This window comes from Agromyces cucurbitae, assembly GCF_058349945.1.
Window position 1 is genome coordinate 226061 of record NZ_JBYRES010000005.1, and the last position, 54453, is coordinate 280513.

Sequence of the window (54453 nt, forward strand, 5' to 3'; positions counted from 1 at the left end):
CGAGAACTTCCCCATCTCGGGGTCGGGTCTCGAGCCCCAGCAGATCCAGGCGCTCGCCCGCATCAAGAAGGCGGCGGCGCAGGCCAACGCCCGGCTCGGCGTGCTCGACCAGGGCATCGCCGACGCGATCGTGGCCGCCGCCGACGAGGTCGTCTCGGGTCGGCACGGCTTCACCGAGCACTTCCCGGTCGACGTCTACCAGACCGGCTCGGGCACGAGCTCGAACATGAACATGAACGAGGTGCTCGCGACCCTCGCGACCTCGAAGCTCGGCAGCGCCGTGCACCCGAACGACCACGTCAACGCGTCGCAGTCGTCGAACGACGTCTTCCCGACCTCGGTGCACATCGCCGTGACGGCCGCGCTCATCGACGACCTCATCCCCGCGCTCGACCACCTCGCCGTCGCCCTCGAGGCGAAGGCCGAGCTCTGGGCGGGCGTCGTGAAGGCGGGCCGCACCCACCTCATGGATGCGACCCCCGTCACCCTCGGCCAGGAGTTCGGCGGCTACGCCCGCCAGGTGCGCCTCGGCATCGAGCGCGTGCGCTCGGCGCTGCCCCGCGTCGCCGAGGTCCCCCTCGGCGGCACCGCCGTCGGCACGGGCATCAACACCCCCGCCGGCTTCCCGCAGCTCGTCATCGAGCTGCTGCAGGCCGAGACCGAGCTGCCGATCACCGAGGCGGCCGACCACTTCGAGGCGCAGGCCAACCGCGACGGCCTCGTCGACGCGTCGAGCGCGCTGCGCACGATCGCCGTGAGCCTCACCAAGATCGCGAACGACCTGCGCTGGATGGGATCGGGCCCCAACACGGGTCTCGGCGAGCTCCACATCCCCGACCTGCAGCCCGGCTCGTCGATCATGCCGGGCAAGGTCAACCCCGTCGTGCCCGAGGCCGTGCTCATGGTGTGCGCCCGTGTCATCGGCAACGACGCGACCATCGCGTGGGGCGGCGCTTCGGGCGCCTTCGAGCTCAACGTGCAGATCCCGGTCATGGGCACCGCGCTGCTCGAGTCGATCCGCCTGCTCGCCAACTCGGTGCGCGTGCTCGCCGACAAGACGATCGACGGCCTCGAGGCGAACGTCGAGCGCGCGACCGCGCTCGCGGGCATGTCGCCCTCGATCGTCACCCCGCTCAACAAGCTCATCGGCTACGAGGCCGCCGCGAAGATCGCGAAGCACTCGGTCGCCAAGGGCATCACGGTGCGCGAGGCCGTCATCGACCTCGGCTACGTCGAGCGCGGCGACCTCACGGTCGAGCAGCTCGACTCGGCCCTCGACCTGCTCTCGATGACCCGTCCGCCGCAGGCGAAGTAGGGTCACGAACCCGGATGCCCCGTGCCGAGCCTCGGCACGGGGCATCCGTCGTCTCAGGCCGAGGCGATCGGGCAGCGTCCCTCCCGGGTGGCCGGGACAGAGCGCCCGGCCGCAGGAGGAAGCGGTCAGGACGGGGTGCGGATCGCCGTCGCCGCTCCCGACCCGGGCGGGAGCGCGCGAAGGGCGACGATCACGCCGGCGGTCGTTCCGACGGCGACCAGCACGGCGCCGATCGCCGTGGCGGGAGCACCGTCGGTCATGAACGCATCGGCGATCGACATGCCCACGCTGAAGCCGGCGATCCACTGGGTGAAGCCGATGCAGGCCAGCGCGACGAGCGTCGCCCGTGCGATGCGGCGCGCGTCGAGGTGCCGCAGGAGCCCCCGGTCGCCGAGCAGTGCCGTCACGAGGAGGACGACCGCGAGCAGCACCCACCCGACGGCCCAGACCACGACCGGTACGGCCGCGGCCTGCGGCGACTCGCCGCGGGCCGCCATCTGCCGGTAGATCTCATCGAGCGCGAGCCCGGGCACCTTCGCCATCGGATTCCACACGAGAAGGTTCACGGCCCCGAGCCCTGCCGCGGCCGACACCACGACCGCGCCGACCGCGGCGGTGGACCGGGTCCCCAGGCGGGCGGGCAGCCCGGGGCTCGTACGACGCCGCTCGACGTCGGCCGAGATCGGCAGCCCGACCGCGAGACCCGCCAGGACGACGCCGCCGACGAGTCCGACGATCGAGATCGGCAGGAGCATGGGCATGGCGATCACGAGCGCGAGCGGGGCCGCGACGACCGCGCCCAGGGTGCCGGCCCACCGCGGGCCGGGCCGTCGCCCGGCGAGCGCACCGTGCATGGCCAAGGCCGCACAGCAGGTGCCGACCAGCCAGCACGCGGCGATGGCGGCGGCGAGGAGGCCACCGGTCGCGCGCGCGAACACCCCGCCGAGGTACGGCAGCCCCGTGAACGCGCCGAGCGTCATCACGCACGCGGCGACGAGGAGTGCGCTCGCCCACCGCAGCCGACGACCGATGAGCTCTCGGGCCGACACGCCGAACGCCTCGGGAGTCCGCGGGGTGACCACGGCGATGCGGAGCGCACCGACGACGACCTGCGCCCGGGAGAGCCCGGCGGCGTCTGCTCCCGCGAGGTCGGCGAGCCATTCCTCGCGGTAGCGTTCGCGGCGGGCTGCTGGGAGCAGCCGAACCGCGCCGTCGACCGCGACCTCGGCGACGCGGCTCCGGCGGCGACTCACGCGATGCTCCCGAGAGACGGTCGGGCGCCGAGCGACGTCGGCGCGATGGCGCGGCCCTTCGCGACGGACGTCGCGGTGCGATGCGCGATCGCCCGCCGCGCCGCATCGGCTCCGCCGGGGTTGAGCCGGTAGTACCGGCGCCTCGGGCCGCTGCGAGCGCTGTCGTGCTCCCACTCCGACTCGACCCAGCCCGCCCGTTCGAGGCGCTCCAGGATCGGATAGACCGTGCCCGCCCGGCGCCCGGCCGCGCGTACCACCGCCAGTCCCCAGATCGGCGCCCGCTCCTCGAGGAGCACGCGCAGCACGTCGGTCGTGGCGTCGGTCACGCGCGGCAGTTCATCCACGCGCTTGATCTTGCTATATCGAGATAGACCTCGCAAGGACTGATATTTCACCGAACATCGCACTCGAGCTCGGGCCGAGCGCGCCCGGCCGGTGCGGCCCCGCGCCGCGGCCCGTGCTCACCCGACCTCGCCGATCTGCTCGACGAGGTGTCGCCGCCGCTCGGGCGCCGTCTCGCCGCTGCGCCGCTTCGGCGGTCCCTGCGCCCGGTCGGGTGGCGCGACGGGCGACGAGGCGGCGCAGCGGCGAGCAGATCACTCGGTCGGAGCGACTCGGCTCAGGCGAGCTCCGCCCCGTCGAGCAGCTCCGACACGAGCGCCGCGATCGCCGAGCGCTCGCTGCGGGTGAGCGTGATGTGCGCGAACAGCGGGTGGTCCTTGAGCGTCTCGATCACGCTCGCGATGCCGTCGTGGCGGCCCACGCGCAGGTTGTCGCGCTGCGCGACGTCGTGGGTGAGCACGACGCGCGAGTTCTGGCCGATGCGGCTGAGCACCGTGAGCAGCACGTTGCGTTCGAGCGACTGCGCCTCGTCGACGATCACGAACGCGTCGTGCAGCGACCGGCCGCGGATGTGCGTGAGCGGCAGCACTTCGAGGATGCCCCGGTCGACGACCTCGTCGAGCACGTTGTCGGAGACGACCGAGCCGAGCGTGTCGAACACGGCCTGCCCCCACGGGTTCATCTTCTCGCCCTGGTCGCCGGGCAGGTAGCCGAGCTCCTGACCGCCGACCGCGTACAGCGGCCGGAAGACCATGATCTTCTTGTGCTGCTGGCGCTCGAGCACCATCTCGAGGCCCGCGCACAGCGCGAGCGCCGACTTGCCCGTGCCGGCTCGACCGCCGAGCGAGAGGATGCCGATCTCTGGGTCGAGCAGCAGGTCGATCGCGAGCCGCTGCTCGGCCGACCGGCCGTGCAGGCCGAACACCTCGCGGTCGCCGCGAACGAGCTTCACCTCGCCGTCGCCGACGACCCGGCCGAGCGCCGATCCCCGGTCGGAGTGGATCACGAGCCCGGTGTTCACCGGCAGGCCCTCGACCTCGCGCGTGACCATCGACTCGCGCTCGTAGAGCTTCGCCATGTCGTTCGACCCGAGCGTGAGCTCGGACATGCCGGTCCAGCCCGAGTCGAGGGCGAGCTCGTGCCGGTACTCCTGCGCGTCGAGGCCGATCGAGGCCGCCTTCACCCGGAGGGGCAGGTCTTTCGAGACGACCGTGACCGGCACGCCGTCCTGCTGCAGGTTCGCCGCGCACGCGAGGATGCGCGAGTCGTTGTCGCCGAGCTGCAGGCCCGACGGCAGCACCTTCGGGTTCGAGTGGTTGAGCTCGACCCGGAGCGAGCCGCCGTCGCCGACGGGGATCGGGAAGTCGAGCCGCTCGTGCGCGACGCGCAGCTCGTCGAGGATGCGCAGCGACTGCCGCGCGAAGTACCCGATCTCGGGGTCGTTGCGCTTCGCCTCGAGCTCGGTGATGACCACCACGGGCAGCACCACCGCGTGCTCGGCGAAGTTGAAGAGTGCGCGCGGATCGCTGAGCAGCACCGACGTGTCGAGCACGTACGTGCGCTCGGCCTGCGCGACGCCGTCGCGCGTGCCCTCGATGGCGCGCTCCCCCGCGCGCGCCTCGGAACGACCGACCGATCCAGGAGTAACCGATGACGCCACAACCGCTCCCGCCCCGAGCATTCCTGCCCGGTTCACGAGCCTGCCGCCGATCCCTCCCGAAGTCGGTTCCGGAGGCCGACCCGAACGGGCGATCTGCCCGTTGAGCCGAACCTACGTCCGCCTCGCCCGAACCGCGCGAGCGACACGCGAAACGTCACGCGGTGTTCATCTTCGCGGTGGGGCCGGTGCACGGATGCTTCGGGGCCGGCGCCGGCCCCGAGGCATCCGCAGCGCTCAGTACGAGGCGGCCGTCGAGTACGACACGAACGCCGCCCGCAGCATCTCGAGCGTCTCGTCGCTCGTCGCCGCGTGGATCGACAACCGCACCGTGCCGAGCCGCGTGGTCGCGGTCACGCCGTGGTTGTGCAGCGACGCGGTGAGCACGGTCACCTGATCGGCGGGCGGCTCGAGCACGACGATGCCGGCCCGCTCCTGCTCGTCGCGCGACGACGAGACGGGGATGGCGTACTCGTCGGCGAGCTCGATCACGCGGCTCACCCGGTCGGCGACGGCCGCGTTGATCGCGGGCACCGTGGCGCCGGCGATCTCCTCGAAGGCCGCGGCGAGGCGGGCCTGCGCGAGCGGGTCGGGGTTCGAGACGCGGTACGCGCGGGCGTCGGGCGCCGGCGGCGGCACGTGGCCCCACGGCTCCGCCTCCTCGGTCGCGCTGAAGCCCGAGAAGACGGGCGTGAGTCGTTCGAGCGCGCGGTCGGAGAGCGCCATGATGCCGGTGCCCCAGCCCGCGCGGCACCACTTCTGGCCGCCGGTGACGACGACGTCGGCGACCTGCCACGGGGCGTCGACGACGCCGAAGCCCTGGATGGCGTCGACGATGAGCAGCCGGTCGCCGATCACCTGGCGGATGCCCTCGATGTCGCAGAGGTATCCGGTGCGCGAGTCGACGAGGCTCACCGCGACGGCGACGACGCCCTGCTCGAGCTGCTCGCGGATCTGGCCCGGCGTCACCTTGCCGTGGTCGGTCTCGAGCCAGACGGGCTGCACCGTGTGCAGCGCCTCCTGCGCCCGCACGGCCGCGATCGGCAGGCTCGGGAACTCCTCCTGCGACAGCAGGACCCCGCCGGTGAGCCCGAACATGGCGTGCATAAGACCCGTCGTGGTGTTCGGCTCGAACACGATCTGGTCGGCGGAGAAGCCCGTGAGCGCCGCGGCGGACTCGCGCAGCCGCAGGTTCTGCTCGCCGAACGCGTCGAGGCTGCCGTGGCGCGCGCGCTGGAGCACCTGGGTGAACGCCAGCGTCTCCTCGGCGGCGGCGGTCGAGAGCGGCCCGACCCGGCCGTAGTCGAGGTAGCCGGGCTCCTCGGTGAAGCCGGCGGTGAAATCGTCGATGGTCACGTTGCGTGCCCCCTTCTCCGTCGAACATCTTGACAGAACGGGTGGATGCCTCGCAGCGAGGTGCCGCGAGAACGGGTGGTCAACCGCCGAAACGGCGGTGTCGCTTCGCGTAGTCGCGGAGCGCGCGGAGGAAGTCGACCTTGCGCAGGTCGGGACCGAGCGCCTCGACGAAGTAGAACTCCGAGTGCGCCGACTGCCAGAGCATGAAGTCGCTCAGCCGCTGCTCGCCCGAGGTGCGGATCACGAGGTCGGGGTCGGGCTGGCCGCCCGTGTACAGGTGCTCGCCGATGAGGTCGGGCGTCAGCCGCTCGGCGAGGTCTTCGAGGCTGCGCCCCTCGGCGTGGTGCGCGGCGACGATCGAGCGCATCGCGTCGGTGATCTCCTTGCGGCCGCCGTAGCCGACCGCGAGGTTGACGTGGAGGCCCCGCTTGTCGGCCGTGCGGTGCTCGGCGGCGTCGAGCGCGGCGACGAGCGGCTCGGGCAGGCCCGTGTCGCTGCCGACGTGCTGCACCCGCCAGTCGCGGTAGTGGCTGAGCTCCTCGGCGAGGTCGGCGATGATCTCGAAGAGATCGGAGAGCTCGTCGCTCGGCCGGTTGCCGAGGTTGTCGCTCGAGAGCAGGTAGAGGGTCACGACCTTGACGCCGAGATCGTCGCACCATTCGAGGAACTCGCGCATCTTCGCGGCGCCGGCGCGGTGGCCGTCGGCCGCCGTCCGGTAGCCGAGCTGCTTCGCCCACCGGCGGTTGCCGTCGATGATCATCGCGACGTGTCGGGGAAGGCCGGCGGGGTCGAGTCCGCGACGGAGCCGGTTCTGGTAGAGCCGGTAGAGGATCCCGCGACCGAGGGGCTGATCGCTCGTCTGCACGGCACTACGCTACCCCCTCGGCCTCCGCGTTCGAACTCACAGCCGACCGTGATGGGCGAGGCCCTACGCTTTCACCATGAGCCCTGAGCGCCGCAACGAACCCGCCGACCTCGTCGAGGAGATGTCGCGCCCCGTTGCCCCCGCCGACCCCGACGACCTCGCGGTCTCGCGCGACGAGCACGGCCCCGACCTGCCGAACATCCCGCTGCTCGACGACGCGCTCAGCCACGACACCGCGGTCGAGGTGAAGCCGAAGTGGCGGGGCTGGATCCACGCCGGCACGTTCCCCGTGACGATCGCGGCCGGCATCGTGCTCATCTGCCTCGCCCAGGGCGCCCCGGCGAAGTGGGCGTCGGCGGTCTTCATGCTCACGTCGATGCTGCTGTTCGGCAACTCGGCGCTCTATCACCGGTTCAACTGGAAGCCGAAGACGAAGGTCGTGCTCAAGCGCATCGACCACGCGAACATCTTCCTGCTCATCGCGGGCACCTACACGCCGCTCGCGATCCTCGCGCTGCCGCCCGACAAGGGGTGGGTGCTGCTCGCGGTCGTCTGGGGCGGGGCGCTCGTCGGCATCGGCTTCCGCGTGTTCTGGATCACGGCGCCGCGCTGGCTCTACGTGCCGATCTACCTGCTGCTCGGCTGGGCGGCGATCATGTACATCGTCGACCTCGTGAACGCGAACGTCGCGATGATGGTGCTCGTGTGCGTCGGCGGCGTGCTCTACACGATCGGCGCGGTCGTCTACGGCATCAAGAAGCCCAACCCGTGGCCCGGGGTCTTCGGATTCCACGAGATCTTCCACGTGTGCACCGTGCTCGCGTTCATGTGCCACTGGACCGCGACGCTGCTCATCGCGATGGCGCCCGTCTACCACGTCGGCTGACGGGCGATCCGGCTCAGTTCGAGGGTCGCCGGTCGTCGTCGGGCGCCTCGCCCGATGCATCCGGCCCGTCGCCCTGGTCGAACGAGGAGAGCTCCGCATCGCGCGCGGCCGCCTCGTTCTCGGCCTCGATCTGCGCGCGCACCTGGGCGCGGTAGTTGGTGCGGCGGATGCGGCGGACCATGTCGAGGACGAGCAGCACGACGGCCACCATCACGAGGAACGTGACGACGAAGCCCCACACGCCGGGGGTGACCGTGTCGGGGTCGAACTCCTCCTTGCCGTCGGCGAGGATCAGCGTCGCCGAGGACAGCACGGAACGGAGGGAGTCGACGAGCATCGGGCGGCCTTTCGGGGATGGATCCCGCCCTCAGGAGGCGGGTTTAGGCTTGAAGCAGCCTAGTCGATCCACCTCCGAAGGAGCCCCGTGACCACCTCCCTCGACGAGCGCTACGGCCGCACGCGCCGCAACCGCTCGCGTGATCGGCTGCTGCTCATCGCCGGTGCCGTCGCCGTCGCCGTGGTGCTCGTGGCCTGGGTCGTGTGGGCCGGCCTCGACGGCCAGAAGCCGCAGGTCGAGGTGACCGACACGGGGCACCGGCTCATCAACGAGGAGCGCGCCGTCGAGGTGAGCTGGAATCTCTCGGTGCCGCCCGGCAACGAGACGGCGTGCATCGTGCAGGCGCTCAACGCCGACTTCGCGATCGTCGGCTGGAAGACGATCATCGTGCCGCCCTCGACCGAGCACATCCGCGCGCTCACCGAGACCGTACGCACCGCACAGGAGGCGAACACGGGTTTGATTTACCGCTGCTGGCTCACCTAACATAGGTCATTCGCCCCGACCCATGTCGGGGCGACACGTCTATCCGGCGCGGTCTCGCGGGCTCCCTGCCCGCGATGGCGACCGCACCGGGTATCCCGACACAGGAGTGTGCATCATGGCGCAGGACGCCACTGTCACCTGGCTCACCCAGGACGCCTACGACCGCCTCGCCGGCGAGCTCGCCGAGCTCTCGACGACCGGTCGCGAGGAGATCGCGAAGCGCATCGAGGCCGCGCGCGAAGAGGGCGACCTCAAGGAGAACGGCGGCTACCACGCCGCGAAGGACGAGCAGGGCAAGATCGAGGCCCGCATCCGCCAGCTCACCGAGCTGCTGAAGACCGCCGAGGTCGGCGAGGCGCCCGCGTCGAAGGGCATCGTCGAGTCGGGCACCGTCATCACCGCGGTGATCGCGGGCGACGAGGAGACCTTCCTCATCGGCAGCCGCGAGATCGCCGGCGACTCCGAGCTCGACGTGTGGAGCGAGCAGTCGCCGCTCGGCGCCGCGATCCTCGGCCTCAAGGTCGGCGAGAAGACGAGCTACACCGCGCCGAACGGTCGCGAGATCGCCGTCGAGATCACGAGCGTCGACACGTGGGGCGGCCAGTAGGCCTGCCCGCCTGATCGAACGCGAAGAGCGGATGCCTCGGGGCATCCGCTCTTCGCATATCCGCGACGCGCCCGTTCAGTCGTCGAGCACGACGGGCTCGTACCCGGCCCGGCGCAGCACCTCGACGACCTCGGCCCGGTGCTCGGGGCCGCGGGTCTCGACCGAGATGTCGATCTCGACCTCGGAGATCTGCATGCCGCGCCCGTGGCGCGTGTGCAGCACCTCGACGACGTTGGCGTGCGCGCCCGCGAGCAGTTCGGCGACCCGCACGAGCTGGCCGGGGCGATCGGGCAGCCCCACGCGCACCGTCAGGTAGCGGCCGGAGGCGGCGAGGCCGTGCGCGATGACGCGCTGCATGAGCAGCGGGTCGATGTTGCCGCCCGAGAGCACCGCGACGACCGGTCCGTCGCTCGGCACGGCGCCCTTCATGATCGCGGCGACCGCGACGGCGCCCGCGGGCTCGACGACGAGCTTCGCGCGCTCGAGCAGCACGAGCAGGGCTCGCGCGATGTCGTCCTCGGTGACGGTCACGACCTCGTCGACCGCGTCCTGGATGATCGCGAAGTTGAGCTCGCCCGGCCGGTAGACGGCGATGCCGTCGGCGATCGTGGGCACGACCGGCACGCTCTGCGGCGAGCCGGCCGCGAGCGACGCGACGTAGGGGGCGGCGTTCTCGGACTGCACGCCGATGACGCGGATCGTACGGCCCTCTGCGGCGGCCCGCTGCTTCGCGGCGCTCGCGATGCCCGCGGCGAGGCCGCCGCCGCCGATCGGCACGACGATCGTGGCGGCGTCGGGCGCCTGGTCGAGGATCTCGAGCCCGAGGGTGCCCTGGCCCGTGACGACGTCGACGTGGTCGAACGGCGGGATCACGACGGCGCCCGTCTCGGCCGCGAACGCGGCGGCCGCCTCGAGCGTCTCGCCGACCGAGGCGCCCGCGAGCACGACGTCGGCGCCGTAGGCCTTCGTGGCCTCGAGCTTCGGCAGTGCGACGCCCACGGGCATGAAGATCGTGGCCCTGATGCCGAGCTCGCGCGCGGCGAACGCGACGCCCTGGGCGTGGTTGCCGGCCGACGCGGCGACGACGCCGCGCGCCCGCTCGTCGTCGGTGAGCGACGACATGCGGTGGTAGGCCCCGCGCAGCTTGTACGAGCCGGTGCGCTGCAGGTTCTCGCACTTGAGCCGCACGGGCGCCCCGAGCACGCGCTCGAGGTAGCGGGAGGACTCCATGGGCGTCGTGCGCGCGACGCGGGCGACGACGGCCCGGGCGGCTTCGAAGTCGGCGAGCGCGGGGCCGGCGATCGTGTGGTTCAACTCGTTCATTCTCCTCGCTGGAAGCCGGGTCGCTGCGGCACCGTGCGCCACAGCGGCGAGCGCACGGCGACGGTGGAGGGTGGAGCGTCGTCCTTCCAGTCGCCGCTCGAGACGTACAGGATCATGACGTTGACGACGGCGGCGAACGGCACGGCGAACAGGGCGCCGGGGATGCCGGCGAGCAACGAGCCGGTCGCGACCGCGACGACGACGCCGAGCGGGTGCACCTTGACCGCCGTGCCCATGATGAGCGGCTGCAGCACGTGCCCCTCGACCTGCTGCACGAGCAGCACGATGCCGAGCATGATGAGGGCGGGCCACAGCCCGTTGTAGACGAGGGCGACGAACACGGCGAGCGCTCCCGTGACGACCGCGCCGACGATCGGGATGAACGACCCGAGGAAGACGAGGATCGCGATCGGTACCGCGAGCGGCAGCCCGAGGAACCACGCACCGAGGCCGATGCCGATCGCGTCGATCGTCGCGACCAGGATCTGCACCTTCACGAAGTTCTGCAGGGTCTCCCACCCGGCCTGGCCGGCGCCGTCGACCGCCGCCCGGGCGCGTCGGGGGAAGATGCCGACGAGCCAGTTCCAGATGCCGCGGCCGTCGATGAGCATGAAGAGGGTCGCGAAGAGGGCGAGCAGCATGCCGGCGAGGAAGTGCCCCACCGTCGTGCCCACCGAGAGCGCACCGCTCCAGATGACGCTCATGTCCTCCTGCACGGTCTCGACCGCCTGCGCCATCCAGTCGTTGAGCTGCGCCTCGGTGAGGTGCAGGGGGCCGTCGAGCAGCCAGGCGCGGAACTCGTCCCAGGCGACGAGCGACTGGGCGCCGAGCTCGCCGGCGCCGCGCGCGATCTGCCAGATGCCGAGCGTGAGCAGGCCCCCGACGACCGCCAGCGCCGAGAGCATGGCGACGGCGACCGCGAGCCACTTCGGCCAGCGACGGCGTTGCAGGAAGCCCGAGAACGGCACGAGCAACGCGCTCAGCAGCACGGCGACGAGCAGCGGGATGACGATGAGCCGCAGTTGGATGACGAGGAAGACGACCACCGCGAGCACGCCGCCGACGAGCAGCAGCCGCCACGACCAGGCCCCCGCGACCCGCATGCCGTACGGCACGCTCGCGTCGGCGTCGCGCGGCGCCGTCGCGGCTCCCGCCCCCTGCGTCGGCTTCGGCGCCGGCTTCGCCGCACCGCCGAACCCGAACCACCGTCGGGCGCGCCGCCCGGCTCGTTCCGCCCCGCCCGAGTCCGCCATTCGTCCAGTCTAGGCACGCCGTATGCGCGAACGAGCATGTCGCCGACATCCCTCGGCGGCCGCGGTCAGCCGCGCCGGGCCGATGCCGCGAACGGATGCCGCGCGGAATGTCGGCGGTTGACGCTAGCGTCGGACGCATCATGGTCGACGTCGTCAGTCCCGCCCTCGCCCGCCGCATCGCGCTCGCCGCGCAGGGGTTCGCCCGCCCCGTGCCCGACGCCGCGGGTACCCGCGCGCTCGGCGGAGTGGTCGATCGACTGGGCCTGCTCCAGATCGACTCGGTCAACGTGTTCGAGCGCAGCCACTACCTGCCCGCGTTCAGCCGGGTCGGCGACTACGACCGCGGCCTGCTCGACCGCATCACGTCGGGTCGGCGGGGGCGCATGGTCGAGTACTGGGCGCACCAGGCGGCGTACATCCCCCGCGAGCTCTGGCCCCTCTTCGAGTTCCGCCGCGACGAGTACCGCCGGGCGGGCAGCGACTGGGGCGGGTGGGTCGCCGACGAGCACGGGCTCGCCAACTGGCTGCGCGCCGAGCTCGCCGAGAAGGGCCCGCTTCGGGCGAGCGAGATCGAGCACGACGCGAACGTGCGGCGCGGCCCCTGGTGGGGCTGGTCCGACGTCAAGCGCACGCTCGAGATGATGTTCCGCACGGGCGACGTGGTCTGCGTCGACCGACAGCGGTTCGAGCGGGTCTACGCGCTGCCCGAGCAGGCCCTGCCCGCCGAGCTGCTCGACTCGGCGCCGCCGGTCGACGAGGCCGTCCGCGCCCTCGTCGAGCGCGCGGCCGCGGCATACGGCATCGCGACCGAGGCCGACCTCGCCGACTACTGGCGCATGAAGCGGGCGCCGGTCCGGCAGGCGGTCGCCGAGCTCGAGGCGCAGGGCGTGCTCGTGCCGGTCGAGGTGCCGGGCTGGCGCACGGGCTCCCGGGCGACGCCCGCCTGGCTGCATCGCGACGCGCGACGGCCGCGTCGCATCGAGGCGGCGGCGCTGCTGTCGCCGTTCGACCCGGTCGTCTGGTTCCGGCCCCGCACCGAGCGGCTCTTCGACTTCCACTACCGCATCGAGATCTACACGCCCGAGGCCGACCGGCAGTTCGGCTATTACTCGCTGCCGGTGCTGCTCGACGATCGGGTGGTCGGCCGCGTCGACCTCAAGAGCGATCGCAAGGCGGGGGTGCTTCGCGTCCAGTCGGCGTGGGCCGAGCCGGGTGCGCCCGACGAGACCGCGGCGAGGCTCGTGCCGGTGCTGCACCGCGCGGCCTCCTGGCAGGGACTCGGCGAGGTCGTCGTCACCGGTCGCGGCGACCTCTCCCCCGCCCTGGCCGCCGAGCTCTCGGCCGCGGCGTAGCGGCTCCGCGTCAGCGCCCGATACTGCGCCGCTGCTAGAAGCTGCCGCCCATCTCCTCGAGACGCTTCACGCGATCGGGGATCGGCGGGTGCGTCGCGAACAGCCGGCTCATGAGGCCCGGCTTGAGCGGATCGGCGATCCAGAGGTGGGCCATCGACGAGTTCTGCCGCTGCATCGGCCGGCCGTAGGCCTCGAGCTTCTCGAGCGCGCGGGCGAGCGCGTCGGGGTGCCGGGTGGTCATCGCGCCCGTGGCATCCGCCAGGTATTCGCGCTGGCGTGAGACGGCCAGTTGCACGAGGCTCGCCACGAGCGGGGCGATGAGCATCGCCACGAGCCCTGCGACCATGACGATCGGGTTCGAGTTGTTGTTGCGGCCGAAGAACGCCATGCGGACGAACATGTCGGAGATGAAGCCGACGGCGACGACGAGGCCGAAGACGATCATCGACAGCCGGATGTCGTAGTTGCGCACGTGGCCGAGCTCGTGCGCCATGACGCCCTCGAGCTCGGCGTCGTCCATGATCTCGAGGAGCCCGGTGGTCGCCGCGACGACCGCGTGCTGCGGGTCGCGCCCGGTCGCGAAGGCGTTCGGGGCCGGGTCGGAGATCACGAACACGCGGGGCATGGGAGTGCCGGTCGTGATCGACAGGTTCTCCACCGTGCGCCAGAGGCGCGGGTGGTCGGCCTTCGACGTGATCTCGACCGCCCCCGACATCGAGAGCGCCTGCCGATCGGCGGTGAAGTACTGGATGAGCGCGTAGCCCGTCGCCACGACGACCGTCACCACGACGATCGTGGGGTCCTGGTAGATGACCGCGGCCAGCCACCCGAGCCCGCCGATGATGGCGAGGAAGAACAGGATGATGAAGACGGTGTTGCGCTTGTTCTTGGCGATCGCGCGATACAAGGCCGACCCTTAGAACTGGACGCGCGGAGGCTCGGCGATCGACGCGGCCTCGGTGACCTCGAAGAAGTCGCGCTCGTGGAAGCCGAGTCCGCGCACGAAGAGCGTGTTCGGGAACACCTTGATCTTCGTGTTGAGCTCGCGCACGCCGCCGTTGTAGAACCGGCGCGAGGCCTGGATCTTGTCTTCGGTGTCGACGAGCTCGGCCTGCAGCTGCAGGAAGTTCTGGCTCGCCTGGAGCTGCGGGTAGGCCTCGGCGACCGCGAAGATCGACTTCAGCGCCTGCTGCATGTGGTTCTCGGCCACGCCCGCCTCGGCCGGCCCCTGCGCCTGCAGGGTCTCTGCGCGGGCCTGGGTCACCGATTCGAACACGGACTTCTCGTGCGCCGCGTAGCCCTTGACAGCCTCGATGAGGTTCGGGATCAGGTCGGCACGGCGCTTCAGCTGCACCGTGATGTCGCTCCACGCCTCGTCGACGCGCACGTTGAGGGTGACGAGGGAGTTGTACGTGGCCCAGAGGTAGATGCCGATGATCACCACGAGCGCGACGACGATGATGACGGGGATCAGCCATTCCATGGCACGGACTCCTAGCGCGTTCGGCAGAGATCTGGGGCTGCAACAATCCTACCGATCGTGCCCGGCGCGAAACGTGCTTCCCATGAGACTCGGAGGATCCCTCGGGGTGCCTCCGGGGCTAGGCTCAGGAACGTGAGCGAGCGCACGACCCGACGTCGCCCCGGGCGCCCGAAGGGCGCGAAGCCGGGCGACACGAGGGCGCGCATCCTCGCCGCGGCGACCGAGGAGTTCGGCGAGCGCGGCTACGAGGCGGCGTCGATGCGCGCGATCGCCCGTCGGGCGGGGGTCGACCCCGCGCTCGTGCACCACTACTTCGACGACAAGCAGCAGCTCGTCACCGAGGTCGTGGAGGTGCCGCTGCAGCCCGATCGCCTCGTGCAGACCGCGCTCGAGGGCCCCCTCGACGACCTCGGCGACCGCCTCGTCCGCGCCGTGATCACCGCCTGGGACTCGGCGAAGGTGCGCCCGGCGGCGGTCGCTGCGCTCCGCTCGGCCATCGGCCAGGGGCCTGTCTCGCGGATGCTCCGCGAGTTCCTCCGGCGCGAGATCATGCATCGCATCGCCGAGCACCTCGAGGACGCGCCCGACGCCGAACTCCGAGCCGAGCTCGCCGCCTCGCAGCTCGTCGGCGTCATCATGGTGCGCTACGTGCTCGAGTTCGAGCCGCTGGCCTCGCTGCCGACCGATGAACTGGTCGCGCGCGTCGGGCCGGCCGTGCAATGGCATCTGACCGGTCGTCCGCCGGGGTCCTGAGCGCTCGGGCCTGAGGCGTCGGCCCGGCACGCCTGCCGGTCGCGGATGCCTCGCGTCCCACGCGGATTTCCTGCGCCGCACTCCACTTTCGTGCGCGTTGCTCGACAACGGCCACGACCGGAGGGCATGATCGTGGCACTGTCCCTCGACCGGAAGAGAGAGATGCGCAAGAAGATGTTCGCGGCCCTCGCGGCCCTCGCCACCGTCTGCGGCCTCGCAGTCGGTGCCGCCCCCGCCCAGGCGTCCACCGGCGGCACCGCCGACGCCGAGCTCCACCCCGACGTCGGGCTGATCGCGTTCTACGACGGCACCGGCCGCTTCCGCTGCAGCGCGACGCTCGTGTCGCCGACCGTCGTCATCACGGCCGCGCACTGCACGCTCGGCACCCTCGGCAAGACCCTCGTCACGTTCGACACGTTCCTCGACGACGCCCCGCCGAGCTTCCTGCCGACGGCCGAGGACCCCGAGGCCGGGTACACGGCCGAGGAGCTCGCCGACGCGGGGTACCTCTCGGGCACCGCGTACACGCACCCGCAGTACTCCGACTTCACCGACCTGAAGAACTGGAACGACGTCGGCGTGATCGTGCTCGACGAGCCGGTCGCGTCGCACGGCGACGGCTACCCCGAGATCGCGGCGACCGGCACGCTCGACGGCATCGCCCAGAAGTCGCTGTCGAAGACGCTGTTCACGGCGGTCGGCTACGGCACGGAGGTGCGGCAGGAGGGCGACAACATGAAGCCCGAGCCCGAGAGCTACCCGATCCTGCGTCGCTACGTCGAGATGCCGGGCCAGAAGCTCACGCCGCAGATCCTGCAGACGAACGGCAACGAGAAGGACCCGTGGGGCACGGGCGGCACCTGCTTCGGCGACTCCGGCGGCCCCGTCTTCCTCGACGGCGAGCTCGTCGCAGTGACGAGCTACGGCTACACCTCGAACTGCCGCTACCTCGGCGGCTACCAGCGCGTCGAGATCCCCGTCGTCGACGAGTGGCTCGCGGAGTTCGGTCTCTAGGCGCGAAGCCGCGAAGCACGTCGCGAACGGGCGGATGCCGCGGCATCCGCCCGTTCGTCGTTCCGTCGTGCGGCCGGGCCGACCACTCAGGCGGGGACGCGCACCCCGTCGAGCACGCGCTCGAGGTACGGGTTCGCGAAGCGACGCTCGGGGTCGAGCTCGTCGCGCACCGCGAGGAAGTCGTCGAACCGCGGGTACACGTCGCGCAGGGTCTCGGCCGTCTGCGTGTGCATCTTGCCCCAGTGCGGGCGCCCGGCGTGGGCGCGCATGATCTCCTCGACCGCGGCGAAGTACTCGCGCTGGTCCTCGCGGAAGTACCGGTGCACGGCGATGTAGCCCGACTCGCGCCCGTGGGCCGTCGAGAGCCAGTTCTCGTCGGCTGCGGCAGCGCGCACCTCGACCGGGAAGCTGATGCGCCAGCCCTTGCGCTCGATGAGTGCGCGCACCTCGCGCAGTGCCTCGGGCACCTCCGCGAGCGGGATCGCGTACTCCATCTCGCGGAAGCGCACCGTGCGGTTCGTGACGAACACGTTCGGCGAGAAGTCCGCGAAGTCGCGTCCGCCCTGCAGGCGCTCGACCTGGCGCGCGAAGAACGGGATGACCCCGGGTGCGGCCGTGCCGAGCGCGCATACCCCGCGGAACACGCCGTTCGCGAGCAGTTCGTCGTCGAGCCACCGCGAGACCCGGCCGAGCGGCTTGCGCGGAGCGTCGCCCGGCAGCCGGGTGTTGGTCTTGGTCATCGCGACCTCGGTGTGCGGGTGCCAGTAGAACTCGAAGTGGTCGGCGCCGCGCACCCGCTCCTCCCACCCGTCGAGCACATCGGCGAGCGGCTCGGGCCGCTCGACGGCGTGCAGCACGTACCGCGGCACGAGCTGCAGCGTCACCTCGACGAGCACGCCGAGCGCGCCGAGGCCGAGGCGCACCGCCGGCAGCAGCTCGGGGCGCTCGGTCTCGCTCACCGCGATGAGCTCCCCCGTGCCCGTCACGAGCTTCGCCGCGACGATCTGCGTCGCGAGCCCGCCGAACCCGAGGCCGGTGCCGTGCGTGCCCGTCGAGGTGGCGCCGGCGATCGACTGCTTGTCGATGTCGCCCATGTTCGCGAGCGCGAGGCCGTAGGGTGCGAGGAGCCCGGGCAGGGTGTGCAGCTTCGTGCCCGCACGGAGGGTCACCCTGCCGGTCGCGACGTCGGCGTCGATGACGCCCGCGAGGTCGGCCAGGTCGAGCTGCACCCCGGGGGCCACGGCGATGCCCGTGAAGCTGTGCCCCGAGCCGACCGGCTTGATGCGCAGGCCCGACGCCGACGCGGCCTGCACGGCGCGCTGCACGGCCTCGGGCGAGTCGGGTCGCTCGACGCGCAGCGGCCGCACCGACTCCGTCCGGCCCCAATTGCGCCATGTTGCTCCGGTCGCGGTCACAGGAACGCCATCCCTTCTCCCCGATACGTCGGGATCATCTGCACGGTCTCGTTGCCGTCGACGACGGCGAACTCGTTGAGGTGCTCGGCGAGCTCACCCGACTTCGTGTGGCGGAACCACACCCGATCGCCGACGCCGAGCCGACGCGCAGCGCGACCCGAGACCGGGGTCTGCACCTCGCCCGCCATCTCGCGGGGTTCCATCACGAGCCCCTCGGGCCAGACGATGCGCGGCAGTCGGTCGGCGGCGGGCGGGCCGGAGGCGACCCAGCCGCCGCCGAGGATCGTCGCGTGGTTCGCGCTCGGACGACGGACGACGTCGAGTGCGAAGGCGGCAGCCGGCGCCGGCGTGAAGTGCTCGTACCCGTCGAACAGGTGCCCGCCGAAGAGGCCCGAGCCCGCGGCGATCTCGGTCACCGACGGGTCGGCCGAGGTGCGCTCGAGCGAGCCCGTGCCGCCGCCGTTGACGAACTCGAGGTCGGCGACCTCGCGCACCGCGGCCACGGCGCGGGCACGTCGCTCGAGCAGTTCGGGCATCGAGCGCGACTGCATCCAGCGATTGACCGCACCGTCGACGGGTCGCCCCTCGGGGCGGTTCACGACGCCCGCGATCTGCGCCTCGTACGACATCATGCCGACGAGCTCGAACCCCGGCCGCTTCACGATGTACGCGGCGAGCGCGCGGGCGTCGGCCGGCTCGTGCACGGGCGAGCGGCGCACGCCGAGGTGGCCGAGCACGGGTGCGTCCCACGAGGCGTCGAGCTCGAGGCAGACGCGGACGGCCTCGCGCTTCGCGGGCGGCAGCACCGCGTCGACGAGGTCGAGCTGGGCGGGCGAGTCGACCATGAGGGTGACCCTGGCGGCGAAGTCGGGGTCGGTCGCGAGCCGCCGGATGCTGCCGCGCTCGGCGGTCGGATACCCGACGACCACGTCGTCGACCGTGTCGGCGAGCCAGAGCGCCTCGGCGAGCGTGTAGGCGAGCACTCCTCGGTAGCCGGGCATCGCGAGCAGCCCCTCGATGACGCTGCGCACGCGGATCGACTTGGACGCGACGCGGATCGGGGTGCCGTTCGCGCGCCGCAGCATGTCGAGCGCGTTGTGACGCAAGGCGCCGAGGTGCAGGGCGCCGACAGGTGCATCGAGGTGACGCGTCGCCTCCGTCAGCCGGGGCCAGTGGTCGGCCGGGCGGCGCCAGGTCGCGGCATCCGCGACGGGGGTGCCGGTCTTGCGCAGGTCGAGCATCGTCATCAGCGCACGCTCCGAACGCGGGCCACCGCGAAGGCGCCCGCCGTCGAGAGGGCGGCCCCGAGCAGGAAGACGAGCATGAACGAGCCCGAGACGACGACCGCGGCCGCGCCGATCATCGGGGCGACGGCCTGCGGAACGGCCGAGGCGATGTTCATGATGCCCAGGTCTTTGCCGCGGCTCGCCGCGTCGGGCAGCACCTGCGTCGCGAGCGCCTGGTCGACCGAGAGGAAGCAGCCGTAGCCGAGGCCGAGCATGCCGGCGGCGACCATCGCGACCGTGAGGTCGGGGAACAGGGCGAGGAGCAGCGCCGCGAGCCCCTGCAGGGCCGACGCGACGAAGACGAACTGCTTGCGGCGCCCGAGCTTGTCGGAGAGCTTGCCGCCGACGAGCGAGGCGAGGATCACGAACACCATGTAGACGAGCGTCAGCACGATGAGGTCGTCCTCGGCGTGCTCGTCGTTCAGCTGGAACATCAGGAAGTACAGCAGCAGGCTCGTGCCGAGCGCGTTGCCGGTCGAGACGAGCACACGGCTGAGCAGCGTCCAGCCGAAGTCGGGGTGCTTGCGGGGGCTGATCCAGAAGCCCGCGATGATCGTGCGTAGTGTCATCGGCGTGCGCAGGGCCGGCGCGAGCGGTTCGTCGTGCCGCGTGAGGAAGGGCACGGCGAGCACGACGAGCAGCACCGCGAGCAGCACGTAGCCCAGCGCGGCGTCGGTGACGAGCTCGGTCACGAGGATGAGTCCGACGATGATGCCCACCGCCTGCGGCGCCGACATCCAGCCCGACACGAAGCCGCGCTGGTTCACGGGCACCTGGTCGGAGATCGTCGCGGTGAGCGCGGCCGTCATGATGCAGAAGCCGATGGATGCCGCCACCCAGGCCGCACCGATCGCCCACATCTGCGTCTGCACGCCAAGCAGCACGAGCGAGATCGCGAAGACGAGCGCACCGATGAGGATCCACGGGCGACGACGGCCGAACCGGCTCGTGGTGCGGTCGGAGAGCGCTCCGGTCAGCGGGTAGGCGATGATCGTCGCGACCGCGGCGATGCCCGAGATGGTGCCGAAGGCGACGACCGAGTCGACCCAGTGCTCGGGCTGCAGCTGTGCGTCGATCTGGGCGGGCAGCAGGAGCTGCACGGGGGTGAGCTGCGCCATCCAGATGCCGAGCCACACCGTCGCGAACGCGGCGATCCAGCCGCCGCCGACGCGCCGGGTCGGCTCCGCATAGGCGGCGGGCGCGGTCAGGGGTTCGCCGTTCGACGGGAGGGCGGGGTCGGTTCGGGTCATCGGGGGTCTGCCATTCTCGAGACGGCGTCGGCAGCCGCCGCCGCGACGCGGGCCGCGGCCGCGTCATCGCGGTCGACGAGCCAGGTGATGGTGAGCCCGTCGCTGAAGGCGACGAGCACGCGGGCGACCTCGGCGACGGGCAGGCGCCAGGTCGAGTGCGTGAGCTCGGCGGCGGCCTCGAGGGCCTCGACGAGCAGTTCGACGTAGCGCGCGTACTGGGCGACGGCGAGTGGGTGCCGTTCGGGCGAACGCAGCGCGTACTGGGTGAGCTCGAGCATCGCCTGCTCGTGCTCGGGGTCGGCGCGAAGGTGCTCGAAGTAGCGCAGCATACCAGCCTCGAGCAGGTCGCGGAGGCTCGCACCCTGCTCGGCGGCCGCGGCGAGCTCGTCGACCGCGATCGCCTTGCGCTCGCGTGCGACGACGACGCCGATGAGCTCGTCGATGAGCTCGTCGCGCGATTCGAACGCGTAGTGGAAGCTCGCGAGGCTCATGCCGGCCTCGGCGACGATGGCACGCGTGGTGGCCTGCGCGAGCCCCTCGCGGGAGACGACGCGCAGCGCCGCCTCGGTGAGGGCCGCCCGACGATCGGTCGCCGACATCCGCGTCATCACGGCCTCCTGCTCCTTCGCGGGTGCACGGCCCCGCGGCGATGCGGCGACCATGACTGGGACATTTGACCCAGTTGGATAAGTATGCAGCATCGCGGCGGTGATCGCCACGTCGGGGGCGCTACGCTCGCATCATGCGCCTCGGGGTTCTCGACGTCGGTTCCAATACCGTGCACCTGCTCGTGGTCGACGCCCATCCGGGCGCGCGACCGATTCCCACAGCCTCGCACAAGTCGGTGCTGCGCCTCATGCGCTACCTCGAGCCCGACGGGGCGATCAGCCGCGAGGGCGTGGCCGCGATCCTCGCCTCGGTCGGCGACGCCGCGAAGGCCGCACGCGAGGCCGGCATCGACGAGCTGCTCGCGTTCGCGACGTCGGCGATCCGCGAGGCGGCCAACGGCGAGCACGTGCTCGACCTCGTGGAGCGCGAGACCGGCGTGCGGCTCTCTGTGCTGAGCGGCGACGACGAGGCACGACTGACCTTCCTCGCGGTACGCCGCTGGTTCGGCTGGTCGGCCGGCCGCATCCTGCTCTTCGACATCGGCGGCGGCTCGCTCGAGATCGCGCAGGGCGGCGACGAGGTGCCCGACGTCGCACGTTCGCTGCCGCTCGGCGCCGGCCGTTCGACGGTGGCCTTCCTGCCCGACGACCCGCCCTCGAGCGAGCAGGTCGATCGGCTGCGCGAGCACGCACGCGCGGTGCTCGCCGGCGCGGTCGCCGACTTCGCGGGGATCGCCTCGCCCGACCACGTCGTCGGGTCGTCGAAGACGATCCGCTCGCTCGCCCGCCTCGCCGGCTGGACGGAGGACGGCGTGGGCTCCGACGAACGCAGCATCCTGCGCCGCAAGGGCCTCGACGACTGGATCCCCCGGCTCGCCCGCATCCCCGCCGACGCGCGCCCCGCGCTGCCCGGCATCACGGCCGACCGCACGTTCCAGATCGTGGCCGGTGCGGTCGTGCTGTCCGAGGCGATGCGCGCCTTCGACGTGTCCGAGCTGGATGTGTCGCCGTGGGCGCTGCGCGAAGGGCTCATCCTGCGCCGCCTCGACCTCATGGAGTGAGCGCCGGCACGGTGAGAGCCGGCACCAGTGAGCGCCGGCACCGGTGGGCGCCGGCGCGAACGCGGAACGGCGGCGTTCGTGCACCCCCATGCACGAACGCCGCCGCTCGGTCCTCCGGATCGGATCAGCCGGCGAGCGCCTTCGCCTTCAGCTGGTCGTACTCGGCCTGCGAGATCGCGCCCGAGTCGAGGAGGCCCTTGGCCTTCTCGATGTCGGCCGCCGCCGACCCGCCGCCGCTGCCGGCGACGCTGCGGATGTACGCGTTCGCCTGCGCCTGGGCGTCCACCTGCTCCTGCATGCGCCGCTCGGCCATCGACTTGCCGCGGGCGATCAGGTAGATGAACGCCGCGAGGAACGGCAGGAACACCAGGAAGATCAGCCACAGGGCCTTGGCCCAGCCGTTGAGCGTGTGGTCGCGGAAGATGTCGATGATGACGGTGATGAAGATCCAGATGCACGCGAACATGACGTAGATCCAGAAGAGCCAGACGAGGAAGTCCCAGAAGCTGTTCATCAGCGTGCCCCTTTCGTCACTCGGCGAGACCATCTTGCGCGAGGATGCCTCGAACCTAGCGCCCCGGCGGCCGGCAGTGCATCACTCAATTCGAGTGACACGGCCGGCTCCGGCTGCGGCGATCTCATGCACCGGCTCTCGTCGCCTCGCGCCGTCAGCCGTGCACTTCGACGTACGGCGCCACCGGCACGATGCCGGCCGCCGCGCTCACGATGCGCTCGTCGCCGGCGATGAGCACGTCGGCCTGCAGCTTCGCGACGGCGAGGTACTCGGCGAGCGTCGGGTCGTCGAGATCGAGGTCGCGTGCGATGCGCCACGCCGTCGCGCGCGACACCCGGTCACCGAGGAGCCGAACGCGCAGCGACGCGAGCGCCTCCAGCTGGGCACGAGCTTCGCGCTCGTCGAGCAGGTTCTCGCGCACCTCGCGGTAGAGCAGCGCCATCGCATGGCTGCGCAGGACGGACGGTGCGACGAGCGGACGCCGCTCATCGGCCGCATACCGGTCGCGAATCAGTCGAAGCGCCGTCTCGGCGTCGATCGCGAACCTCGTCGGACCCTCGGAATCGGCCATGCCCCGCAGTGAACACCCGACCGCCGACATCGGACCCGGCGCCGCCGGCCCGCCGGGTGCCCCCACTGGGATTCGAACCCAGACTGGGCTTGGGCCAAGGACCCAGCGCCGCCTGCCCGCCGGGTGCCCCCACTGGGATTCGAACCCAGACTTGAGCGGGTTTAAGCCGCCTGCCTCTGCCGGTTGGGCTATGGGGGCCGCCTGCGCGGAGACGCCGACGCGGCGCCGCCCCGAAGGGCGACGCCGCGTCACAGCCTAGTCAGGGCCGAACCGCTACTTGGCGGCGACGGGCTCCTTCTTGGCCGACTTCACGGCCTTGGCCGGTGCCTCGGCCGCGGGGGCCGGGGCCTCGACGGCCGGCGGCTTCGGGCGTGCGGCGAACAGCTCGAACTGGGCGCGCGGCTGCTGCAGGGCCGAGAGCGACACGATGTCGCGGCCGAGCCAGAAGTTGTTCCACCAGCCCCAGAACACGCGGAACTTGCGCTCCCAGCTGGGCATCGCGAGGCCATGGTACCCGCGGTGGGCGAACCACGCGAGCAGGCCCTTGATCGCGAGCTTGCCCGACTGGAACACGCCCGAGCCGATGCCGAGACCGGCGACGGCACCGAGGTTCTTGTGCACGTAGTTCTTGGGCTCCTCGCCGCGCAGCACGGCGACGATGTTCTTCGCGAGCAGCTTGCCCTGGCGCACGGCGTGCTGGGCGTTCGGCACGCAGTAACCGCCGACGCCGCCGCCCGTGAGGTCGGGCACGGCCGAGATGTCGCCGGCCGCCCAGGCGTCGGCCACGATCTCGTCGTCGTCTTCACCGCCGACGCGGAGGTCGGCGCGGGTCTTGATGCGGCCGCGCTCTTCGACGGGCAGGTCGCTCGAGCGCACGATGGCGGGGTTCGCCATGACGCCGGCCGTCCAGACGATGAGGTCGCTCTCGAAGCTCTCACCGGTCGACAGCTCGATCTTGCCGTCGACGGCGCTCGTGAGCTGGGTGTCGAGGTGGATCTCGGCACCGCGCTGCGCGAGGTGCTTGATGACCCAGTGGCTCGTGGGCAGCGAGACCTCGGGCATGATGCGGCCCATCGCCTCGATGAGGTGGAAGTGCGTCTCGTCGAACGTCAGCTGCGGGTAGTACTCGAGCAGCGCACTCGCGAACGAGCGGAGCTCGGCGAACACCTCGATGCCCGCGAAGCCGCCGCCGACGACCACGAAGGTGAGCAGGCGCTCGCGCTCGGGGCCGGGGGGAAGGTTCGAGGCCTTGTCGAAGTTGGTGAGCACGCGGTCACGGATCGCGACGGCCTCTTCGACCGTCTTGAGGCCGATCGCGTTGTCGGCGATGCCCGGGATCGGGAAGGTGCGCGACACCGCGCCACCGGTCACGACGATGACGTCGTACTCGAACTCCCACGGCTCGCCGAGCTCGGGGGTGATGGTCGCCGTCTTCGACGCGTGGTCGATCTTCGTGACCTTCGCGGTGACGACGTTCGTCTTCTTCAGGTGGCGACGGTGCGAGGTGACCGAGTGGCGCGCCTCGATCGAACCCGCGGCGACCTCGGGAAGGAAGGGCTGGTACGTCATGTACGGCAGCGGGTCGACGATCGTCACCTCGGCCTCGCCGGGGCGAAGCCACTTCTCGAGCTTCCACGCCGTGTAGAACCCCGCATAGCCACCGCCGACGATGAGAATCTTGGGCACGGTGAATGGACTCCTCAGTATCTGGTAGATGCGACCCGGTGCGCGCGATCAGGGGTCGCGCGTGCGTACCGTTCGCCTGGTATGCCGAATGGCGCCGATGCCCAACAGCGCTGCTAGCGTACCAAATCCTGCGACCAACGAGAGCGGCACGGTGATGTACGCGAGCGTCCACGGGGTCGGCAGCATGGTCGCCGTACCCTCGTCGGCCGGGGGCGGAGGGTCGGCGATGGGCACGATCTCCTGCTCGGTCGCCTCGGGCGTCGGCGAGGTCGAGGTCGCGCGGCGGTGGATGGTGATCCACTCCTCGAGGCTGCCGAGCGGGTTGGCGTCGACCGGCTCGACGTCGGCCTCGAGCGCCGCGACCGGATCGATGAGGCCGTAGCCGTAGAGCGGGCTCGGCACCTCGTGCCCGTTCGGGTCGGCCGTCTGGATCACGCGGTTGATGACGTCGGCGGCATCGAGCTCGGGGTACTCGGCCCGCACGAGCGCGACCATGCCGGAGACGAGCGGGGCGGCACCGCTCGTTCCGCTCCAGATCGCGACGCGGCCGTCGGGCCGCACGCCGACGAGGTCTTCACTGGGAGCCGCGACTCCGAGCGTGATGCCCTGCGAGCTCGCGTCGAGGCTCGCGTTCTTCTCCTTGTCGACGCCCGCGACCGCGAGCACGCCGGGGATCGTCGCGGGAGCGCCGACCTCGGTCGTGCCGTTGCCGCGGTTACCGGCCGCCGCGACCACGACGACGTCGTGCTCGAAGGCGTACGTGAACGCGTCGTCCCAGCTCTCGGGCCAGTCGCGGGTATTGCGCGTGAGCGACATGTTGATGACGTCGGCGCCGTTGTCGACCGCCCACTTCACGCCTTCGGCGATCTGCTCGTCGTTCGTCTTCTCGGCGCCCGTGTCCTGGCCGAACGCGACCGACACCGTGAGCAGGTCGGCCTCGGGTGCGACGCCGATCACGCCGTTGCCCTCACCGGTGCCGCGACCGGCGAGGAGCGAGGCGACCATCGTTCCGTGCGCACTCTCGTCGGGGTCGCCGACCGGCGTCTGCCCGTCGGGCGTGCCGAGCCCCGAGACATCCGTGCCGCCCTTGACGACGCCGCGGAGCTCGGTGACGTTGCCGTTGACCCCGGTGTCGATGATCGCGACGGTGACGCCCTTGCCCTGCGTCGTCGACCAGGCGGTCGTGAACCCGTAGTCGCCGAGCCAGTACTCGTAGTCCCGCACCGTGTCGGCCTGCGCCGGTGCCGCGCCGCCGACCACGACGGCGGCCGCGGCGACGACGGCGACCGCCGACTTCGCGGCGAGCGCACGCGCTCGGGCGGCTCGACTCCGGGGGCTCATTCCTCGTCGACTCCGTAGTCGGGGCACTTGCAGACGTCGGGCGACCAGCTCGAGCGGGCGAGCGCGAGGTCGCCGATCGGGTTGGCGCCGGGGCCGGCCGCGAGCGCATGGGCGGCGAGCGCGTGCAGGCACTTCACGCGGGTCGGCATGCCGCCCGCCGAGATGCCCGCGATCTCCTCGACCTCGCCGAAGCGCTCGCGGTCGGCGAGGTAGTCGCGGTGGGCCTGCTCGTAGCCGGCGCGTACGAGGTCGTCGCTCGCGAGCAGCTCGCTGAACTCGACCATGAGCTGGCCGGCCTCGAGGAACGACATGGCGGCCGTCGCGCCCGGGTGCGAGAGGTAGTAGAACGTCGGGAACGGCGTGCCGTCGGCCAGGCGCGGCGCGGTCGCGACGACCGTCGGGTTGCCGCAGACGCAGCGTGCGGCGATGCCGACGACGTTGCGCGCGGGGCGACCGAGCTGGGCCGAGACGACGCGCAGGTCGCGCTCGGAGACGGGCTCGAACGGCGGGCGGGTCATCGGGCGTCTCCCGTCGCAGGAGTGGTCGGCGTCGGCGACGCGGGTGCGTCGGTCGCCGGTGCGTCGGTCGCGCCGGCCTCGGGCGCGAGCCCCGCGGTCATCACGGAGTCGAGCAGGGTGCGCATCCAGTCGCCCTTCGCTTCGGTCACTTCGGCCGAGACGGCCGTCGTCTCGTCGGTCTTCGCGGCCGCGTCGCGGTCGTCGATGACGAGGTAGCTCACCTCGCCCGGCATCACGTAGTAGAGCCGTTCACGCGCCTGCGTGACGATGAACGTCTCGTCGTTCCAGCGCTCGCGCTCGTCGCGGAGCCGCTGGACCTCCTCCTCCTGGGCGGAGACGGCGGCCTTGAGCTCGGCGAGCTGCGCGCGCTGCTGGGCGAACGCGGCGATCGTCGGTGCGAGCACCACGACCGCGAGCACGAGTATGCCCAACATGATCAGCGAGAAACCTGAGAATCGGATGCCGCTCAGCCAGCCCGCACGCGTGGACGACGCGGAACCCCGCCCGGGCGCGGACGCCGGGCGCGGCTTCGAGCCCCTCGGCTTGGCGCTCGCCGATGCCTTCGCGCCCGACTTCGACGTCGTCGAACTCGGCGACCCGGCCTTCGACGACCCCGCCTTCGACGACGACGTCGCGGTCGACGACGGCGACGTGCCGGTCGAACCCGCCCGCTTCGCCGACGACGGCGACTCCGAGGCATCCGCCCCGGCCTTGCGGCGCGACCGCGGCACGCGGGAGCCCGCCGGGTTCGCAGGCCTGCGAGGGGTGCGAGGGGACTCGCCGTTCATCGCCCTCCTCATGACGGCCCGGAAGACGACGACGGGGGCGGCCACCCGGCCGCCCCCGTCGCGATGTCGCTACGCGATCACGCCGTGAAGCGCGGGAACGCCGTGCGGCCCGCGAACACCGCGGCCTCACCGAGCTCTTCTTCGATCCTCAGAAGCTGATTGTACTTCGCGACGCGCTCGCTCCTGGCGGGCGCGCCCGTCTTGATCTGACCGCAGTTGGTCGCGACCGCGAGGTCGGCGATCGTCGTGTCCTCGGTCTCGCCCGAGCGGTGCGACAGCATCGCGGTGTAGCCCGAGCGCTGCGCGAGGCTGACCGCGTCGAACGTCTCGGTCAGGGTGCCGATCTGGTTGACCTTCACGAGCAGCGAGTTCGCGACGCCGCGACGGATGCCGTCGGCGAGGCGCGCCGGGTTCGTGACGAACAGGTCGTCGCCGACGAGCTGCACCTTCGAGCCGAGCACGTCGGTGAGCGCCTTCCAGTTGTCCCAGTCGTCCTCGGCGAGCGCGTCCTCGATCGTCACGATCGGGTAGTCGCGCACGAGTCCCTCGTAGTACGAGATGAGCTCGGCGGCCGACCAGTCCTTGTCCTCGAGGCGGTAGACGCCGTCGCTGAAGAACTCGGTCGCGGCGACGTCGAGGCCGAGCGCGATGTCGGTGCCGGGGGTGAAGCCGGCCTTCTCGATCGCCTTCAGCAGGAAGTCGAGGCCCTCGCGGTTGCTGGGCAGGTCGGGGGCGAAGCCGCCCTCGTCGCCGAGGCCGGTCGAGTAGCCGGCGGCCTTCAGCTCGCTGCGCAGCACGTGGTACGTCTCGACGCCCCAGCGCAGCGACTCCGAGTAGGTCTCGGCGCCGATCGGCGCGAGGAAGAACTCCTGCATGTCGATGCCGTTGTCGGCGTGCTCGCCGCCGTTGATGACGTTGAAGAGCGGCACGGGCAGCACGTGCGCGTTCGGGCCGCCGAGGTAGCGGAACAGCGGCAGGTCGGCCGAGTCGGCGGCGGCCTTCGCCACGGCGAGCGAGACGCCGAGGATGGCGTTCGCGCCGAGCTTCGACTTGTTCGCGGTGCCGTCGGCCTCGATGAGGGCGGCGTCGACGAGGCGCTGGTCGCTCGCGTCGAGGTCTTCGATGGCCGGGCCGAGCACGTCGAGCACGCCCTCGACGGCCTTCTGGACGCCCTTGCCGAGGTAGCGCTTCGGGTCGCCGTCGCGCAGCTCGTACGCCTCGAACGCACCGGTCGATGCACCCGAGGGCACCGCCGCGCGGGCCAGCGAACCGTCGTCGAGCAGCACCTCGACCTCGACGGTCGGGTTGCCGCGCGAATCGAGAATCTCGCGCGCACCTACAGCTTCGATGAATGCCACAGTGGACTCCTCTGTGAGGGATGTGCTGGTGGATAGACGGCCGAACGGCCCGCTGCCAAGTCTAGGACGCTCGGCGGTGGAGCTCCGGTCGGTCGTCACGCACCGCCCCGTCTGGCGATCGACTTGCGGAATATGGCGATCTCGCCGCGCCGGCGCGGGCTTACGCGCCGAGAGCGCGGAACTCGAGGGATGCCGCGTCTGGCGTCGCGGCGTTCACGGTCGCGAACTCCTCGAAGCCGTCGGCGGTCACGCGGTCGAGCAGCGCACGCAGGTTCTTCACCCGGCGCTCGAGGCGCACGCGCGCCCCCGACGCGACGAGCTCGCCCTTGATCGCGAGCAGGCGCTCGGCCGGGACATCCGCATCGTGCACGAGCACGATCGCGCGGGGCAGGTCGTCGCGCGGGATCTCGAGCAGGTCGACGATGCGCTCGAAGCCGATCGAGAAGCCGCACGCCGGCACCTCCTGCCCGAGGAAGCGTCCGACCATGTGGTCGTAGCGACCGCCGCCGCCGAGCGAGTAGCCGAACTCGGGGTGCGCGATCTCGAAGATCGTGCCCGTGTAGTAGCCCATGCCGCGCACGAGCGTCGGGTCGAACTCGATCGCCGCGTCGGGCATCGCCTCGCGCAGCGCGACGAGGTCGCCGTAGGCCTCGAGGTCGAGCCACGCGGGCGGGGGCACGACGCCCGAGGCCAGGTGCCAGTCGGCGCTCGTGAGCCCCTCGAGGGCCGTCGCGACCTCGGTGTCGGCCGTGACCGCGCCGATCTCGGCGAGCTCGGCCGCGACTCCCCCGGTGCCGATCTTGTCGAGCTTGTCGATCGTGATGAGCGCGCGCTCGCGCAGGTCGTCGGGCACGCCCCACGACGCGAGGATGCCATGCAGGATACGGCGGTCGTTGATGCGGATGGTGCAGCCCGCGAGCCCGAGCGCGTCGAGGGTCGCGACGGTCGCCGTCAGCAGCTCGAGCTCGGCGAGCGGGGTCGCGTCGCCGATGACGTCGATGTCGCACTGCACGAACTGGCGGTAGCGGCCCTTCTGGGGGCGCTCGGCGCGCCACACCGGCGCGATCTGGATCGAGCGGAACACGGGCGGCAGGGCCGCGCGGTTCGTCGCGTAGAACCGGGCGAGCGGCACCGTGAGGTCGTAGCGCAGGCCGAGGTCGGCCAGGGCGAGGGCGTCGCCGGACGCCGCGGCGGCGGCGAGGTCGTCGCCCGTGAGGCCGCGCTTCATGACGGCGAACGCGAGCTTCTCGTTGTCGCCGCCGAGGCCCGCGTGCAGCCGCGACGAGTCCTCCATGACCGGCGTCTCGATCTCGTCGAAGCCGTGCGCCGCGTACACGCCGCGGATCACGCCGAGGGCGTGCTCGCGTCGGGCCTTCTCGGCGGGGAGGAAGTCGCGCATGCCGCGCGGGGGCGTCACGTTCTGGGCCATGCGTGCCATTCTTCCAGTTGCGCGGGCACGGTCCGCGCGCGGGACCGTCCGACGGGAGGCACGATGACCGGCACTGCGAACGACCACGCGGAGCCCCGCGCCAACGGCGGGCAGCGCATGCTCGTCGTGGGCGCCACGGGCGTGCTCGGCGCGCCGGCCGTGCGCGCGCTCGTCGCGGGCGGGCACACGGTGTTCGGCACGAGCCGCAGCCCCGGGCGGCTCGCCGGCATCGAGCGCGACGGCGCGAACGGCCTCGTGCTCGACGTGCTCGACGCCGCGTCGATCGACCGCGCCGTCGCCGCCGCCGAACCCGACGCGATCGCCTTCCTCGCGACCGACCTCGCCGCACTCGACTACGCCGCCAACGCCCGGCTCCGGCTCGAGGGCGCGCCCGCGCTCGTCGCTGCCGCACGGGCGGCCGGGGTCGGGCGGTTCATCGCCGAGAGCATCTCGTGGTCGCCCGACGACGCCCCCGTGGCGGCGCTCGAACGCGCCGTCGCCGGGCACCAGCACGGCGTCGTGCTGCGCTTCGGGCTGCTCTACGGGCCCGGCACCTGGTACGCGGCCGACGGCGCCTTCACGGCGCGAGCCGGCGAGGGCCGCGTCGACGCGATCGCCGAGACCACGAACTGGCTGCACGTCGACGACGCGGTCGCGGCCGTCGTCGCGGCACTCGCCTGGCCGGCCGGCACCGTCGACCTCGTCGACGACGATCCAGCCGAACTCGCCGACTGGGCGGGGGTGCTCGCGGCCCGGGCGGGCTTCACGGGCCGGCCGGCGACGACCGCGCGCGGTTCGGCGCGGGTGACCGACGCCTCGGCCGCGCGGTCGCTCGGCTGGTCGCCGTCGCATCCGTCGTGGCGCGACGGACTCGGGCTCGGCTGACGACGCCGCGGCGTCACTCCCCCGCGCCGGCGCCCCTCGCCGCGACGTCCGACTGCTCGGCGCGGCGCACCTCGGCCTCGAAGTCGCGCACGGCGCCGCGCAGCGCCCGCTCGGCGTCGAGCCCCTGCTCGCGCGCCGAGGCCACGAGCCCGAACAGCAGCCGGCCGAGCTCCGCCTCCGTCGCGGGCGCGACCGGAGCCGACCCGGCGTCGGCCCTCACCGGTCCCTCGGCCGGCGCCGGCCCCGGGGCATCCACGATCACGGCTGCGGTGACGCCCGCCTTCTCGGCCTTGGCGAGCACCTTGCGCGCAAGAGCGAGCGCCGGCATGCCGCGCGGCACCCCGTCGAGCACGCTCGTGCGGTGCGGCTTCTCGTCGGCCTTGAGGTCCTCCCAGAACGCGACGACGTCGTCGGCGGTCTCGGCCTCGCGATCGCCGAACACATGGGGATGCCGCGACACCATCTTCGCCGTCATGTGACGTGCGACGTCGTCGATGTCGAACCGCTCGCCGTCGGTGTGCGCGGCGATGTCGGCGTGGAAGAGCACCTGGTAGAGCACGTCGCCGAGCTCCTCGATCATCTCGGCGCGATCGCCCGCCTCGATCGCGTCGATGAGCTCCCAGCACTCCTCGACGAGGTACTGCACGAGCGATTCGTGCGTCTGGTCGGCGTCCCACGGGCAGCCGCCGGGCGCGCGCAGCAGGGCGACGGTCGCGATGAGTTCGTCGAGGCCGGGGTGGGCTTGGCTCATACCGGCAGCCTATGCCGGTCGGCTCGAGGAGGAACCCGGCCCCGCCCGCGGGTCAGTGCACGAACGCGAGCAGGAGGGCGACCCCGATGAAGAGGCCGCCGAACACGAGGTTGAGCGTGCGCTGGCCGCGCGCGGTGCGGGTGAACCGGCGGAAACCGTGCGCGGCGGCGGCGAAGAACCCCCACATGACCGCGATGTCGACCGTGATCACCGTCACCGTGACGATGAGGTACTGCAGCCAGAGCGGTTCGCCCAGGCGGATGAACTGCGGCAGGAACGCCAGGAAGAACACGATCGCCTTCGGGTTCAGCAGGTTCACCCAGAGGCCCCGCCGGAACATCGACCAGCGGCTCTCGGATGCCGCGGCGAGCGCCCGCCCCGGGGCATCCGCCTCGTCGTCGTCGAGGTCGTCGACCGTGGGCTTCGCGAGCATCTGCCGGATGCCGAGGTAGACGAGGTACGCCGCGCCCGCGTACCGGATGACGTTGAACGCGAGCTCGGACGAGGCCACGAGCACGCCGACGCCGAGCGCGACGATCACGATGTGGATGAGCAGCGCCGCCTGCTGGCCCAGGATGCCCCAGATCGACCGGCGGAAGCCGTGGTTGAGCGAGTTGCCCATCGTGTTGATGGCGCCCGCGCCGGGGGTGAAGCTGATCACGAGGCACGCGACGAGCAGCGTGATCCAGAGCGAGAAGGGCATCCCACCAGCGTACGTCGCGGACGACCCGCGTTCCGTCGGCGGGCGGGGCGCCGCCGCCCGGCCCCGACCGGCCGATAGGATCGACGCGGAGAGCCGGGAAGTCTGGTCGGCAGCACACGTACGTCGTACCCCGAAGGATCCGCATGAACGTCCTCCGCTCCGAACGGTGGGCCGCCGCCCTCCTGCTCATCGCCGCCGCGCTCGGCCTCATCATCGCGAACACGCCCGTCGGGCCCCCGCTCATCGAGCTGAAGACCGAGCACATCGACCTGCCGTGGCTCGGTCTCGACCTGTCGCTCGGCCACTGGATCAGCGACGGACTGCTCGCGATCTTCTTCTTCATCGTCGCGGTCGAGCTCAAGCGCGAACTCGTGATCGGCGAGTTGAACTCGCTCTCGAAGGCGCTGCTGCCCGCGATCGCCGCGGTCGGCGGCGTGATCGTGCCCGCGCTCATCTACGTCGCGTTCACGGCCGGCACCGAGACGGTCGACGGGTGGCCGATCCCGACCGCGACCGACATCGCCTTCGCGCTCGGCGTGCTCGCGGTGTTCGGGCGGTGGATCCCGACGCGCGTGCGCGTGTTCCTGCTCGCGCTCGCCGTGCTCGACGACCTCATCGCGATCCTCATCATCGCGTTCTTCTTCACGAGCGACGCCGACCTCGCCGCGCTCGGGTTCGCCGGCATCGCGATCGCGCTGTTCGGCGCCGTGAGCCGGCTCATGAAACCGCGCTCGCCGTACATCCTCGCGCGCCGTCCGCAGTGGCCGATCATGCTGCTGCTCGTCGTGCTCGGCGTCGTGGCGTGGTACTTCGTCTACCAGTCGGGCGTGCACGCGACGATCGCGGGCGTCGCGCTCGGCCTCGTGATGAGCCGACGGCCCGGCGGTCGCGCCGCGCACGCGCTCGAGCCCTGGTCGAACGGCGTGATCCTGCCGCTCTTCGCGCTGTCGGCGGCGATGGTCGTCGTGCCGCAGGTGCGGCCGAGCGAGCTCGATCCGGCGTTCTGGGGCATCCTCGTCGCACTGCCGGTCGGAAAGCTCATCGGCATCACCCTCGCCGGCGGCCTCGGCGGGCTCGTCGCCGGGCGGCGCTCGGGCACCCCGCTCACGATCGTCGACCTGCTCGTGGTCGGCACCCTCGGCGGCGTCGGTTTCACGGTGTCGCTGCTCATGAACGAGCTCGCGTTCGCCGGCATGCCCGCGGTGGCCGACGAGGGCACGCTCGCCGTGCTGCTCGGCTCGGGCATCGCGATCGTCGGCTCGGCGATCGCCGTCGCCCTGCGTTCGGCGCACTACCGGCGACGCGGCGCGGCATCGGGCCCGGGTGGCGGCGGAACGTTCGCGCACTGAGCGGCGTGCTGCCGCGCCGGCGCCTGGCGCCTGCTCGCCCGGCCTGCTGCCTGCTTCACGTCACCACGTTTCGGAGATCAGCACGGTCTCGGATGCCGCACCCGGCGGCCGACCCGATCTCGTCCTGATCTCCGAATCCGTGGCTGCGCCCCGAGCTCAGTCGAGGGCGATCGGCACGACGATGAGCGCGACGATGACGGCGAGCAGCACGACGACGGCGATGATGCCGCCGGGGTGACCGAGGTTCACGGTCCAGCCGACGCCGAACCGCTTCTGCACCATGAACGACGGGTCGTCGGGATTCACGTACACCATCCCGGCCTTCCAGTACCGGTCGTCGTCGGGGGCATCGGGCGCACCGTCGACGGTCGCACCGCCGGGGCGGACGGCCCGCCGGTACCGCCGGAGGGAGAGCGCGACGACCGCGAGGAGCACGACGACGAGCCCGGTCGTGACGCCGATGACGAGCCCCGGCGAGGCCGTGCCCGCCCACGAGACGAGGGTCGTCCACGAGAAGATGATCGTGATGGCGAACATGACGGCGCCGAGCATGCCGATCATGACGCTGCGCACGGCGAAGGCCCGGGCCGCATTGGTCTCCCGATCATCGGCCGCGACGCCGCGCACGGGTGAGACCCGCACGAGGAACGAGAGCGCGTAGAGCCCGACGACCGTGATCGCGCCGACGAGCAGCGGCCCGAACACCGACCAGATGCTCTTGTCGGCGTAGGCGTCGACCTCGCCCGCCGCGTTCCAGTGCACGGGAAGCGGATCGGGCAGCCGGTCGTAGACGGCGATGCCGACCGCGACGACCACGCCGATCAGCGCGAGGGAGGCGGCGAACCACCCCGTCGGAGGCCGAGGACGCTCGGCGGGGGCGGAGTCGGCGACGATGCGAACGACGGCCTCGTCGTACCAGCCGCCGGCTCGCTTCGCGCGCTGGATCGCGGCACGCGGCACGAGATAGGCGACGACCGAGGCGACGAGGACGAGCAGGATCGACGCGAGCAGCGCGACCGCGGGCGCGAACGGCGCGACGAGGACGACGACGAGGAGCGCAGCGATCCAGCCGACGGCGACGATCACCCGGTAGCGGCGGACGGCGGTGCGCACGACGGGGTCGTCGACGTGCGCGTTCGGCACGCTCACGCCGAGCGGCAGGGTACGGCGCACGAGCGCGGGCATGACGAGCATGCTGACGGCGATGAGCGACACGAGCGCCGCTCCGAGCACGATCGAGAACAGGGTCATGCGTGGTCTTCCTCCGTGGTCTGGGTCGAGGCCGGGGTCTCAGGGTCGGGTGCGGGATGCCTCGTGGCCGACGACGCCCGCGGCGGGCGCGGCCCGCTCGCCGACCGCGCCCGGGCGAACTGCGCGAGCAGTTCGCCCGTCGTGCCGGTCACCTCGTCGTCGGACATGCCCTGCGCGACCGCCTCGGCGAGCAGGGTGCGCAGCCGGGCACGCCACTCGGGCACGAACGCCTCGGACGGTGCGCCCGACTCGGGGCCGCGCGCGACGACCGAGCCCGAGCGTCGGTTCGTGCGCACGAGGCCCTCGCCGCGCAGCAGTTCGTAGCCGCGGCTCACGGTCGCGACGTTGATGCCGAAGTCGACGGCGAGCTGGCGCACCGAGGCGAGCGGATCGCCCGGATGCAGGTCACCGGCAGCGATGCCCTCGACGATGCGGTCGCGCAACTGCTGCGACAGCGGCACCTCGGACTCGGGATCGATCTCGATCTGCATACGGGACTCCTGTCATGCCTGCACTGGCTGTGATATCTGTACTACAGATTACAGTACAGCCAGCACAGTAGCGACCGAGATGGTCGCCACGGATTCGGAGATCACCACGATCTCGGTGCCGAATGCGCGCACCACCCGATCGGGTGCAGATCTCCGAAACGCTGGCGCCCCGCCGGCACGCGAACACAGGGCTCGGGCGCCCGCGCTCAGGCCGCCGCCCCCTGCGCTCAGGCCGCCGCGGGCGCGGGCTCGAAGATGTTCGCGATGAGGCGCGACACCCACTCGATGAGGTCGGCGTCGCCGGGCGGTTCGCCCCCGGGCGTCGGCCACGGCACGAGGATCACGTCGTTCTGCGCGAAGTGCTTCGCCCCCGGGTACATGCGCTCGAGCCGGACCCGCCGGGAGTCTGGGATCTGCGCGGGCCCGATGCGCAGCTTCGAGCCCGTCGCGATGACCTCGCCGAGCCCCGCGAGCTGGGCCTGACGGCGCAGCCGCGAGACGGCGACGAGATGCTCGACCGACTCGGGCGGCGCACCGTACCGGTCGACGAGCTCCTCGAGCACCTGGTCGATCTGCCCCTCCTTCGAGGCCGGTCCGCTCGCGGCCGAGAGCTTCTGGTACGCCTCGAGACGCAGCCGCTCGCTGTCGACGTACTCGTCGGGGATGTGCGCGTCGACGGGCAGCTCGAGCCTGAGCTCGGTCTGGCCCTCGGCGACGTCGCCGCGGAAGGTCGACACGGCCTCGCCGATCATGCGCAGGTACAGGTCGAACCCGACGCCAGCGATGTGCCCGGCCTGCTCGGCCCCGAGCAGGTTGCCGGCGCCGCGGATCTCGAGGTCTTTCAGCGCGACCTGCATGCCGCTGCCGAGCTCGTTGTTCGCGGCGATCGTCGACAGCCGGTCGTGCGCCGTCTCGGACAGGGGCTTCGCCGGGTCGTAGAGGAAGTACGCGTACGCGCGCTCTCGCCCGCGGCCGACGCGGCCGCGCAGCTGGTGCAGCTGCGAGAGGCCGTACTTGTCGGCCCGGTCGATGATGATCGTGTTCGCGTTCGAGATGTCGAGGCCCGTCTCGATGATCGTCGTCGAGACGAGCACGTCGAACTTGCGCTCCCAGAAGTCGCTCACGATCTGGTCGAGCGAGTGCTCGTTGAGCTGGCCGTGGGCGACCGCGATGCGCGCCTCGGGCACGAGCTCGGCGAGCTGCGCGGCGACCCGGTTGATCGACGACACCCGGTTGTGCACGAAGAACACCTGGCCCTCGCGCAGCAGCTCGCGGCGGATCGCCGCGGCCACCTGCTGCTCGGAGTACGGGCCGACGAACGTGAGGATCGGGTGCCGGTCTTCGGGCGGAGTCGCGAGGGTCGACATCTCGCGGATGCCGGTGACCGCCATCTCGAGCGAGCGCGGGATGGGGGTGGCGCTCATCGCGAGGATGTCGACGTTCGTCTTGAGCTTCTTCAGCGCGTCCTTGTGCTCGACGCCGAACCGCTGCTCCTCGTCGATGATCATGAGGCCGAGGTCTTTGAACGACACCTTCTCGGTGAGGATGCGGTGCGTGCCGATGACCATGTCGACCGTGCCGTCGGCGAGGCCCGCGATGGTCTCGCGCGCCTCCTTGTCGGTCTGGAACCGGCTGAGCGCCCGCACGTGCACCGGGAAGCCCGCGTACCGCTCGTTGAACGTCTCGAGGTGCTGCTTGACGAGCAGCGTCGTCGGCACGAGCATCGCGACCTGCTTGCCCTCTTGGATCGCCTTGAACGCGGCGCGCACGGCGACCTCGGTCTTGCCGAAGCCGACGTCGCCCGCGAGCAGGCGGTCCATCGGGATGGGCCGCTCCATGTCGGCCTTCACCTCGTCGATCGTCTGCAGCTGGTCGTGCGTCTCGGCGAACGGGAACGCCTCTTCGAGCTCGTGCTGCCACGGGGTGTCGGGCCCGAACGCGTGGCCCTTCGCCGCCATGCGCGCCGAGTACAGCTTCACGAGCTCGACCGCGATGTCGCGCACGGCCTTGCGGGCCTTCGACTTCGCCTGCGACCAGTCGCTGCCGCCCATCTTCGAGAGCGAGGGCGCCTCGCCGCCGACGTAGCGCGAGAGCAGGTCGAGCTGGTCCATCGGCACGAACAGCCGGTCGCCGGCCTGCCCGCGCTTCGATGAGGCGTACTCGAGCACGAGATACTCGCGCACGGTCGTCGGCTGGCCCGCGATACCGGCCGTGCGGCTCGGACCCTTCGGGCGCGTGCCGGTCGCGACCTCGCGCTGCACGAGCTCGATGAACTTGCCGATGCCGTGGGTCGAGTGCACGACGTAGTCGCCGGGCTTCAGCTGCAACGGGTCGACGACGTTGCGCCGCCTCGTCGCGAGCTTCTTGCCGGCGCGGGCGTCGTACCCGGCCGAGCGCCCGTAGAACTCGGCTTCGGCGATGAGGCCGAGCTTCGCCTCGGGCACCTCGAAACCACGGGATGCCTCGGCCTGCACGAGGTACGCGACGCCGGCCTCGAGCGAGTCGGGGACCTCGTCGACGATGCGACCGGCGAGCCCGGCGTCGGCGAGCACGTCGCGCGCGCGTTCGACGAGACCCTGACCCGCCGAGGCGACGACGAGCGACCAGCCGTCGCGCAGGCGACCGGCGACGTGGTCGACGGCGCCCGCCACGTTGCCCTGGAAGCTCGGCATCGCGTTGGCCGCGATGCGCACGTACGAGGCATCGAGCTCGAGGTCTTCGGCCGCGTCGCCGGCGTCGAACGGCGAGAGGGTCCACCAGACGCGGCCGGGGTCGGCCTCGCCCGGGGCGCTGAACAGCGTCGCCTCGCGCAGCTGCGCGACCGTCAGGAAGTCACCCGCGTCGAGGTCGATCGGCGCGCCCGCGCCGACGGTCGCGGCGCTCCACGCGGCGGCGAGGAACTCGCGGTTCGTCTCGGCGAGGCTGGCCGCGCGACCCGAGACCCGTTCGGGTGCGATCACGGCGACGGCGGCCTCGCGCGGCAGGTAGTGGGCGAGCGGCACGAGCCGCTCGGTGAGGGCGGGGGCGAGCGACTCCATGCCCTCGACGGGGATGCCCTCGGCGATCTTCTCGAGCATCGCCGAGAGGCTCGGGAACTCGTGCACCATCTCGCGCGCCCGCTGCCTGACGGCCGGCGTGAGCAGCAGCTCGCGGCTCGGCGCGAGGCGCACCCGCTCGACGGGCTCGGGCAGCGACCGCTGGTCGGCGACCGAGAAGGCGCGCAGCTCTTCGACCTCGTCGCCGAAGAACTCGACGCGAACGGGGTGGTCGGCCGTCGGCGGGAAGACGTCGAGGATTCCGCCGCGCACCGCGAACTCGCCGCGGCGCGACACCATGTCGACGCGCGCGTACGCGAGGTCGACGAGGCGCACAGCGATCTGCGAGAGGTCGTGCCCGCGCGCGCCCTCGACGAGCTCGATCGGCTCGAGGGCGGCGAGGTTGTCGGCGATCGGTTGCAGCGCGGCGCGCACCGAGGCGACGACGACGAGGGGATGCCTCGGCCCGGGCGCCTCGGCCCACTCGTGCAGGCGCCGGAGCGCATGCAGCCGCCGGCCGACCGTCTCGGCGCTCGGCGACAGGCGCTCGTGCGGCAGCGTCTCCCACGCGGGGAACTCGAGCAGCTCGGCGTCGGGCAGGTAGGGGGCGAGCGACGCGCGCAGGGCCTCGCCCTCGCGACTGGTCGCCGTGACGACGAGCATCGAGGGCGCGAGGCCGGCTGCCGCGCGGCGTTCGAGGAGCGACGCGAGCATCGGCGCGTCGAGTCCCGACGGAGCCGAGAAGTCGGCGTTGCGCTGGGCCTCGGCGAGGGCGCGATCGATCGTGGAGGCGCGCGAAAGCGCCGTGTTCAGACCCTTGAGGCTCACCGGAGAAGTCTATTCCGCCCCGCCGACACCCCCTCCCGATACGATGACTCCCGCCCCGACGGAAGGACACCATCGCATGATCATCGCCGCCGCAGACGGCTCGGCCCTCGGCAACCCCGGCCCCGCGGGCTGGGCCTGGTACGTCGCCGACGACTGCTGGGCGGCCGGCGGGTGGAAGCACAGCACCAACAACGTCGGCGAGCTCACCGCGGTGCTCGAGCTGTTCCGCGCGACGGCGCACCTCGACGACGAGCTGCTCGTGCAGTGCGACAGCCAGTACGTCATCAACTCGGTGACGAAGTGGATGCCGGGATGGAAGCGCAAGGGCTGGCGCAAGGCCGACGGCAAGCCCGTCATGAACGTCGAGATCCTGAAGGAGCTCGACGCCGCCCTCGTCGGCCGCCGCTTCCGCTTCGAGTGGGTCAAGGGCCACGTCGGCCACCCGATGAACGAGGCCGCCGACGAGCGCGCCCGTGCGGCCGCCGAGGCGTTCCGCAGCGGACTCCCGGTGCCGAGCGGGCCCGGCTGGACGGGCGACTGCGAGGGCGACGCCGCCGTGGCGACCGCCGTGGCCGACGCGCTGCCCGCGCCCGATGCCGACGACGTGCCCGCGAACGAGGTCGCCGTCGAGGCGCCCGAGCCGATCGACGCCGCGGCGCACGACGACCGCTCCCCCGCCGATGCGACCCTCTTCGACTTCGACGACCCGGCCGCCGACTGGCTGACGATGTCGCTCGACCTCACCGTCGACGAGCACACCCGGCTCGTCGAGCGCGCGCGCGCGGCGGGTACGAGCCCAGAGGAGTTCCTGCGCGGCCTGATCTGACCGGCGACCGGCCGCCGGAGCTCAGCTCGGTGAGTGGAACTTCTGCTGCGCGGCGAGCAGCCCGCCGTCGGCGATCGCCTCGACCGCGTCGGCGGCATCCGAGACGAGGTTCGGCAGGGTCTGGCGCTCGGTGCCCGAGAAGTCCTTGAGCACGAAGTCGGCCGGGTCCTGCCGGCCGGGCGGCCGGCCGATGCCGACCCGCACGCGGATGAACTCGGGCCCCTGCGACTTCGCGATGTCGCGCAGTCCGTTGTGTCCGCCGTGGCCGCCGCCCTGCTTGAGCTTCACGGTGTCGTACGGCAGGTCGAGCTCGTCGTGCACGACGATGATGCGCTCGGGCGGCACCCCGTAGAACTTGACGAGTGCCGACACCGGGCCTCCCGAGGTGTTCATGTACGAGTTCGGCTTCGCGACGACGAGCTTCGGACCGCCTGGGCGCACGAAGCCCTCGGCGACGCGCGACGGGGTCTTGTGGCTCTTGAAGCTCGCACCGAGGCGCGAGGCCAGCTCGTCGGCCACCATCTGCCCGACGTTGTGCCGGTTGCCGGCGTACTGCGCGCCGGGGTTGCCGAGCCCGACGACGAGCCAGGTGTTCTCGGCCATGCCGTCGTCCTTCCGCGCGCGTGCCCGCCTGAACCACGCCATTCGTGCTCCGCTCGGGTCGATCAGGGCCGCTCCGGCCCGCAACGAGCGTACCCGCTCAGAACGTCGCCTGATGCGAGTCGTCGTAGGCGATCGAGTCGGCGAGCATGCCGCGCAGCGGCAGCGTGAGCCGGGTGAGCCCCGCGAGCTCGTCGGCGGTCGGGGTCGTCAGGGTGTCGATGAGCCGCTTCGTGCCGTCGTCGAGGATGCCGGCGATCGACGGCGTGTACACGACGACGTTCCCGTCGACCGTGAGCGTCGTCGCGGTGTTGCGGAGCCCGCCGTCGCCCGCCGGCACGTCGAGCCGGAACCCGTCGATCACGATGCGGTCGGCCTGCAGCCGGATGGCGCGTTCGGTCGACCCGTCGGCGAGCTTCACCGACACGATCGCGATGCCCGAGAGCCCCTCGATCGCGAGGCGGTCGCCCGACAGGGTCGCGGGATCGCCCGTGAACACCGGAGCGGCCTCGTCGAGGGGCGCGAGCACCGGGGCCGCCGGCTTCGGCGCCGGGGATTCCTCGGGAGCGGCGGGTTCCGCGTCGGGCGGCGTGGATGCCTCGGGCTCTTCGCCGTCCGCGTCGGGGTCTCCGGTGCCCGGCTCGGCGGTGGGCGACGGGGCCGGCGTCGGCTCGGGCGACGGGGTCGGTTCGGGCGTCGCCGCGGGGTCGGGGCAGGGGTCGGCGCCGAAGAACTGCTCGAGCGGCGTCGGCTCCTCGCAACCCTCGGTCGCCTCGGCGCGCACGCCGGGCAGCGCCGACGCGCCCTGCGCGGTGCCGGTGACGAGCAGCAGCGCGAGCGCGCCGATCGCGCCGGCGCGCAGGTGCCGTACGCGGCTCACGCCGCGGTCTCCGCCTCGTGAGCACGGGCGCCGGGCGCGGCATCCGGCTCGCCGTCATCCTCGGCGACCGCGGGCGCCGGCTCGGCGTCGGCCGCGGCATCCGACTCGCGTCGCGGCGCCCACGAGACGACCATGATGCCGCCGACGCAGCCGAGCAGGAACCCGACGAAGAAGCCGCCGAGGTTCACCGCCACGAGCGAGTAGACCGAGGCGGCGAGCACGATCACGCCGTAGAAGATGCGGTGCGCCGGCATCGCGACCGCGAGCACTCCGGCGAGCGCGACGACGATCGGCAGGATCGTCGCCTGCATGCCCTCGACGCCGACGTGGATCGTCAGGTTGCCGAGGTCGAGCTGGCTCGACAGGAACATCGCCGCCCCGGCGAGCACGGTGATGATGCCGCCGATGAACGGGCGCGAGCGGTACCAGGCGCCGAATCCGCCCGATGCGGGTGCTTCGGCGGGGCCGGCCGCATCGGTCGCGTCGGCGGCTTCCGCGAGGAGGTCGAGGTCGGTCGGCTGGTCGTGTGTCGCGGGCATCGGTGACTCCTTCGTCGTGTGCTGGCGCGGGTGCGGTGTCGGGGGCGGTGGCGGAGGTCGCGGGGCGGGCTGCGTCGGGTCGCGCCCGCCCCGCGGGTCATGCGGCGTTCAGGCCGGGATGCGGCTCAGAAGCACTCCTTGCCGTTCGTGAGCTGCAGGTGCAGCCCGTTGAGCGTGAACACGCCCGCCTGGGTGCTCCACGCGGTCTGCTTGAGGCCCGAGATCTTGATGGTGTCGGCGTCCTGCGCGAAGCCGCCGGCCTCGCCCTTCGACGGGGTCTTCACCGTGGAGGCGTCGACGCCGATGCGGATGTTGCCGAACGTCGCGTCGCCCTGCAGGTCGGTGAGGCCGATCTGCAGGTCGCTCGCCGTCGCCGGCTTGCCGCCGCCGCCGGCCGAGATGAGCATGCCGAGCTTGCCGAGCGGGGTGTCCGTGACGACCGACTGGCAGAGGTCCGAGAGCGACGCCTCGCCGATGTTCGAGATGGCGACGGGGTGCGGCGTGCCGTTCTTCTCGGCCGCGACGCCCGCGTACTGCGAGAACCCGCTGCCGTCGAGCGAGGATGCGGCGATCTTGAACTGGCTGCCGGAGACGGCGAACGACACCGGCACGGCGCCGTTCGCGACGCCGGCCATGACGAGGCTGGCGGCGACGCCGACGGGAACGGCGGCGATGGCGACCCGGCCGAGGCGTGTGCCCGTGAGTGAACGGAACTTCATGGATCCTCCTTGATGCGCTGAAGCGGGCGGCGGTTCGCCGCCACGGCGACCCTACGGACCCTATTGACTGTTCGTCAATAGTTGTTCACTCGAAGTCAATAACGATCGGGTCACTGCCGCACGGTTCGCCCGCGCGATTCCGGCACCCGGCCGCCGATAGGCTCGGAGCATGGCCGCCCGCGTCGACGATCCACCCGCCGCGCGGCGCGCGCGCCTCACCCCCGACGAACGTCGCGCACAGCTCATCGCGCTCGGCGTCGCGGCCCTCGCCGAGCACCCGCTCGGCGAGCTCAACATCGAGCGCCTCGCCGCCGACGCCGGGGTCTCGCGGGCGCTGCTCTTCCACTACTTCGGGTCGCGGCAGGGCTTCCAGCGCGAACTCGTGAAGACGGCGCGCGACAGCATGCTGCTCGCGACCGAGCCCGACCAGTCGCTCGCGCCGCTCCCCCGGCTCAGTGACACGCTGCGCCGAACCGTCGGGTTCGTGCGGGCGCACGGCGGCACCTTCTTCTCGCTCGTGCGCGGCCCGGCCAGCGGCGACCCGCAGATCCGCGCGGTCGTCGAGCAGGCGCGCCTGCTGCAGACCGAGCGCGTCGTCGTGCTGTTCCGCGAGCTCGGCGTCGAACCGAGCCCGACGCTCCGCATCGGGCTGCGGGGCTGGCTCGCGTTCACCGAGCAGGCCCTCGTCGACGCGGCCCTCGCTGACGAGCTCGACGACGACGAGATCGTCGAGCTCCTCGAGCACGCGCTGCGCGGGATCGCGTCGGAGATCGACCCCGAGGCATCCCGGGTGCTGTTCGACGCGTGACCCGGCGGGCGCTGCACCCCGCGGCGCCGGGGCCCGCCCCCACCGACGGGCACCGGCGGGCCGATGCCCCGGGGAACGACGAGGGCCCGCCCCGACCTGGCGGTCGTGGACGGGCCCTCGGGGCGCGAGCGTGATTACTCGGCGGCAGCCTCTTCGGCCGGCGCCTCGGCGGCGGCCTCGGCCTCGGCCTCGGCGGCCTCGGCGGGCTCCTCGCCCAGGTCGACCTTCTGCGGGGTGTGCACGTTGACGACGAGCGCGTCGCCGTCGGTCAGGAGCGTCGCGCCCTTGGGCAGCTCGACGTCCTTCGCGTGGATCTGGGTGCCCTCCTCGAGGCCCTCGACCGAGACGACGACGTTCTCGGGGATGTGGGTGGCCTCGACCTCGAGCGACAGCGCGTGGTGGTCGAGGTCGGCGACGGTGCCCGCAGCCGACTCGCCCTCGAGGTGCACGGGCACCTCGACCTGGACCTTCTCGCCCTTCTTCACGACGATGAGGTCGAGGTGCTCGATGACCTGGTGCACCGGGTCCTTCTGGACGTCCTTGACGAGGACGAGCTGGCTCTTCGAGCCGATCTGGAGGTCGAGCACGGCGTTCGCCTTGCGGATGAGCAGTCCGACCTGGTGGGCCGGCACGGTGACGTGCTGCGGGTCGGTGCCGTGGCCGTAGATGACCGCGGGGATCTTGCCGGCGGCGCGGATCTTGCGCGCAGCGCCCTTGCCGAAGCTGTCGCGAGCCTCTGCGACGACCTTGTTGTCCTCGTCCATGATGTCTCTCCTTGCGGGGCCGGGCGGTTCACCCTGACGGCCCAGATCGTGTGTCTGTTGTTTTCGACTCGAACGCGCGCAGCGTGCTGCGCAGAGCGTGAGGAAAAGCCGTGGAGCCTGCCCCTACCGCGTCGATCACGGATGCCTCGCCGCTCGCATGCGCGAACGGATTGGCATCCCTCGCCGAAGTCCAATCGGCAATCCTACCAGCCCTGCGCGGACGACGAGGCATCCCAGCTCACCGCAACACCGTGCAACGGTGAGGCCGGCTCACAGTACGCTGGAAGCCGACCCCACATCCTTCTCGAGGAGAGCTACGTGCCTGTCACCCCTTCAGCAAACATCGGCGTCGTCGGACTCGCGGTCATGGGGTCGAACCTCGCCCGCAACCTCGCGAGCCGCGAGGGCAACACCGTCGCCGTGTTCAACCGCTCCCCCGAGCGCACGCGCACCCTCGTCGAGGAGCACCCCGAGGCCGAGTTCGTCGCGAGCGAGTCGTACGACGACTTCGTCGCCTCGCTCGCGAAACCGCGCACCGCGATCATCATGGTGCAGGCGGGCCGCGGCACCGACGCCGTCATCTCCGAGCTCGTGAGCCGCTTCGAACCGGGCGACATCATCGTCGACGGCGGCAACGCGAACTTCCACGACACCATCCGCCGCGAGGCCGACATCGCGCCGACCGGCATCCACTTCGTCGGCACCGGCATCTCGGGCGGCGAAGAGGGCGCGCTCAACGGCCCGTCGATCATGCCCGGCGGCACCGCGGAGTCGTACGAGACGCTCGGCCCGATCCTCGCGTCGATCGCCGCCCGCGCCCCTGAAGACGGCGCGCCGTGCGTCACCCACGTCGGCACCGACGGCGCCGGCCACTTCGTGAAGATGGTGCACAACGGCATCGAGTACGCCGACATGCAGCTCATCGCGGAGGCCTACGACCTCATCCGCCAGGGCACGGGCAAGTCGCCGGCCGAGATCGCCGACATCTTCGCCGAGTGGAACACGGGCGAGCTCGAGAGCTACCTCATCGAGATCACCGCCGAGGTGCTGCGCCAGGTCGACGCCGAGACGGGCGAGCCCCTCGTCGACGTCATCCTCGACTCGGCGGGCGCCAAGGGCACCGGCGCCTGGACGGTGCAGAACGCGCTCGACCTCGGCGTTCCCGTCTCGGGCATCGCCGAGGCGGTCTTCGCGCGCAGCCTCTCGTCGCAGCGCGGCCAGCGCGCCGCCGCGACCGACCTGCCCGGGCCGTCGGGCGCGTTCACGGTGGCCGACGCCGACGCCTTCATCGAGGACGTGCGCCAGGCGCTCTACGCGTCGAAGATCATCGCCTACTCGCAGGGCTTCGACGAGATCATCGCCGGCGCCGCGCAGTTCGGCTGGGACGTCAAGAAGGGCGACATCGCCCGCATCTGGCGCGCCGGCTGCATCATCCGCGCCCGCTTCCTCAACCGCATCGCCGACGCCTACGCCGAGAACCCCGAGCTCGTCGCCCTCGTCGTCGCGCCCTACTTCCGCGACGCCGTGACCGGCGCGCAGGAGGCGTGGCGCCGTGTGGTCGTCGCCGCCGCGCAGGCGGGCATCCCCGCGCCCGCGTTCAGCTCGTCGCTCGCCTACTACGACGGCCTCCGCGCCGAGCGCCTGCCCGCCGCACTCGTCCAGGGCCAGCGCGACTTCTTCGGGGCGCACACCTACCAGCGCGTCGACAAGCCGGGCGTCTTCCACACGCTGTGGTCGGGCGACCGCACCGAGATCGAGACGACGCCGTCGTCGCACTGAGCACGCGGCATCCGCGCCCGGACGCCTCGGAGCCGAGTCGAATCGCCCGCCCCGTCGTTCGGGGCGGGCGATTCGCGTCTCGCCCGTCGGCGTGCCGCGCGGTCGCGGATAGGCTCGACGCATGGCCGAACCGAAGTGGCGCAGCGAGGGCGACGACCCCGACTACCGGTTCACGCTCGCGAACGAGCGCACGTTCCTCGCCTGGATCCGCACCGCGCTCGCACTCATCGCCGGCGGCGTGCTGCTGCACGAGTTCGCGACGAACGTCGGCCCCGACCTCGTCGTGACCGCGCTCGCGGTCACCCTCGGCCTCGCGGCGGCCGTGCTCGCGCTGCTCTCGTACTTCCGCTGGCGCAGCAACGAGATCGCGATGCGCCGCGGCGGACGCCTCGGCTACAGCTGGGCGCTGCCCGTGCTCGCGGCCGTCTGCCTCGTCACGGCGATCGTGCTCACCGTCTTCCTGGCGCTGCCATGAGCGACGTGACCGTCCGCGATCCCGGTCTCCAGCCCGAGCGCACCTCGCTGTCGTGGAGCCGTACGGCCCTCGTCGTGGCCGTGAACGCCCTCCTCGCCCTGCGCACCGGGTTCGTCGAGGGCGAGGGCTGGCTCGTCGTCGCCGGCGTCGTGCTGATCGGTGCGGCCGCGGCGGTGGCCGGCACCGGCGCGGTGCGACGTCGCCAGCTCGAGGACGGACGATTCGCCCCGCCCGTCGTGCTGATCGCCGCCGTCTCGGCGGTCACGGTCGTCGCCGCGGCCGCGGGCATCGCCTCGATCCTCGGACGGAGCACGGCATGAGCGACGGATATCGCACCGGCCCCGACGACCTTCCGCACGAGGATCGCCCGGTCGTCGGCGCGCGGCGCCGGCGGGCACTCCGCATCACCGTGCTCGTCGCGCTCGGTGCGCTCGTGCTGCCGCTCGTGCTCTCGCTCGTCGGCCAGGCGCAGTCGGCGGCGGCGCGCGCCTGCGCCGTCTACGTCGAGCGATTCGATGCGGACGCCGAGGGCTCGCAGGTGTCGCTCGAGCTGTTCGGCGCGGGCGGTCCCGGCTGGCGTTGCTCCGCGGTCGCGCCGGGCGGCGTCGTCACCCCGGTCGCGAACCTCGGGCTGCTGCCGTCGGCGCCCACGCCGATCGCGCCCGACGAGCGCGGCACCTGACTCGCGGCCGGCCGGGAACGGCCGCCTCAGCGGGCGTCGTCGGCGTCGGCCGGGCCCGTCCCGTTCGCAGCCGTCGTGGCGGTGCCGACCTCGCCGGTACCCGCGTCGGCACGGGCCTCGTCGTCGGCCCCGTCCGCGCCGGCCTCGGCCGGCGCGGCCTCGCCCGGGTTGCGGAGGAACACGATCACCCAGCCGAACACGAGCACGGCCACGACGAGTTCGACCGCGGTGAGGTTGTAGTACCCGTTGATGAAGAACACCGCCATCACGACGATCACCGCGACGTCGACGTAGCCGAGGATGACGAACGGGCGCGGCACCGACGGCAACCAGCGGGGCAGTGCGAACACGAGCACCGTGAAGACGATCGCCATGCCCGTCGCGGCGAGGTTGTGCGCCTGCAGGTACTCGTCGACCGGGAAGACGCCGACGCACGCCAGCAGGATGCCGAGCAGCGCGAGCATGCCGGTGACCTTGCGCCGGCCCTTGACCTCCTTCGGCGTCGACGCCGCGATCGACGAGACCGCGTAGTGCGCGATCGTCGTGACGAGGACGCCCGCGATGATGAGCGTCAGGTTGAAGGCGAGGGCGGAGAGGTCGTCGGTCATGCCGAGCGAGCTGAGGTTCATCTTCCACCAGTACGGGTCTGACGCGCTCAGCATGCTCGCGAGCGCACCCAGCACGAGGAACACGGCGAGCACGAGCGAGAGCATCATCGGGTTCATGTGCACCGATGACAGGAACACGGCGTAGGCGGTGAGCGCGACGGCGACGCCGGTGAGCGCGGCGGCCGGCACCGAGAACACGACCGCGTCGATGAAGCTCAGGCTCAGCACCGAGGCGAGACCGGTCCAGCCCAGCAGCGCGATGACGGCGTGCGCGATCGCGAGCGCCGCGACGTCGAACCAGCGCAGCCGCCCGTGACGCTCGGCGCGATCGGTGACGCCGGCGCGGCCCGCCCGCGTGGAGACCACCGCACGGCCGAACACGAACACGACACCGGCGACGACGGCCGAGGTGACGGCGATCGCCTGGCCGAGCGACCCGGGCCCCGAGATCGGCAGCTCGCCGTCGCGGTAGAAGAGCCACGAGATCGGCGCCGTGACGACGAACACCGCGCCGGCGATCAGGAGGGCGACCGATTCGAGCGACTGGGTGCTCGCCGCCGGGCGGCGGAGCAGCTTCGCGATCGACGTGGACATCGCACTCCCTCGACTCGGTGACCGGGAGTGCGAGCGAGTGATCAGACCCGGTCGGCGCGCGGCCCGTCTTCGGGCCTCAGCCGCAAGATAGCACCCGCGCGAACCCGCACCCAGACCCTCGATCGGGGCGTCGCGCCTACGAGTCGGCGGGGAAGACGCGCTTGTACTTGCGCCCGTCGGGCAGTTCGACCGTACGGGCCTCGAGCAGCCCCCGGTTCACACGCTGGTAGATCGCCTGCGCCGTGACCCCGTACCGCTTCGCCGCCTCGGCGACCGACAGGCCGGGCAGGTCGGTCGGCACGCTCGAGGGCCGTTCCCGCTTGCGGCGGCGGCTCGCCTCCTGCCGGTCGGCGATCGCCGCGTCGTCCCCCGCCCAGCGGTACTTCGCCGCCGAGGGGCTGAGGCCCGCGGCATCCGCGATCTCCTCCCAGCCGACGCCGGCGGCGACGGCCTCGCGCACCGCGGCGAGCGAGGCCGGATCGGCGTCGAGGGCTGCGACGAGCGAACGGATGCCGCGGAGGCGCTCGAGCGGAGCGGCATCCTCGTCGTCACCCGCCGCCGCGAGCGCGTCGAGCGCCGCGAGCTCGGCGAGGGCCCTCGCGGTCTCGGCGGAGAGGAACGACACGTGCTCGACCCGGTCAGCCGTTCAGCAGGCCGTTGCGCACCTCGCGGCGCAGCACCTTGCCGATGAGCGAGCGCGGCAGGTCGTCGGCCTTCACGACGCGCTTGGGCACCTTGTACGGCGTGAGCCCGTCGCGCGCGAACGCGCGGATCGCGGCCTCGTCGAACGTCGCGCCGTCGCGAAGCACGACGACCGCGACCACCTGTTCGCCCTGCCGCTCGTCGGGCAGGCCGACGACCGCGGCGTCCACGATGTCGTCGTGCGCGCGGAGCGCCTCCTCGACCTCGCTCGGCGAGACGTTGAAGCCGCCCGTGATGATCAGCTCCTTGATGCGGTCGACGATGCGCACGAAGCCCTCGTCGTCGATCGCGACGATGTCGCCCGTGCGGAACCACGGTGCGCCGCCCTCGGGGTCGTGCACGAAGACCGCCTCGGTCTCTTCGGGCTTCTGCCAGTACCCCGAGAACACCTGCGGACCGCGCACGACGAGCTCGCCCTCGGTGCCGGGCGCGACGTCGGTCATGGGGTCGTCGGGGTCGACGACCCGGCACTCGGTCGACGGCAGCGGCAGGCCGACGGTGCCGGCCTTGCGGTTCTCGGCCACCGGGTTCGCCATGAGCACGGGTGAGCACTCGGAGAGCCCGTAGCCCTCGACGAGGTAGCCGCCCGTCGCGGCCTCCCAGGGCTCGACGACCTCGGCCGACAGCGGCATCGCCCCCGAGATCGCGATCTGGATGCCGCGGAGCGAGACCCCCGCGGCAGCGGCCGACTTGGTCAGCCGGTCGTAGATCGGCGGCACGGCCGGCAGGAACGTCGCCGGCCGCTTCTTCACGACCTTGAGCACGAGGTCGGGGTCGAACTTCGGGAACAGCACGAGGCGGGCGCCCATGCTCATCGCGAAGGTGAGGCACAGCGTCAGCCCGTACGCGTGGAACATCGGGAGCACCGCGTAGACGACGGCGCTGCCGCGCGGCACGTCGGGCACCCACGCCCGGGCCTGGGCGGCGTTCACCTCGAGGTTCGCGTGGGTGAGGGTGGCCCCCTTGGGGCTGCCGGTCGTGCCGCTCGTGTACTGGATGAGCGCGACGTCGTCGACCCCGGGCGAGATGATGTGCGGGTCGATCGCCTGCGAGGCGGCCAGCTCCTCCCAGCGGATCGCCCCGCGCACCTTCGTGGTGAGCGCGGCGCGCGACTCGCGGGCCTTCGCGATCGGCAGGCGCAGCATGGCGCGCATGCCGAACGGCATCGCGCGCGTCACGTCGACCGACACGAGGTGCGCGACCGCGATGTCGTCGGGGAAGGCCTGGATCGTCTCGACGACATTGCTCCAGGCGATCGCGACGCGGGCGCCGTGGTCTTCGAACTGGTGTCGCAGCTCGCGCGGGGTGTAGAGCGGGTTGTGCTCGACGACGATCGCGCCGAGCCGCAGCACGGCGTAGAACGCGACGATGTGCTGCGGGCAGTTCGGCAGCACGAGGGCGACCGGGTCGCCCTTCTGCACGCCGAGCAGCCGCAACCCCTCGGCGACGCGCTCGATCTCGTCGCCGAGCTCGCGGTAGGTCGTCGTGCGCTCGAAGAACTCGAGCGCGACGTGGTCGGGGTACTGCTCGACCGAGGCGCGGATCAGGTCGTAGAGCGATCCCTCGGGCGTCTCGACCTCATCGGGCACGCCCTCGGCGTAGCTCGCGACCCAGGGCCGGCCGGGCAGGGCCGAACGCACGATCAGGCCTCGCCGTTGAACATGCTCGTGACCGAGCCGTCTTCGAAGACCTCGCGGATCGCGCGGCCGAGCAGCGGCGCGATCGGCAGGATCGTGAGGCCCTCCCACCGCTTCTCATCGGGCAGCGGGATCGTGTCGGTGACCACGACCTGGTCGATCGCGGAGTCCTGCAGGCGCTCGGTCGCGGGATCGCTGAAGATCGGGTGGGTCGCGGCGACGATGACCTTCTCGGCTCCGTTCGCCTTGAGCGCCTGGGCGGCCTTCACGATCGTACCGCCGGTGTCGATCATGTCGTCGACGAGCAGGCACACGCGGCCGTCGACGTTGCCGACGATCTCGTGCACGGTGACCTGGTTCGCGACCTTCGGGTCGCGGCGCTTGTGGATGATCGCCAGCGGTGCGCCGAGGTCGTCGGCCCACGTGTCGGCGACGCGCACGCGGCCCATGTCGGGCGAGACGACCGTGAGCTTCGACCGGTCGTCGGTCGAGAGGCTCTCTTGGAAGTGGCGCAGCAGCACGGGCTTCGCGAACAGGTGGTCGACGGGGCCGTCGAAGAAGCCCTGGATCTGCGCGGCGTGCAGGTCGACGCTCATGATGCGGTCGGCGCCCGCCGTCTTCAGCAGGTCGGCGACGAGCCGCGCCGAGATCGGCTCGCGCCCGCGGCCCTTCTTGTCCTGACGGGAGTACGGGAAGTACGGCGCGACGACCGTGATGCGCTTCGCCGAGGCGCGCTTGAGCGCGTCGAGCATGATGAGCAGCTCCATGAGCCACTCGTTGACGGGCGGGCCGAACGACTGCACGACGAAGACGTCGCAGCCGCGCACCGACACCTCGAAGCGGGTGTAGATCTCACCGCTCGCGAACGTGCGGTGCTCGGTCGGGGCGAGCTCGGTGCCGAGCGTCGCGGCGACCTGCGCGGCGAGTGCGGGATCGCTGCGACCCGAAACGACCACGAGGCGCTTCTTGGTCTTGGCCTGCAGGCCGGGTGCGATGTTGTTCTCGCGGTCGAGATCGACGATCTTCTTCTTGCGCCCCATGGCTCGCCTTCTGCTCACTCGCCTCGTTCGGCGGACCGTGCCTCGGCGGCCGCACGGGCCGCCTCCGTACCGGGCCGATTCTGTTCGACCCACCCCTCGATGTTGCGCTGAGGGGCCACGCTGAGGGCCAGCGCCCCGGCGGGAACGTCTTTGCGGACGATCGCACCGGCGCCGGTCTTCGCTCCGGCACCAAGCCTAACGGGCGCGACGAGCACGGTGTGCGAACTCGTGTGCACCTCGTCGGCGATCTCGGTGCGGTGCTTGTTGATGTCGTCGTAGTTGGCCGTGATCGTGCCCGCGCCGAGGTTGACGCCGCGACCGATCGTCGCGTCGCCGACGTACGAGAGGTGGGGCACCTTGCTGCCCTCGCCGATCGTCGTGTTCTTCGACTCGACGAACGCGCCGATCTTGCCGTCGGCGCCGAGCACCGTTCCGGGACGCAGGTACGACCACGGGCCGACCGTCGCCCCGGCGCCGATCACCGCGAGCGTCGCGTCGGTGCGCTTCACGTGCGCGCCCGCGCCGACCTCGCAGTCGACGAGGGTCGAGTCGGGGCCGACGATCGCTCCGGTCTCGACGAGCGTCGCGCCCTTGAGCTGCGTGCCGGGGCGGATCGTCACGTCGGGCTCGAGCTTGACCGCGAGGTCGATCCACGTGGTCGCCGGGTCGTCGATCGTGACGCCCGCGAGCTGCCAGCCGCGCACGATGAGGGCGTTGAGGCGTGCCGCCGTCTCCGAGAGCTGGGCGCGGTCGTTGACGCCGGCGACCAGCCACGGCTCCGCGACCGGCACGGCCTCGACCTCGGAGCCCGCGGCCCGGAGCAGCCCGATGACGTCGGTGAGGTACTTCTCGCCCTGCGCGTTGTCGGTCGTGAGGTTGGCGAGCTGGTCGCGCAGCGCGCCGACGCCGAACGCGTAGATGCCCGCGTTGATCTCGGCGATCGCCCGCTCGGCCTCGGAAGCGTCCTTCTGCTCGACGATGCGGTCGAACGCGCCCTTGTCGCCGCGCACGATGCGGCCGTAACCGGTCGGGTCGTCGTAGATCGCGGAGAGCACCGAGGCGGCCGACGCGGTGCCGCGGTGGCGCTCGAGGAAGCCGGCGAGGGTGTCGGCGTCGAGCAGGGGCACGTCGCCGTTCAGCACGAGCACGTCGCCCTCGAAGTCGGCCGGCAGCGCGGCGACGGCGAGCTCGACGGCGCGGCCGGTGCCCTCGACCTCGTCCTGGTCGACGATGACGATCCCGGGGAACTCGGCCTCGACGGCGGCCGCGACCCGGTCGCGCTCGTGGCGCACGACGGCGAGCACGTGCGCGGCGTCGAGCGCGCGGGCCGTCGCGAGCACGTGGCCGACGAGCGGCGTGCCCGCGATCGGGTGCAGCATCTTCGGCAGCGACGACTTCATGCGGGTGCCCTGGCCGGCGGCGAGGACGATGATCGCGAGGTTCTGGTCGGTCATGCGGGCTTCCTGTCGGTTGCGGGCGGGATGCTGCGAGCCGCGGGCGGGTCGAACCCGATCGCCGCGAACGGGCTCCGCCACCAGGATTCGAACCTGGTCCTCACAGCTCCAAAGGCTGTCGTGCTGCCGTTACACCATGGCGGATCGCGCGAACGGGGCTCCGCCGCGCGCGACATCAAGTCTGCCATGGCGGCCGGTGCCCGAACGGCGCGGTGCAGGCGCTGCACGCCCGCCGAGCGGCAACCGTGCGGATCCGCGCCGCACCGGCGGGATAATGGCGGGGTGAGAGATGCTGACGAGGTCGACCGGATCGTCGACGACTGGGAGCGCGAGCGCCCCGATCTCGACTTCGCCCCGCTGCAGGTGCTCTCCCGCGTCGCGCGGCTGTCGAAGCACCTCGACCGCGCCAGGCGCCAGGCGTTCGCCCGCTCCGAGCTCGAGGCGAGCGAATTCGACGTGCTCTCGGCGTTGCGCCGGGCGGGGTCGCCGTACCGGCTCTCCCCCAAGCAGCTGCTGCAGCAGACGCTCGTCTCGAGCGGAACCATGACGAACCGCATCGACCGGCTCGTCGAACGCGGCCTCGTGAGCCGTCAGACCGACCCGAACGACGGTCGCGGCATCCTCGTCGAGATGAGCCCCGCGGGGCTCACCCGGGTCGATGCGGCGATCACCAGGCTCGTCGACGCCGAGGCCGAGCTGCTCGCGCGGCTGCCCGCGGCCGAGCAGAAGCGGCTCGCGGGCCTCCTGCGAAAGCTCAGCCTCGGCTTCGACGTCGGGTGAGCCGGCGCACGACGGCTACCGGCGCATGACCTTGCGGGCCAGCCAGTTGCCGAGGAACTGCAGGGCCTGCACGAAGATCACGATGAGCAGCAGCGCCGCCCACGTGATCGCCGGCTCGAACTGGCGGAAGCCGTAGACGAGCGCGAAGTTTCCGAGCCCGCCGCCG

At 71.9% G+C, this 54453-nt stretch carries 56 protein-coding genes and 2 tRNA genes (2 of these 58 only partly in view); 18 read left to right on the forward strand and 40 right to left on the reverse strand.

From position 1 onward, the window contains the following. Positions 1 to 1315: the 3' portion of a class II fumarate hydratase gene (locus AC3RJ6_RS18225; protein WP_491428549.1), read on the forward strand. 101 nt of this gene lie to the left of the window's left edge; the window shows 1315 of its 1416 coding nt (coding positions 102-1416); its start codon lies off the left edge, out of view; it ends in the stop codon at positions 1313 to 1315. 125 nt (positions 1316 to 1440) lie between these two features. Here AC3RJ6_RS18225 and AC3RJ6_RS18230 read toward each other — a convergent pair whose 3' ends face one another. The 5 genes from AC3RJ6_RS18230 to AC3RJ6_RS18250 form a co-directional block, all read right to left on the reverse strand. Further along, on the reverse strand, positions 1441 to 2568 hold the full coding sequence (locus tag AC3RJ6_RS18230; RefSeq protein WP_491428550.1) for a hypothetical protein: 1128 nt from the start codon (positions 2566 to 2568) through the stop codon (positions 1441 to 1443). Further along, positions 2565 to 2912 carry a PadR family transcriptional regulator gene (locus AC3RJ6_RS18235; RefSeq protein ID WP_491428551.1) on the reverse strand — a complete coding sequence of 116 codons (348 nt, stop codon included), beginning with the start codon at positions 2910 to 2912 and terminating at the stop codon, positions 2565 to 2567. The genes AC3RJ6_RS18230 and AC3RJ6_RS18235 overlap by 4 nt, the downstream gene beginning before the upstream one ends. Positions 2913 to 3187: 275 nt before the next feature. Further along, positions 3188 to 4570 carry an RNA 5'-3' helicase PhoH2 gene (gene phoH2 / locus AC3RJ6_RS18240; protein ID WP_491428552.1) on the reverse strand — a complete coding sequence of 461 codons (1383 nt, stop codon included), beginning with the start codon at positions 4568 to 4570 and terminating at the stop codon, positions 3188 to 3190. 234 nt (positions 4571 to 4804) lie between these two features. Continuing rightward, entirely contained in the window at positions 4805 to 5923 is a 1119-nt protein-coding gene (locus AC3RJ6_RS18245) for an aminotransferase class V-fold PLP-dependent enzyme (protein ID WP_491428553.1), read from the reverse strand. Positions 5924 to 6002: 79 nt separating this feature from the next. Further along, entirely contained in the window at positions 6003 to 6788 is a 786-nt protein-coding gene (locus AC3RJ6_RS18250) for an isoprenyl transferase (protein ID WP_491428554.1), read from the reverse strand. A gap of 76 nt (positions 6789 to 6864) precedes the next feature. On the opposite strand from AC3RJ6_RS18250, the gene trhA reads away from it, so the two are divergent. Beyond that, positions 6865 to 7674 carry a PAQR family membrane homeostasis protein TrhA gene (gene trhA / locus AC3RJ6_RS18255; RefSeq protein WP_491428555.1) on the forward strand — a complete coding sequence of 270 codons (810 nt, stop codon included), beginning with the start codon at positions 6865 to 6867 and terminating at the stop codon, positions 7672 to 7674. A gap of 13 nt (positions 7675 to 7687) precedes the next feature. Here the strand turns inward: trhA and AC3RJ6_RS18260 are convergent, their stop codons facing one another. Continuing rightward, a complete protein-coding gene (locus tag AC3RJ6_RS18260; protein WP_491428556.1) occupies positions 7688 to 8011 on the reverse strand; it encodes a hypothetical protein in 324 nt (107 codons plus the stop codon). An 87-nt stretch (positions 8012 to 8098) separates the two neighbouring features. Here AC3RJ6_RS18260 and AC3RJ6_RS18265 point away from each other — a divergent pair, with 87 nt between their 5' ends. Together AC3RJ6_RS18265 and greA are read left to right on the forward strand one after the other, a co-directional pair. After that, on the forward strand, positions 8099 to 8497 hold the full coding sequence (locus AC3RJ6_RS18265; protein WP_491428557.1) for a DUF4307 domain-containing protein: 399 nt from the start codon (positions 8099 to 8101) through the stop codon (positions 8495 to 8497). 115 nt (positions 8498 to 8612) lie between these two features. Continuing rightward, complete coding sequence (greA, locus tag AC3RJ6_RS18270; RefSeq protein WP_491428558.1) at positions 8613 to 9104, forward strand: transcription elongation factor GreA; 492 nt, start codon at positions 8613 to 8615, stop codon at positions 9102 to 9104. A gap of 75 nt (positions 9105 to 9179) precedes the next feature. Here greA and ilvA read toward each other — a convergent pair whose 3' ends face one another. Together ilvA and AC3RJ6_RS18280 are read right to left on the reverse strand one after the other, a co-directional pair. Next, positions 9180 to 10418, reverse strand: a complete 1239-nt coding sequence (gene ilvA, locus AC3RJ6_RS18275; RefSeq protein WP_491428559.1) for a threonine ammonia-lyase — start codon at positions 10416 to 10418, stop codon at positions 9180 to 9182. Between the two features lie 5 nt (positions 10419 to 10423). Next, a complete protein-coding gene (locus tag AC3RJ6_RS18280; protein ID WP_491428560.1) occupies positions 10424 to 11680 on the reverse strand; it encodes an AI-2E family transporter in 1257 nt (418 codons plus the stop codon). Between the two features lie 140 nt (positions 11681 to 11820). On the opposite strand from AC3RJ6_RS18280, the gene AC3RJ6_RS18285 reads away from it, so the two are divergent. Further along, positions 11821 to 13032, forward strand: a complete 1212-nt coding sequence (locus tag AC3RJ6_RS18285; RefSeq protein WP_491428561.1) for a winged helix-turn-helix domain-containing protein — start codon at positions 11821 to 11823, stop codon at positions 13030 to 13032. 34 nt (positions 13033 to 13066) lie between these two features. Here AC3RJ6_RS18285 and AC3RJ6_RS18290 read toward each other — a convergent pair whose 3' ends face one another. Both AC3RJ6_RS18290 and AC3RJ6_RS18295 read right to left on the reverse strand, forming a co-directional pair. Beyond that, positions 13067 to 13939 (reverse strand): M48 family metalloprotease, encoded by an 873-nt coding sequence (locus AC3RJ6_RS18290; RefSeq protein ID WP_491428562.1) that lies wholly within the window; start codon positions 13937 to 13939, stop codon positions 13067 to 13069. Positions 13940 to 13948: 9 nt separating this feature from the next. Further along, the gene (locus tag AC3RJ6_RS18295; RefSeq protein ID WP_244853219.1) at positions 13949 to 14515 is read right to left on the reverse strand and encodes a LemA family protein; all 567 of its coding nucleotides are present in this window, start codon (positions 14513 to 14515) and stop codon (positions 13949 to 13951) included. A gap of 132 nt (positions 14516 to 14647) precedes the next feature. On the opposite strand from AC3RJ6_RS18295, the gene AC3RJ6_RS18300 reads away from it, so the two are divergent. Both AC3RJ6_RS18300 and AC3RJ6_RS18305 read left to right on the forward strand, forming a co-directional pair. Further along, positions 14648 to 15268 (forward strand): TetR/AcrR family transcriptional regulator, encoded by a 621-nt coding sequence (locus AC3RJ6_RS18300; protein WP_491428563.1) that lies wholly within the window; start codon positions 14648 to 14650, stop codon positions 15266 to 15268. Positions 15269 to 15430: 162 nt separating this feature from the next. Then, positions 15431 to 16282: a S1 family peptidase gene (locus tag AC3RJ6_RS18305; RefSeq protein WP_491428564.1), complete on the forward strand. Its 852-nt coding sequence runs from the start codon at positions 15431 to 15433 to the stop codon at positions 16280 to 16282. An 86-nt stretch (positions 16283 to 16368) separates the two neighbouring features. Here AC3RJ6_RS18305 and AC3RJ6_RS18310 read toward each other — a convergent pair whose 3' ends face one another. Genes AC3RJ6_RS18310 through AC3RJ6_RS18325 form a run of 4 tightly spaced genes read right to left on the reverse strand, consistent with a single transcriptional unit; the run spans position 16369 to position 20895 of the window. Next, positions 16369 to 17697 carry a D-arabinono-1,4-lactone oxidase gene (locus AC3RJ6_RS18310; RefSeq protein WP_491428565.1) on the reverse strand — a complete coding sequence of 443 codons (1329 nt, stop codon included), beginning with the start codon at positions 17695 to 17697 and terminating at the stop codon, positions 16369 to 16371. After that, on the reverse strand, positions 17694 to 18938 hold the full coding sequence (locus AC3RJ6_RS18315) for an alanine racemase (protein ID WP_491428660.1): 1245 nt from the start codon (positions 18936 to 18938) through the stop codon (positions 17694 to 17696). The genes AC3RJ6_RS18310 and AC3RJ6_RS18315 overlap by 4 nt, the downstream gene beginning before the upstream one ends. 5 nt (positions 18939 to 18943) lie before the next feature. Next, positions 18944 to 20233, reverse strand: a complete 1290-nt coding sequence (locus AC3RJ6_RS18320; protein ID WP_491428566.1) for an MFS transporter — start codon at positions 20231 to 20233, stop codon at positions 18944 to 18946. Continuing rightward, on the reverse strand, positions 20230 to 20895 hold the full coding sequence (locus AC3RJ6_RS18325) for a TetR/AcrR family transcriptional regulator (RefSeq protein ID WP_491428567.1): 666 nt from the start codon (positions 20893 to 20895) through the stop codon (positions 20230 to 20232). The genes AC3RJ6_RS18320 and AC3RJ6_RS18325 overlap by 4 nt, the downstream gene beginning before the upstream one ends. 80 nt (positions 20896 to 20975) lie before the next feature. Between AC3RJ6_RS18325 and AC3RJ6_RS18330 the strand changes: the two genes are divergently transcribed. Continuing rightward, on the forward strand, positions 20976 to 21902 hold the full coding sequence (locus AC3RJ6_RS18330; RefSeq protein ID WP_491428568.1) for a Ppx/GppA phosphatase family protein: 927 nt from the start codon (positions 20976 to 20978) through the stop codon (positions 21900 to 21902). Between the two features lie 124 nt (positions 21903 to 22026). Here AC3RJ6_RS18330 and AC3RJ6_RS18335 read toward each other — a convergent pair whose 3' ends face one another. The 7 genes from AC3RJ6_RS18335 to AC3RJ6_RS18365 form a co-directional block, all read right to left on the reverse strand. After that, a complete protein-coding gene (locus tag AC3RJ6_RS18335; protein ID WP_491428569.1) occupies positions 22027 to 22416 on the reverse strand; it encodes an SHOCT domain-containing protein in 390 nt (129 codons plus the stop codon). 154 nt (positions 22417 to 22570) lie between these two features. Beyond that, positions 22571 to 22987: a hypothetical protein gene (locus tag AC3RJ6_RS18340; RefSeq protein WP_491428570.1), complete on the reverse strand. Its 417-nt coding sequence runs from the start codon at positions 22985 to 22987 to the stop codon at positions 22571 to 22573. 124 nt (positions 22988 to 23111) lie between these two features. Further along, a tRNA-Leu gene (locus tag AC3RJ6_RS18345) sits at positions 23112 to 23185 on the reverse strand. Positions 23186 to 23260: 75 nt separating this feature from the next. Continuing rightward, positions 23261 to 24673, reverse strand: a complete 1413-nt coding sequence (locus AC3RJ6_RS18350; protein ID WP_491428571.1) for an NAD(P)/FAD-dependent oxidoreductase — start codon at positions 24671 to 24673, stop codon at positions 23261 to 23263. A 48-nt stretch (positions 24674 to 24721) separates the two neighbouring features. Continuing rightward, positions 24722 to 26014: a S8 family serine peptidase gene (locus tag AC3RJ6_RS18355; RefSeq protein ID WP_491428572.1), complete on the reverse strand. Its 1293-nt coding sequence runs from the start codon at positions 26012 to 26014 to the stop codon at positions 24722 to 24724. Continuing rightward, the gene (locus tag AC3RJ6_RS18360) at positions 26011 to 26532 is read right to left on the reverse strand and encodes a DUF501 domain-containing protein (RefSeq protein WP_491428573.1); all 522 of its coding nucleotides are present in this window, start codon (positions 26530 to 26532) and stop codon (positions 26011 to 26013) included. The genes AC3RJ6_RS18355 and AC3RJ6_RS18360 overlap by 4 nt, the downstream gene beginning before the upstream one ends. Further along, positions 26529 to 26966 carry an FtsB family cell division protein gene (locus AC3RJ6_RS18365; RefSeq protein WP_491428574.1) on the reverse strand — a complete coding sequence of 146 codons (438 nt, stop codon included), beginning with the start codon at positions 26964 to 26966 and terminating at the stop codon, positions 26529 to 26531. Before AC3RJ6_RS18365 ends, AC3RJ6_RS18360 begins: the two co-directional genes overlap by 4 nt. Before the next feature lie 49 nt (positions 26967 to 27015). On the opposite strand from AC3RJ6_RS18365, the gene AC3RJ6_RS18370 reads away from it, so the two are divergent. Next, positions 27016 to 27408, forward strand: coding sequence for a hypothetical protein (locus AC3RJ6_RS18370; protein WP_491428575.1), 393 nt, complete (start codon positions 27016 to 27018; stop codon positions 27406 to 27408). On the opposite strand, the gene eno is transcribed toward AC3RJ6_RS18370, so the two are convergent. Together eno and hisS are read right to left on the reverse strand one after the other, a co-directional pair. Beyond that, positions 27398 to 28678, reverse strand: coding sequence for a phosphopyruvate hydratase (gene eno / locus AC3RJ6_RS18375; protein WP_491428576.1), 1281 nt, complete (start codon positions 28676 to 28678; stop codon positions 27398 to 27400). The genes AC3RJ6_RS18370 and eno overlap by 11 nt on opposite strands. A gap of 160 nt (positions 28679 to 28838) precedes the next feature. Further along, the gene (gene hisS / locus AC3RJ6_RS18380) at positions 28839 to 30107 is read right to left on the reverse strand and encodes a histidine--tRNA ligase (RefSeq protein WP_491428577.1); all 1269 of its coding nucleotides are present in this window, start codon (positions 30105 to 30107) and stop codon (positions 28839 to 28841) included. A gap of 63 nt (positions 30108 to 30170) precedes the next feature. Between hisS and AC3RJ6_RS18385 the strand changes: the two genes are divergently transcribed. Beyond that, on the forward strand, positions 30171 to 30992 hold the full coding sequence (locus AC3RJ6_RS18385; protein WP_491428578.1) for an NAD-dependent epimerase/dehydratase family protein: 822 nt from the start codon (positions 30171 to 30173) through the stop codon (positions 30990 to 30992). A 13-nt stretch (positions 30993 to 31005) separates the two neighbouring features. On the opposite strand, the gene mazG is transcribed toward AC3RJ6_RS18385, so the two are convergent. Both mazG and AC3RJ6_RS18395 read right to left on the reverse strand, forming a co-directional pair. Continuing rightward, a complete protein-coding gene (gene mazG, locus AC3RJ6_RS18390; protein ID WP_491428579.1) occupies positions 31006 to 31743 on the reverse strand; it encodes a nucleoside triphosphate pyrophosphohydrolase in 738 nt (245 codons plus the stop codon). Positions 31744 to 31795: 52 nt separating this feature from the next. Then, positions 31796 to 32446, reverse strand: coding sequence for a LysE family transporter (locus tag AC3RJ6_RS18395; RefSeq protein WP_491428580.1), 651 nt, complete (start codon positions 32444 to 32446; stop codon positions 31796 to 31798). Between the two features lie 143 nt (positions 32447 to 32589). On the opposite strand from AC3RJ6_RS18395, the gene AC3RJ6_RS18400 reads away from it, so the two are divergent. Further along, entirely contained in the window at positions 32590 to 33795 is a 1206-nt protein-coding gene (locus AC3RJ6_RS18400) for a Na+/H+ antiporter NhaA (protein ID WP_491428581.1), read from the forward strand. Positions 33796 to 33951: 156 nt separating this feature from the next. Here AC3RJ6_RS18400 and AC3RJ6_RS18405 read toward each other — a convergent pair whose 3' ends face one another. The 3 genes from AC3RJ6_RS18405 to mfd all read right to left on the reverse strand — a co-directional run bounded on the left by AC3RJ6_RS18405 (position 33952) and on the right by mfd (position 39400). Further along, positions 33952 to 35046 (reverse strand): DUF5808 domain-containing protein, encoded by a 1095-nt coding sequence (locus AC3RJ6_RS18405; protein ID WP_491428582.1) that lies wholly within the window; start codon positions 35044 to 35046, stop codon positions 33952 to 33954. After that, positions 35043 to 35537 (reverse strand): GntR family transcriptional regulator, encoded by a 495-nt coding sequence (locus AC3RJ6_RS18410; RefSeq protein ID WP_491428583.1) that lies wholly within the window; start codon positions 35535 to 35537, stop codon positions 35043 to 35045. The genes AC3RJ6_RS18405 and AC3RJ6_RS18410 overlap by 4 nt, the downstream gene beginning before the upstream one ends. A gap of 227 nt (positions 35538 to 35764) precedes the next feature. Next, positions 35765 to 39400 carry a transcription-repair coupling factor gene (mfd, locus tag AC3RJ6_RS18415; protein WP_491428584.1) on the reverse strand — a complete coding sequence of 1212 codons (3636 nt, stop codon included), beginning with the start codon at positions 39398 to 39400 and terminating at the stop codon, positions 35765 to 35767. 76 nt (positions 39401 to 39476) lie between these two features. Between mfd and AC3RJ6_RS18420 the strand changes: the two genes are divergently transcribed. After that, positions 39477 to 40226 carry an RNase H family protein gene (locus tag AC3RJ6_RS18420; protein WP_491428585.1) on the forward strand — a complete coding sequence of 250 codons (750 nt, stop codon included), beginning with the start codon at positions 39477 to 39479 and terminating at the stop codon, positions 40224 to 40226. A 21-nt stretch (positions 40227 to 40247) separates the two neighbouring features. On the opposite strand, the gene pth is transcribed toward AC3RJ6_RS18420, so the two are convergent. The 4 genes from pth to AC3RJ6_RS18440 all read right to left on the reverse strand — a co-directional run bounded on the left by pth (position 40248) and on the right by AC3RJ6_RS18440 (position 42964). Continuing rightward, entirely contained in the window at positions 40248 to 40829 is a 582-nt protein-coding gene (gene pth / locus AC3RJ6_RS18425) for an aminoacyl-tRNA hydrolase (RefSeq protein WP_491428586.1), read from the reverse strand. A 97-nt stretch (positions 40830 to 40926) separates the two neighbouring features. Then, a complete protein-coding gene (locus AC3RJ6_RS18430) occupies positions 40927 to 41706 on the reverse strand; it encodes a hypothetical protein (RefSeq protein WP_491428587.1) in 780 nt (259 codons plus the stop codon). Continuing rightward, complete coding sequence (locus tag AC3RJ6_RS18435; RefSeq protein WP_491428588.1) at positions 41703 to 42245, reverse strand: DUF6114 domain-containing protein; 543 nt, start codon at positions 42243 to 42245, stop codon at positions 41703 to 41705. Before AC3RJ6_RS18435 ends, AC3RJ6_RS18430 begins: the two co-directional genes overlap by 4 nt. Before the next feature lie 125 nt (positions 42246 to 42370). After that, entirely contained in the window at positions 42371 to 42964 is a 594-nt protein-coding gene (locus tag AC3RJ6_RS18440) for a DUF6230 family protein (protein ID WP_491428589.1), read from the reverse strand. Between the two features lie 169 nt (positions 42965 to 43133). Here AC3RJ6_RS18440 and AC3RJ6_RS18445 point away from each other — a divergent pair, with 169 nt between their 5' ends. Next, positions 43134 to 43772 carry a TetR/AcrR family transcriptional regulator gene (locus AC3RJ6_RS18445; protein WP_491428590.1) on the forward strand — a complete coding sequence of 213 codons (639 nt, stop codon included), beginning with the start codon at positions 43134 to 43136 and terminating at the stop codon, positions 43770 to 43772. Between the two features lie 134 nt (positions 43773 to 43906). On the opposite strand, the gene AC3RJ6_RS18450 is transcribed toward AC3RJ6_RS18445, so the two are convergent. Next, positions 43907 to 44536: a 50S ribosomal protein L25/general stress protein Ctc gene (locus AC3RJ6_RS18450; protein WP_491428591.1), complete on the reverse strand. Its 630-nt coding sequence runs from the start codon at positions 44534 to 44536 to the stop codon at positions 43907 to 43909. Between the two features lie 366 nt (positions 44537 to 44902). Between AC3RJ6_RS18450 and gnd the strand changes: the two genes are divergently transcribed. The 4 genes from gnd to AC3RJ6_RS18470 all read left to right on the forward strand — a co-directional run bounded on the left by gnd (position 44903) and on the right by AC3RJ6_RS18470 (position 47472). Continuing rightward, positions 44903 to 46315 carry an NADP-dependent phosphogluconate dehydrogenase gene (gnd, locus tag AC3RJ6_RS18455; RefSeq protein ID WP_491428661.1) on the forward strand — a complete coding sequence of 471 codons (1413 nt, stop codon included), beginning with the start codon at positions 44903 to 44905 and terminating at the stop codon, positions 46313 to 46315. 121 nt (positions 46316 to 46436) lie between these two features. Continuing rightward, complete coding sequence (locus tag AC3RJ6_RS18460; protein ID WP_491428592.1) at positions 46437 to 46790, forward strand: YidH family protein; 354 nt, start codon at positions 46437 to 46439, stop codon at positions 46788 to 46790. Next, entirely contained in the window at positions 46787 to 47110 is a 324-nt protein-coding gene (locus AC3RJ6_RS18465) for a DUF202 domain-containing protein (protein ID WP_491428593.1), read from the forward strand. The genes AC3RJ6_RS18460 and AC3RJ6_RS18465 overlap by 4 nt, the downstream gene beginning before the upstream one ends. Next, on the forward strand, positions 47107 to 47472 hold the full coding sequence (locus tag AC3RJ6_RS18470) for a hypothetical protein (protein ID WP_491428594.1): 366 nt from the start codon (positions 47107 to 47109) through the stop codon (positions 47470 to 47472). Before AC3RJ6_RS18465 ends, AC3RJ6_RS18470 begins: the two co-directional genes overlap by 4 nt. Before the next feature lie 26 nt (positions 47473 to 47498). Here AC3RJ6_RS18470 and AC3RJ6_RS18475 read toward each other — a convergent pair whose 3' ends face one another. The 6 genes from AC3RJ6_RS18475 to AC3RJ6_RS18500 all read right to left on the reverse strand — a co-directional run bounded on the left by AC3RJ6_RS18475 (position 47499) and on the right by AC3RJ6_RS18500 (position 53651). Further along, positions 47499 to 48674 carry a DUF998 domain-containing protein gene (locus AC3RJ6_RS18475; protein ID WP_491428595.1) on the reverse strand — a complete coding sequence of 392 codons (1176 nt, stop codon included), beginning with the start codon at positions 48672 to 48674 and terminating at the stop codon, positions 47499 to 47501. A gap of 136 nt (positions 48675 to 48810) precedes the next feature. Continuing rightward, positions 48811 to 49299: a hypothetical protein gene (locus AC3RJ6_RS18480; protein WP_491428596.1), complete on the reverse strand. Its 489-nt coding sequence runs from the start codon at positions 49297 to 49299 to the stop codon at positions 48811 to 48813. Between the two features lie 13 nt (positions 49300 to 49312). Next, entirely contained in the window at positions 49313 to 51016 is a 1704-nt protein-coding gene (locus AC3RJ6_RS18485) for a long-chain-fatty-acid--CoA ligase (protein ID WP_491428597.1), read from the reverse strand. A gap of 2 nt (positions 51017 to 51018) precedes the next feature. Continuing rightward, positions 51019 to 52053, reverse strand: coding sequence for a ribose-phosphate diphosphokinase (locus AC3RJ6_RS18490; protein ID WP_491428598.1), 1035 nt, complete (start codon positions 52051 to 52053; stop codon positions 51019 to 51021). A 14-nt stretch (positions 52054 to 52067) separates the two neighbouring features. Next, positions 52068 to 53507 carry a bifunctional UDP-N-acetylglucosamine diphosphorylase/glucosamine-1-phosphate N-acetyltransferase GlmU gene (gene glmU / locus AC3RJ6_RS18495; protein WP_491428599.1) on the reverse strand — a complete coding sequence of 480 codons (1440 nt, stop codon included), beginning with the start codon at positions 53505 to 53507 and terminating at the stop codon, positions 52068 to 52070. A gap of 72 nt (positions 53508 to 53579) precedes the next feature. After that, positions 53580 to 53651, reverse strand: a tRNA-Gln gene (locus tag AC3RJ6_RS18500). A 138-nt stretch (positions 53652 to 53789) separates the two neighbouring features. On the opposite strand from AC3RJ6_RS18500, the gene AC3RJ6_RS18505 reads away from it, so the two are divergent. Continuing rightward, positions 53790 to 54287, forward strand: coding sequence for a MarR family winged helix-turn-helix transcriptional regulator (locus AC3RJ6_RS18505; protein ID WP_491428600.1), 498 nt, complete (start codon positions 53790 to 53792; stop codon positions 54285 to 54287). A gap of 15 nt (positions 54288 to 54302) precedes the next feature. Here AC3RJ6_RS18505 and AC3RJ6_RS18510 read toward each other — a convergent pair whose 3' ends face one another. Further along, a protein-coding gene (locus tag AC3RJ6_RS18510) for a methionine ABC transporter permease (RefSeq protein ID WP_491428601.1) crosses the window boundary here: on the reverse strand, positions 54303 to 54453 show its end. The gene runs 509 nt beyond the window's last position; 151 of the gene's 660 nt are visible here — the last part of the coding sequence; the start codon falls outside the window, past its right edge; it ends in the stop codon at positions 54303 to 54305.

Excerpts from the sequence above, each read along its gene's own strand:
- AC3RJ6_RS18470 (WP_491428594.1), top strand. The coding sequence starts at position 47,107 with ATGAGCGACGGATATCGCACCGGCCCCGACGACCTTCCGCACGAGGAT.
- AC3RJ6_RS18360 (WP_491428573.1), bottom strand. The coding sequence starts at position 26,532 with ATGACCCGCCCGCCGTTCGAGCCCGTCTCCGAGCGCGACCTGCGCGTC.
- AC3RJ6_RS18440 (WP_491428589.1), bottom strand. The coding sequence starts at position 42,964 with ATGAAGTTCCGTTCACTCACGGGCACACGCCTCGGCCGGGTCGCCATC.
- AC3RJ6_RS18340 (WP_491428570.1), bottom strand. The coding sequence starts at position 22,987 with ATGGCCGATTCCGAGGGTCCGACGAGGTTCGCGATCGACGCCGAGACG.
- AC3RJ6_RS18475 (WP_491428595.1), bottom strand. The coding sequence starts at position 48,674 with ATGTCCACGTCGATCGCGAAGCTGCTCCGCCGCCCGGCGGCGAGCACC.
- AC3RJ6_RS18385 (WP_491428578.1), top strand. The coding sequence starts at position 30,171 with ATGACCGGCACTGCGAACGACCACGCGGAGCCCCGCGCCAACGGCGGG.
- AC3RJ6_RS18335 (WP_491428569.1), bottom strand. The coding sequence starts at position 22,416 with ATGAACAGCTTCTGGGACTTCCTCGTCTGGCTCTTCTGGATCTACGTC.
- AC3RJ6_RS18405 (WP_491428582.1), bottom strand. The coding sequence starts at position 35,046 with ATGACCCTGTTCTCGATCGTGCTCGGAGCGGCGCTCGTGTCGCTCATC.
- AC3RJ6_RS18305 (WP_491428564.1), top strand. The coding sequence starts at position 15,431 with ATGCGCAAGAAGATGTTCGCGGCCCTCGCGGCCCTCGCCACCGTCTGC.
- AC3RJ6_RS18280 (WP_491428560.1), bottom strand. The coding sequence starts at position 11,680 with ATGGCGGACTCGGGCGGGGCGGAACGAGCCGGGCGGCGCGCCCGACGG.
- AC3RJ6_RS18330 (WP_491428568.1), top strand. The coding sequence starts at position 20,976 with ATGCGCCTCGGGGTTCTCGACGTCGGTTCCAATACCGTGCACCTGCTC.
- AC3RJ6_RS18400 (WP_491428581.1), top strand. The coding sequence starts at position 32,590 with ATGAACGTCCTCCGCTCCGAACGGTGGGCCGCCGCCCTCCTGCTCATC.
- greA (WP_491428558.1), top strand. The coding sequence starts at position 8,613 with ATGGCGCAGGACGCCACTGTCACCTGGCTCACCCAGGACGCCTACGAC.
- pth (WP_491428586.1), bottom strand. The coding sequence starts at position 40,829 with ATGGCCGAGAACACCTGGCTCGTCGTCGGGCTCGGCAACCCCGGCGCG.
- AC3RJ6_RS18320 (WP_491428566.1), bottom strand. The coding sequence starts at position 20,233 with ATGACCCGAACCGACCCCGCCCTCCCGTCGAACGGCGAACCCCTGACC.
- AC3RJ6_RS18295 (WP_244853219.1), bottom strand. The coding sequence starts at position 14,515 with ATGGAATGGCTGATCCCCGTCATCATCGTCGTCGCGCTCGTGGTGATC.
- AC3RJ6_RS18285 (WP_491428561.1), top strand. The coding sequence starts at position 11,821 with ATGGTCGACGTCGTCAGTCCCGCCCTCGCCCGCCGCATCGCGCTCGCC.
- trhA (WP_491428555.1), top strand. The coding sequence starts at position 6,865 with ATGAGCCCTGAGCGCCGCAACGAACCCGCCGACCTCGTCGAGGAGATG.
- AC3RJ6_RS18410 (WP_491428583.1), bottom strand. The coding sequence starts at position 35,537 with ATGCAGATCGAGATCGATCCCGAGTCCGAGGTGCCGCTGTCGCAGCAG.
- AC3RJ6_RS18460 (WP_491428592.1), top strand. The coding sequence starts at position 46,437 with ATGGCCGAACCGAAGTGGCGCAGCGAGGGCGACGACCCCGACTACCGG.
- AC3RJ6_RS18465 (WP_491428593.1), top strand. The coding sequence starts at position 46,787 with ATGAGCGACGTGACCGTCCGCGATCCCGGTCTCCAGCCCGAGCGCACC.
- mazG (WP_491428579.1), bottom strand. The coding sequence starts at position 31,743 with ATGAGCCAAGCCCACCCCGGCCTCGACGAACTCATCGCGACCGTCGCC.
- AC3RJ6_RS18435 (WP_491428588.1), bottom strand. The coding sequence starts at position 42,245 with ATGCCCGCGACACACGACCAGCCGACCGACCTCGACCTCCTCGCGGAA.
- AC3RJ6_RS18315 (WP_491428660.1), bottom strand. The coding sequence starts at position 18,938 with ATGCTCGACCTGCGCAAGACCGGCACCCCCGTCGCGGATGCCGCGACC.
- AC3RJ6_RS18450 (WP_491428591.1), bottom strand. The coding sequence starts at position 44,536 with ATGGACGAGGACAACAAGGTCGTCGCAGAGGCTCGCGACAGCTTCGGC.
- AC3RJ6_RS18395 (WP_491428580.1), bottom strand. The coding sequence starts at position 32,446 with ATGCCCTTCTCGCTCTGGATCACGCTGCTCGTCGCGTGCCTCGTGATC.
- AC3RJ6_RS18260 (WP_491428556.1), bottom strand. The coding sequence starts at position 8,011 with ATGCTCGTCGACTCCCTCCGTTCCGTGCTGTCCTCGGCGACGCTGATC.
- glmU (WP_491428599.1), bottom strand. The coding sequence starts at position 53,507 with ATGACCGACCAGAACCTCGCGATCATCGTCCTCGCCGCCGGCCAGGGC.
- AC3RJ6_RS18365 (WP_491428574.1), bottom strand. The coding sequence starts at position 26,966 with ATGTTGGGCATACTCGTGCTCGCGGTCGTGGTGCTCGCACCGACGATC.
- AC3RJ6_RS18490 (WP_491428598.1), bottom strand. The coding sequence starts at position 52,053 with ATGGGGCGCAAGAAGAAGATCGTCGATCTCGACCGCGAGAACAACATC.
- AC3RJ6_RS18325 (WP_491428567.1), bottom strand. The coding sequence starts at position 20,895 with ATGGTCGCCGCATCGCCGCGGGGCCGTGCACCCGCGAAGGAGCAGGAG.
- AC3RJ6_RS18355 (WP_491428572.1), bottom strand. The coding sequence starts at position 26,014 with ATGAGCCCCCGGAGTCGAGCCGCCCGAGCGCGTGCGCTCGCCGCGAAG.
- gnd (WP_491428661.1), top strand. The coding sequence starts at position 44,903 with ATGGGGTCGAACCTCGCCCGCAACCTCGCGAGCCGCGAGGGCAACACC.
- hisS (WP_491428577.1), bottom strand. The coding sequence starts at position 30,107 with ATGGCCCAGAACGTGACGCCCCCGCGCGGCATGCGCGACTTCCTCCCC.
- AC3RJ6_RS18445 (WP_491428590.1), top strand. The coding sequence starts at position 43,134 with ATGGCCGCCCGCGTCGACGATCCACCCGCCGCGCGGCGCGCGCGCCTC.
- AC3RJ6_RS18420 (WP_491428585.1), top strand. The coding sequence starts at position 39,477 with ATGATCATCGCCGCCGCAGACGGCTCGGCCCTCGGCAACCCCGGCCCC.